Source organism: Streptomyces sp. SD15 (genome assembly GCF_054462255.1).
This window is the reverse complement of record NZ_JBTLMO010000002.1, coordinates 170337-226920: the sequence shown is the minus strand read 5'-3', so window position 1 is coordinate 226920 and position 56584 is coordinate 170337. Positions and strand designations below refer to the sequence as shown.

54 protein-coding genes and 1 pseudogene (2 of these 55 only partly in view) are annotated in these 56584 nt (G+C 70.9%); 36 read left to right on the top strand and 19 right to left on the bottom strand.

All coding sequences use genetic code 11. The features are described 5' to 3' along the window. The 5 genes from ACX28W_RS03015 to ACX28W_RS02995 all read left to right on the top strand — a co-directional run. On the top strand, nucleotides 1-1502 hold the 3' portion of the coding sequence (locus ACX28W_RS03015) for an ATP-binding protein (RefSeq protein WP_458997171.1). It extends 88 nt beyond the left edge of the window; 1502 of the gene's 1590 nt are visible here — the last part of the coding sequence; the start codon falls outside the window, past its left edge; it ends in the stop codon at nucleotides 1500-1502. Further along, the gene (locus tag ACX28W_RS03010) at nucleotides 1499-1906 is read left to right on the top strand and encodes a roadblock/LC7 domain-containing protein (protein WP_458997170.1); all 408 of its coding nucleotides are present in this window, start codon (nucleotides 1499-1501) and stop codon (nucleotides 1904-1906) included. Before ACX28W_RS03015 ends, ACX28W_RS03010 begins: the two co-directional genes overlap by 4 nt. Next, on the top strand, nucleotides 1903-2331 hold the full coding sequence (locus tag ACX28W_RS03005) for a DUF742 domain-containing protein (RefSeq protein WP_458997169.1): 429 nt from the start codon (nucleotides 1903-1905) through the stop codon (nucleotides 2329-2331). Before ACX28W_RS03010 ends, ACX28W_RS03005 begins: the two co-directional genes overlap by 4 nt. Continuing rightward, nucleotides 2312-2932, top strand: coding sequence for a GTP-binding protein (locus ACX28W_RS03000; protein ID WP_458997168.1), 621 nt, complete (start codon nucleotides 2312-2314; stop codon nucleotides 2930-2932). The genes ACX28W_RS03005 and ACX28W_RS03000 overlap by 20 nt, the downstream gene beginning before the upstream one ends. 73 nt (nucleotides 2933-3005) lie before the next feature. Next, nucleotides 3006-4481 carry a cytochrome P450 gene (locus tag ACX28W_RS02995; RefSeq protein ID WP_458997167.1) on the top strand — a complete coding sequence of 492 codons (1476 nt, stop codon included), beginning with the start codon at nucleotides 3006-3008 and terminating at the stop codon, nucleotides 4479-4481. Here ACX28W_RS02995 and ACX28W_RS02990 read toward each other — a convergent pair. After that, nucleotides 4475-5416, bottom strand: a complete 942-nt coding sequence (locus ACX28W_RS02990; RefSeq protein WP_458997166.1) for an RluA family pseudouridine synthase — start codon at nucleotides 5414-5416, stop codon at nucleotides 4475-4477. The genes ACX28W_RS02995 and ACX28W_RS02990 overlap by 7 nt on opposite strands. A 5-nt stretch (nucleotides 5417-5421) precedes the next feature. Beyond that, nucleotides 5422-6963 carry an amino acid permease gene (locus ACX28W_RS02985; RefSeq protein ID WP_458997165.1) on the bottom strand — a complete coding sequence of 514 codons (1542 nt, stop codon included), beginning with the start codon at nucleotides 6961-6963 and terminating at the stop codon, nucleotides 5422-5424. Between the two features lie 429 nt (nucleotides 6964-7392). Between ACX28W_RS02985 and ACX28W_RS02980 the strand changes: the two genes are divergently transcribed. Both ACX28W_RS02980 and ACX28W_RS02975 read left to right on the top strand, forming a co-directional pair. After that, on the top strand, nucleotides 7393-7545 hold the full coding sequence (locus ACX28W_RS02980; RefSeq protein ID WP_458997164.1) for a hypothetical protein: 153 nt from the start codon (nucleotides 7393-7395) through the stop codon (nucleotides 7543-7545). 34 nt (nucleotides 7546-7579) lie between these two features. Further along, nucleotides 7580-7760 (top strand): annotated as a pseudogene (locus ACX28W_RS02975) (ABC transporter permease); the annotation flags it as partial. A 31-nt stretch (nucleotides 7761-7791) separates the two neighbouring features. Here ACX28W_RS02975 and ACX28W_RS02970 read toward each other — a convergent pair. Further along, nucleotides 7792-8640 carry a siderophore-interacting protein gene (locus ACX28W_RS02970; RefSeq protein WP_458997163.1) on the bottom strand — a complete coding sequence of 283 codons (849 nt, stop codon included), beginning with the start codon at nucleotides 8638-8640 and terminating at the stop codon, nucleotides 7792-7794. 170 nt (nucleotides 8641-8810) lie between these two features. After that, nucleotides 8811-9743 carry a 5'-3' exonuclease gene (locus ACX28W_RS02965; RefSeq protein WP_458997269.1) on the bottom strand — a complete coding sequence of 311 codons (933 nt, stop codon included), beginning with the start codon at nucleotides 9741-9743 and terminating at the stop codon, nucleotides 8811-8813. 161 nt (nucleotides 9744-9904) lie between these two features. Between ACX28W_RS02965 and ACX28W_RS02960 the strand changes: the two genes are divergently transcribed. From ACX28W_RS02960 to ACX28W_RS02940, 5 genes are all read left to right on the top strand, one after another. Then, a complete protein-coding gene (locus ACX28W_RS02960) occupies nucleotides 9905-10993 on the top strand; it encodes a quaternary amine ABC transporter ATP-binding protein (protein ID WP_458997162.1) in 1089 nt (362 codons plus the stop codon). Next, entirely contained in the window at nucleotides 10986-13595 is a 2610-nt protein-coding gene (locus tag ACX28W_RS02955) for an ABC transporter permease/substrate binding protein (protein ID WP_458997161.1), read from the top strand. The genes ACX28W_RS02960 and ACX28W_RS02955 overlap by 8 nt, the downstream gene beginning before the upstream one ends. A gap of 179 nt (nucleotides 13596-13774) precedes the next feature. Further along, nucleotides 13775-14749, top strand: a complete 975-nt coding sequence (locus ACX28W_RS02950; protein ID WP_458997160.1) for a hypothetical protein — start codon at nucleotides 13775-13777, stop codon at nucleotides 14747-14749. A gap of 176 nt (nucleotides 14750-14925) precedes the next feature. Continuing rightward, entirely contained in the window at nucleotides 14926-15507 is a 582-nt protein-coding gene (locus ACX28W_RS02945; protein ID WP_458997159.1) for a helix-turn-helix domain-containing protein, read from the top strand. A gap of 122 nt (nucleotides 15508-15629) precedes the next feature. Beyond that, complete coding sequence (locus ACX28W_RS02940; protein WP_458997268.1) at nucleotides 15630-16349, top strand: helical backbone metal receptor; 720 nt, start codon at nucleotides 15630-15632, stop codon at nucleotides 16347-16349. On the opposite strand, the gene ACX28W_RS02935 is transcribed toward ACX28W_RS02940, so the two are convergent. Further along, the gene (locus ACX28W_RS02935; protein ID WP_458997158.1) at nucleotides 16276-17448 is read right to left on the bottom strand and encodes a TDT family transporter; all 1173 of its coding nucleotides are present in this window, start codon (nucleotides 17446-17448) and stop codon (nucleotides 16276-16278) included. The genes ACX28W_RS02940 and ACX28W_RS02935 overlap by 74 nt on opposite strands. A 127-nt stretch (nucleotides 17449-17575) precedes the next feature. Between ACX28W_RS02935 and ACX28W_RS02930 the strand changes: the two genes are divergently transcribed. After that, on the top strand, nucleotides 17576-18556 hold the full coding sequence (locus ACX28W_RS02930; RefSeq protein ID WP_458997267.1) for a LysR family transcriptional regulator: 981 nt from the start codon (nucleotides 17576-17578) through the stop codon (nucleotides 18554-18556). Nucleotides 18557-18752: 196 nt separating this feature from the next. Here the strand turns inward: ACX28W_RS02930 and ACX28W_RS02925 are convergent, their stop codons facing one another. Both ACX28W_RS02925 and ACX28W_RS02920 read right to left on the bottom strand, forming a co-directional pair. Beyond that, on the bottom strand, nucleotides 18753-19433 hold the full coding sequence (locus ACX28W_RS02925; protein ID WP_458997157.1) for a gamma-glutamyl-gamma-aminobutyrate hydrolase family protein: 681 nt from the start codon (nucleotides 19431-19433) through the stop codon (nucleotides 18753-18755). Nucleotides 19434-19482: 49 nt separating this feature from the next. Continuing rightward, nucleotides 19483-20241, bottom strand: a complete 759-nt coding sequence (locus ACX28W_RS02920) for a FadR/GntR family transcriptional regulator (RefSeq protein WP_458997156.1) — start codon at nucleotides 20239-20241, stop codon at nucleotides 19483-19485. A gap of 77 nt (nucleotides 20242-20318) precedes the next feature. Here ACX28W_RS02920 and ACX28W_RS02915 point away from each other — a divergent pair, with 77 nt between their 5' ends. From ACX28W_RS02915 to ACX28W_RS02905, 3 genes are read left to right on the top strand one after another with little or no spacing between them, the layout of a single operon-like run. Next, nucleotides 20319-21677, top strand: coding sequence for a glutamine synthetase family protein (locus ACX28W_RS02915; RefSeq protein WP_458997155.1), 1359 nt, complete (start codon nucleotides 20319-20321; stop codon nucleotides 21675-21677). Nucleotides 21678-21685: 8 nt separating this feature from the next. Next, nucleotides 21686-23119, top strand: a complete 1434-nt coding sequence (locus ACX28W_RS02910) for an aldehyde dehydrogenase family protein (RefSeq protein ID WP_458997154.1) — start codon at nucleotides 21686-21688, stop codon at nucleotides 23117-23119. Next, the gene (locus ACX28W_RS02905; protein ID WP_458997153.1) at nucleotides 23116-23907 is read left to right on the top strand and encodes a 3-oxoacyl-ACP reductase; all 792 of its coding nucleotides are present in this window, start codon (nucleotides 23116-23118) and stop codon (nucleotides 23905-23907) included. The genes ACX28W_RS02910 and ACX28W_RS02905 overlap by 4 nt, the downstream gene beginning before the upstream one ends. A 155-nt stretch (nucleotides 23908-24062) precedes the next feature. On the opposite strand, the gene ACX28W_RS02900 is transcribed toward ACX28W_RS02905, so the two are convergent. Then, a complete protein-coding gene (locus ACX28W_RS02900) occupies nucleotides 24063-25265 on the bottom strand; it encodes an amino acid deaminase/aldolase (RefSeq protein WP_458997152.1) in 1203 nt (400 codons plus the stop codon). Nucleotides 25266-25810: 545 nt separating this feature from the next. Next, nucleotides 25811-26971 (bottom strand): hypothetical protein, encoded by a 1161-nt coding sequence (locus tag ACX28W_RS02895; protein WP_458997151.1) that lies wholly within the window; start codon nucleotides 26969-26971, stop codon nucleotides 25811-25813. Between the two features lie 67 nt (nucleotides 26972-27038). Here ACX28W_RS02895 and ACX28W_RS02890 point away from each other — a divergent pair, with 67 nt between their 5' ends. After that, nucleotides 27039-27857 carry a hypothetical protein gene (locus ACX28W_RS02890; protein WP_458997150.1) on the top strand — a complete coding sequence of 273 codons (819 nt, stop codon included), beginning with the start codon at nucleotides 27039-27041 and terminating at the stop codon, nucleotides 27855-27857. Next, complete coding sequence (mycP, locus tag ACX28W_RS02885) at nucleotides 27854-29152, top strand: type VII secretion-associated serine protease mycosin (protein ID WP_458997149.1); 1299 nt, start codon at nucleotides 27854-27856, stop codon at nucleotides 29150-29152. Before ACX28W_RS02890 ends, mycP begins: the two co-directional genes overlap by 4 nt. Here mycP and ACX28W_RS02880 read toward each other — a convergent pair whose 3' ends face one another. Further along, nucleotides 29153-30133: a serine hydrolase gene (locus tag ACX28W_RS02880; protein ID WP_458997148.1), complete on the bottom strand. Its 981-nt coding sequence runs from the start codon at nucleotides 30131-30133 to the stop codon at nucleotides 29153-29155. It lies immediately after the preceding gene. A 149-nt stretch (nucleotides 30134-30282) separates the two neighbouring features. Between ACX28W_RS02880 and ACX28W_RS02875 the strand changes: the two genes are divergently transcribed. Continuing rightward, complete coding sequence (locus tag ACX28W_RS02875) at nucleotides 30283-31062, top strand: SseB family protein (RefSeq protein ID WP_458997147.1); 780 nt, start codon at nucleotides 30283-30285, stop codon at nucleotides 31060-31062. 24 nt (nucleotides 31063-31086) lie between these two features. On the opposite strand, the gene ACX28W_RS02870 is transcribed toward ACX28W_RS02875, so the two are convergent. Continuing rightward, nucleotides 31087-31443 (bottom strand): DUF1844 domain-containing protein, encoded by a 357-nt coding sequence (locus ACX28W_RS02870; RefSeq protein WP_458997146.1) that lies wholly within the window; start codon nucleotides 31441-31443, stop codon nucleotides 31087-31089. 382 nt (nucleotides 31444-31825) lie between these two features. Here ACX28W_RS02870 and infC point away from each other — a divergent pair, with 382 nt between their 5' ends. From infC to ACX28W_RS02820, 10 genes are all read left to right on the top strand, one after another. Continuing rightward, nucleotides 31826-32542, top strand: coding sequence for a translation initiation factor IF-3 (gene infC / locus ACX28W_RS02865; protein ID WP_458997266.1), 717 nt, complete (start codon nucleotides 31826-31828; stop codon nucleotides 32540-32542). 154 nt (nucleotides 32543-32696) lie between these two features. After that, on the top strand, nucleotides 32697-32891 hold the full coding sequence (gene rpmI / locus ACX28W_RS02860) for a 50S ribosomal protein L35 (RefSeq protein ID WP_007829094.1): 195 nt from the start codon (nucleotides 32697-32699) through the stop codon (nucleotides 32889-32891). A 95-nt stretch (nucleotides 32892-32986) separates the two neighbouring features. Further along, entirely contained in the window at nucleotides 32987-33370 is a 384-nt protein-coding gene (rplT, locus tag ACX28W_RS02855) for a 50S ribosomal protein L20 (protein WP_007380809.1), read from the top strand. 559 nt (nucleotides 33371-33929) lie between these two features. Continuing rightward, nucleotides 33930-34787: a TrmH family RNA methyltransferase gene (locus ACX28W_RS02850; protein ID WP_458997145.1), complete on the top strand. Its 858-nt coding sequence runs from the start codon at nucleotides 33930-33932 to the stop codon at nucleotides 34785-34787. A 53-nt stretch (nucleotides 34788-34840) separates the two neighbouring features. Next, a complete protein-coding gene (locus ACX28W_RS02845) occupies nucleotides 34841-36049 on the top strand; it encodes a sensor histidine kinase (RefSeq protein WP_458997144.1) in 1209 nt (402 codons plus the stop codon). 146 nt (nucleotides 36050-36195) lie between these two features. Continuing rightward, nucleotides 36196-37320 (top strand): phenylalanine--tRNA ligase subunit alpha, encoded by a 1125-nt coding sequence (gene pheS / locus ACX28W_RS02840; protein ID WP_458997143.1) that lies wholly within the window; start codon nucleotides 36196-36198, stop codon nucleotides 37318-37320. After that, nucleotides 37320-39821, top strand: coding sequence for a phenylalanine--tRNA ligase subunit beta (pheT, locus tag ACX28W_RS02835; protein ID WP_458997142.1), 2502 nt, complete (start codon nucleotides 37320-37322; stop codon nucleotides 39819-39821). Before pheS ends, pheT begins: the two co-directional genes overlap by 1 nt. Before the next feature lie 302 nt (nucleotides 39822-40123). After that, complete coding sequence (locus tag ACX28W_RS02830; protein ID WP_458997141.1) at nucleotides 40124-41275, top strand: PP2C family protein-serine/threonine phosphatase; 1152 nt, start codon at nucleotides 40124-40126, stop codon at nucleotides 41273-41275. 356 nt (nucleotides 41276-41631) lie between these two features. Beyond that, nucleotides 41632-42972 carry a transcriptional regulator gene (locus tag ACX28W_RS02825; RefSeq protein ID WP_458997140.1) on the top strand — a complete coding sequence of 447 codons (1341 nt, stop codon included), beginning with the start codon at nucleotides 41632-41634 and terminating at the stop codon, nucleotides 42970-42972. A 126-nt stretch (nucleotides 42973-43098) separates the two neighbouring features. Then, complete coding sequence (locus tag ACX28W_RS02820) at nucleotides 43099-43644, top strand: NUDIX hydrolase (protein ID WP_458997139.1); 546 nt, start codon at nucleotides 43099-43101, stop codon at nucleotides 43642-43644. A gap of 23 nt (nucleotides 43645-43667) precedes the next feature. Here ACX28W_RS02820 and ACX28W_RS02815 read toward each other — a convergent pair whose 3' ends face one another. Both ACX28W_RS02815 and ACX28W_RS02810 read right to left on the bottom strand, forming a co-directional pair. Then, on the bottom strand, nucleotides 43668-43925 hold the full coding sequence (locus tag ACX28W_RS02815) for a hypothetical protein (RefSeq protein ID WP_458997138.1): 258 nt from the start codon (nucleotides 43923-43925) through the stop codon (nucleotides 43668-43670). A gap of 189 nt (nucleotides 43926-44114) precedes the next feature. Then, on the bottom strand, nucleotides 44115-44975 hold the full coding sequence (locus ACX28W_RS02810; protein ID WP_458997137.1) for a 3-hydroxybutyryl-CoA dehydrogenase: 861 nt from the start codon (nucleotides 44973-44975) through the stop codon (nucleotides 44115-44117). Nucleotides 44976-45151: 176 nt separating this feature from the next. On the opposite strand from ACX28W_RS02810, the gene ACX28W_RS02805 reads away from it, so the two are divergent. Continuing rightward, a complete protein-coding gene (locus ACX28W_RS02805) occupies nucleotides 45152-46465 on the top strand; it encodes a glycoside hydrolase family 10 protein (protein WP_458997136.1) in 1314 nt (437 codons plus the stop codon). Between the two features lie 16 nt (nucleotides 46466-46481). Here ACX28W_RS02805 and ACX28W_RS02800 read toward each other — a convergent pair whose 3' ends face one another. Further along, on the bottom strand, nucleotides 46482-46676 hold the full coding sequence (locus ACX28W_RS02800) for a DUF1918 domain-containing protein (protein WP_362066243.1): 195 nt from the start codon (nucleotides 46674-46676) through the stop codon (nucleotides 46482-46484). Nucleotides 46677-46769: 93 nt separating this feature from the next. Beyond that, a complete protein-coding gene (locus tag ACX28W_RS02795; RefSeq protein WP_458997135.1) occupies nucleotides 46770-47738 on the bottom strand; it encodes a DMT family transporter in 969 nt (322 codons plus the stop codon). Here ACX28W_RS02795 and ACX28W_RS02790 point away from each other — a divergent pair. From ACX28W_RS02790 to ACX28W_RS02780, 3 genes are all read left to right on the top strand, one after another. Continuing rightward, a complete protein-coding gene (locus ACX28W_RS02790; RefSeq protein WP_458997134.1) occupies nucleotides 47737-49173 on the top strand; it encodes an aminotransferase-like domain-containing protein in 1437 nt (478 codons plus the stop codon). The genes ACX28W_RS02795 and ACX28W_RS02790 overlap by 2 nt on opposite strands. A 173-nt stretch (nucleotides 49174-49346) precedes the next feature. Continuing rightward, nucleotides 49347-49784 (top strand): GNAT family N-acetyltransferase, encoded by a 438-nt coding sequence (locus ACX28W_RS02785; protein WP_458997133.1) that lies wholly within the window; start codon nucleotides 49347-49349, stop codon nucleotides 49782-49784. Nucleotides 49785-49846: 62 nt separating this feature from the next. Further along, on the top strand, nucleotides 49847-50431 hold the full coding sequence (locus tag ACX28W_RS02780; RefSeq protein WP_458997132.1) for a histidine phosphatase family protein: 585 nt from the start codon (nucleotides 49847-49849) through the stop codon (nucleotides 50429-50431). Here the strand turns inward: ACX28W_RS02780 and ACX28W_RS02775 are convergent. Then, nucleotides 50428-50883: a DUF6314 family protein gene (locus tag ACX28W_RS02775; RefSeq protein WP_458997131.1), complete on the bottom strand. Its 456-nt coding sequence runs from the start codon at nucleotides 50881-50883 to the stop codon at nucleotides 50428-50430. The two genes, ACX28W_RS02780 and ACX28W_RS02775, sit on opposite strands and share 4 nt — an antisense overlap. A 165-nt stretch (nucleotides 50884-51048) precedes the next feature. Here ACX28W_RS02775 and ACX28W_RS02770 point away from each other — a divergent pair, with 165 nt between their 5' ends. Continuing rightward, on the top strand, nucleotides 51049-53526 hold the full coding sequence (locus tag ACX28W_RS02770; RefSeq protein WP_458997130.1) for an alpha-L-arabinofuranosidase C-terminal domain-containing protein: 2478 nt from the start codon (nucleotides 51049-51051) through the stop codon (nucleotides 53524-53526). On the opposite strand, the gene ACX28W_RS02765 is transcribed toward ACX28W_RS02770, so the two are convergent. From ACX28W_RS02765 to ACX28W_RS02755, 3 genes are all read right to left on the bottom strand, one after another. After that, a complete protein-coding gene (locus ACX28W_RS02765) occupies nucleotides 53513-53983 on the bottom strand; it encodes a carboxymuconolactone decarboxylase family protein (RefSeq protein ID WP_458997129.1) in 471 nt (156 codons plus the stop codon). The two genes, ACX28W_RS02770 and ACX28W_RS02765, sit on opposite strands and share 14 nt — an antisense overlap. A gap of 5 nt (nucleotides 53984-53988) precedes the next feature. Then, nucleotides 53989-54402 (bottom strand): MerR family transcriptional regulator, encoded by a 414-nt coding sequence (locus ACX28W_RS02760; protein WP_458997128.1) that lies wholly within the window; start codon nucleotides 54400-54402, stop codon nucleotides 53989-53991. Between the two features lie 162 nt (nucleotides 54403-54564). Then, the gene (locus tag ACX28W_RS02755; protein WP_458997127.1) at nucleotides 54565-55356 is read right to left on the bottom strand and encodes a LysR substrate-binding domain-containing protein; all 792 of its coding nucleotides are present in this window, start codon (nucleotides 55354-55356) and stop codon (nucleotides 54565-54567) included. Nucleotides 55357-55413: 57 nt separating this feature from the next. On the opposite strand from ACX28W_RS02755, the gene ACX28W_RS02750 reads away from it, so the two are divergent. Further along, on the top strand, nucleotides 55414-55818 hold the full coding sequence (locus ACX28W_RS02750; RefSeq protein ID WP_458997126.1) for a DUF5997 family protein: 405 nt from the start codon (nucleotides 55414-55416) through the stop codon (nucleotides 55816-55818). A gap of 202 nt (nucleotides 55819-56020) precedes the next feature. Beyond that, nucleotides 56021-56584 carry the 5' portion of an N-acetyl-gamma-glutamyl-phosphate reductase gene (gene argC / locus ACX28W_RS02745; RefSeq protein WP_458997125.1) on the top strand. It continues 465 nt past the right edge of the window, so only the first 564 of its 1029 coding nucleotides appear in the window; the start codon lies at nucleotides 56021-56023; its stop codon lies off the right edge, out of view.

The window sequence follows — 56584 nt, the reverse complement described above, 5'->3', positions numbered from 1 at the left end:
CCGGGGCCGCCGTCGCCGTGGTGACGGGCCCGGCCCGGGCAGCCGTCGGCTGGTGCGGCGGCATCGCGACGCTGCTGGTGATCGCCGTCGCGGGCGAAGCCGTACGCCGTGGTCGCGTCGCCCGTGACCTGCGCGCCGAGCTCGCCCGCCGGACCGAGCACCTCGAACAGCGCATCGCCGCCCACGACCAGGAGTTCGTGCGCTTCCGCACGGACGTCCTGCCCGTCGGGCTCCGCCGCATGAACGGCGGTACGAACGCCGGGGACGTGGCCCGCACCTTCGGCGGCGACCACCCGGGCGAGCACGACATCCCCGAGTCGCAGCGGGACCTGCTGCGCACCGTGCTCCGGATCATCGACGACGAGCAGTTGCTGCGCGACTCCGCCGCGCGCTCCTTCGTCAACATCGGCCGGCGTGTCCAGGCGCTCATCCACCAGCAGTACAACGAACTCCGCGAGATGGAGGAGGACCACGGGCGCAACCCCGAGGTCTTCGACGACCTGCTGCGTATCGACCACGGCACCGCGCTGATCGGCCGCCTCGCCGACTCCATCGCCGTGCTCGGCGGTGGCCGCCCGGGACGCAACTGGCCCCAGCCCGTCTCGCTGTTCAGCACCATGCGCGGCGCGATGTCCCGGATCCTCGAGTACCGCCGCATCGAGCTGCACTCGATGCCCGACGTCGCCATCAACGGCATCCACGTCGAACCGGTCATCCACGCCGTCGCCGAACTCCTCGACAACGCGACGCGCTATTCGCCGCCGACCACCAAGGTGCATCTCACCGCGGTCGTCGTGCAGACCGGTGTCGCCATCGAGATCGAGGACTCCGGCGTCAGCTTCAGCGACGAGGCCCGCCAAAAGATGGAGGAGCTGCTTCGGAAGGCCGGGGAAGGAGTCGACGTCAACGTCCTCGGCGAGGCCCCCCGGCTGGGCATGGCCGTCGTCGGACGGCTCTCGAAGACGTACAACATGAAGATCTCGCTCAGGCAGTCCGCGTACGGCGGTGTCCGAGCCGTCGTCGTCGTGCCGAGCAACATGCTCACCAAGGACCCCGCCGTCGGTATCGCGCACGGCATCGGCGTGAACTCCCTGTCGATCCCGGACACCGACGGAGTCGAGGGGCCCAACCGCAAGCCGAAGAAGCGCCGCCCGACCACCGGACCTCGGATCCCCGGCTCGCACGACGGCATGGGCGACGACGACGTCCCCGTGGTCACCGAGTGGACGGCCAACGGTCTGCCGCAGCGCCGCAGCAGGGTCAAGGTCCCGCTCAGCCAGCGGATCGCGGAGGCCAGGGCCGCCGAGGCGGCGGCCGAGGCAGCGGCAGCCGCGGCGCCCGTCTGGGCCGCCGAGCCCGCCCCGAAGGAGGAGCAGCCCCCACCGGGGATGTGGGTCGAGGCGTTCATGGCAGGGCTCAAGGGCGACCCGGACCCGAACGCATTCACCACGAACCATCAGCCGGCCGCTGCTGAGGCCGATGACGAGGGGGACCTCAAGTGATCCAGCAGATGGGCAACTTCGACTGGATGCTCAAAGATCTCGCCGACGGTGTACCGGGCATCGAGCAGATCGTGGTGCTCTCCGCCGACGGACTGCGCATCGCCCGCTACGGCGGTGACCCGGACGCCGCCGACCGTGTTGCCGCGGCCTGCGCGGGACTGCAGAGCCTGGCCGGAGCCGTCGCCGGCGAGATCCGCCGCGGCGGCGGCGCGATGCGCATGGTCATCATCGAGATCGACACCGGCTACTTCTACCTGATGTCCGCGGGAGCCAACGCCTATCTCGCGGTGCTCGCCAACCTGGCCGCCGAGCCCGGACTGATGAGCAACCGCATGCGTGACCTCGTCGCACGGATCGGCGCCCATCTGACCAGTCCGCCGCGGCGCAACGGGCAGACCGTATGACTCCTCCGCAACGCCGACGGCGCTACCCCAAGGAAGAGCCACCCCCCGAGCTCCCTCAGGAGCAGCCGCCCCAAGAGGCCGACGAACAAGTCCCCAAGAGCCCCGGGCGCTTGTACCTGCTCACCGGCGGGGGTGACAGCGGCGAGCGCGCCGAGATCGACCTGGTCACCTTAATCGTGGCGCGCGCCGACTCGCCGTCGCCCACCACCCAGCCGGAGCAGTCGGCGCTGCTCCGGCTCTGCAAGGCCCCTCTGTCCGTGGCCGAGCTCTCGGCCTACCTCAATCTGCCGTTCAGCGTGGTGACCGTCCTGCTCACCGAGCTGCTGGCGGCCGAACTGGTACAGGCGCGCGCCCCGATCGTCCGCTCGGCGCTCCCCGACCGTTCCCTCCTCGAAGCGGTGATGCATGGACTTCAAAAGCTCTGACACGATCCCGGGCCCTCGCGTCGAGGACCATCTGCCGCACACGGCGACGGCCGCCGTGAAGATCGTGATCGTGGGCGGTTTCGGAGTCGGCAAGACGACCATGGTGGGCTCGGTCAGCGAGATCAAGCCGCTGACCACCGAGGAGACCATGACGCAGGCCGGCATCGGCGTCGACGACAACTACGGCTCGGAGTCCAAGACGGCCACCACCGTCGCCATGGACTTCGGCCGCATCAGCATCACCGAACAGCTGGTGCTCTACCTCTTCGGCACCCCCGGCCAGGAACGCTTCTGGTTCCTGTGGAACGGCCTCTTCGAGGGCGCGCTCGGCGCGGTCGTCCTGATCGACACCCGCCGGCTGGAGGTCAGCTTCGACGTGATCGGCCGCCTGGAGGAACGCGGTGTGCCGTTCGTCATCGCCATAAACGACTTCCCGGACGCGCCCGGCTACCCGATCGAGGACCTGCGCACCGCGCTCGACCTGTCCGAGGAGATCCCGATCGTGAAGTGCGATGCGCGCCGTCGCGCCTCCAGCCGGGACGTCCTGATGACGCTCATGCGCTTCCTGCACTCGCTGGCGATCACCTCGCCGCGCACCTGATCCCCTAGGCCCGCTGTGCCCCGCACGCCAACCCCCAAGACACCGGATCCACTTCAGTTTCGGAGCGATCACCGTGACGTCTGAATCCCACTCCCCGGCCGGTATGGACGGCCTTGCGCTCGACCCGCCACCCGGCTGCCCCGCCCACGGCCTCGGTTCCGGCGGACTGCACCGGCTCCACGGCCCCGAGGCCGAGGACCTGGGAGCCCTGTACGAGAAACTCCGCGAGGAGCACGGTCCGGTCGCCCCCGTGCTGCTCCACAATGACGTGCCGATTTGGGTGGTGCTCGGCCACAGCGAGAACCTGCACATGGTGAGCAACCCCACCCACTTCTCCCGGGACAGCCGGCTGTGGACCGCCGTCCAGGACGGCACGGCCGGCCCCGACCACCCGCTCGCGCCGCACATCGCCTGGCAGCCCATCTGCTCCCACGCCGAGGGCGACGAACATTTGCGGCTGCGCGGCGCGGTCATGGGCGCCATGTCGACCATCAACCACCGCACCATCCGGCGGTACATCAACCGCGCGACCCAGATTCTCGTCAACCGGTTCTGCGAGAAGGGCCGGGCCGAGCTGGTCAGCCAGTTCACCGAGCACCTTCCGATGGCCGTGCTGTGCGAGATCCTCGGCATGCCCGACGAGTACGACGAGCGTCTGGTGCAGGCCACCCGTGACCTGCTCAAGGGCACCGAGACCGCGATCGCCAGCAACGAGTACGTCATGAACATCCTGATCCGGCACACCGCCCGTCGCCGGCTCCGGACCGAGGAGGACTTCACCAGCCACCTGATCAACCACCCGGCCCAGCTCACCGACGACGAGGTCGCCCAGCATCTGCGTCTGGTGCTGCTCGCCGCGTATGAGGCCACGGCCAACCTCCTCGCCAACGTGCTGCGTGTGGTGCTCATCGACCCGCGCTTCCGCACCCGGTTGAACGGCGGGCAGATGACGGTCCCCGAGGCGGTCGAGCAGTCCCTGTGGGACGAGCCGCCGTTCAGCGCCGTCCTCGGCTACTTCGCCAAGCAGGACACGGAGTTGGGCGGCCGACGCATCCGCCGGGGCGACGGTCTGATCCTCGGCATCGCGCCGGGCAACATCGACCCCCGGGTGCGCCCCGATCTCAAGGCCAGCATGATGGGCAACCGCTCCCACCTCGCCTTCGGCGGCGGGCCCCACGAGTGCCCGGGCCAGGACATCGGCCGCGCCATCGCCGATGTCGGCGTCGAGGCACTGCTGCTGCGCCTGCCCGACGTCGAACTCGACTGCGACGAGGACGAGTTGCGCTGGCGGTCGTCGATGTCCTCGCGACATCTGGTGGAGCTTCCGGTGTACTTCGAGCCGAGGTCGCCGCAGGCGGTCCATGACGTACCCACCATCCAAGCGGTCCCGCCGCAGCGGACGAACTGGCAGGTCCCGGTGGAGCCGCCGACGGCGCCCGCCCCGCAACCCGCCCAGCATCCCGCGCCGCCCCAGCCGACGCCGGCACCGGAACCCGTACGCCGACTCGGCGCCTGGCAGCGCTTCGTGCTCTGGTGGCGGGGTTACTGAGCCCAGTCGTCGTACGACGTCCAGGCCCGCAGCACCCGTTCGCTGACGAACCGATGTGCCCGCCCCGTGACCGGATCGGTGAACTCCAGCGTCCGCGCCAGCAGTTGGAGCGGACGCCGGAAGTCACCGGCCGGGACGGGGCCGGTCACTACCGGGTAGAGCGGATCGCCCAGGATGGGCACGCCCAACGCGTCCATGTGCACGCGGAGTTGGTGCGTCTGCCCGGTGCTGGGCGTCAGACGGTAGCGTCCCACTCCGTCGCGGTGCTCGCTCAACTCGACCCGGCTGACGGCGTTCGGCTCGCCCGCCACCTCCCGCGCGGCCATCACCCCCCGCTCCTTCACGATCCGGCTGCGGACGGTGCGCGGCAGGTCGAGCCCCGCGTCGTACGGGGCCACCGCCTCGTACTCCTTCCCGACAAGTTTGTCGCGGAACAGGGACTGGTAGGCGCCGCGCTCATCGGGCCGCACGGTGAACAGAACGAGGCCCGCGGTGAGGCGGTCGAGGCGATGCGCGGCGCCGAGCATCGGAAGGTCCAGCTCCCGCCGCAGCCGGGCCAACGCGGTCTCGGCGACATGGCTGCCGCGCGGGGTGGTGGCGAGGAAGTGCGGCTTGTCGGCGACGACGATGTGCTCGTCGCGGTACACCACGTCGAGCTCGAACGGCACCCGCTCCTCGTCGGGCAGCTCCCGGTGGAACCACACGAACATCCCCGGCACATAGGCCGCGGCGGCCGTCAGCGGCCGCCCGTCCTCCCCGACGATCAGTCCGTCGCCGATCATGCCGTCGATCACCCCGGCCCCCGCCGCGAGCCGCTCCACCAGATGCTCCCGCACGGTGGCCCACTCCCCGCTCTGCGGCAGCTTGATCCGCACGGGGTCCACCCCGTCGCGCTGCGGCAGGGGAGAGGGCGGGATCCGGGGCTTGCGTCTCATCACGATCAAGCGTACGAGGCAGGAACCTCAGCCGCGTGCACGCGTTGTGCACGCAGCAGCCGGTACACCGCTCCGATCCCTACCGTGACCAGCAAGAACAACACCGTGAACCACTGGAAGTACCAGTGCCCGCCCGTCGGGTCGTACACCGCGGCGCGTGGCCAGGCGAGGTTGACGCTCATGAACAGGCCGTAGAGGAGGGCGATCGCGTTGACGGGGACGCCCCAGCGGCCCAGGGAGAAGAGCGGGGCGCCCGTCTCGTCGGTGCCGTCGGCGGTGAACTCTCCGCGCAGCCGGCGTACCAGCAGCGGCCCGGTCACCATCGCGTAGGCCAGGTACAGCATCACGATGCAGGTGGTGCCGATCGCCAGAAAGGCATCCGGGGAGGCGAAGTTGAGGAGCAGAAGGGCGGCGGCGAGGACGCCGACGACCAGGGCGGGGGCGCTGGGCATGCCGGTGCGCGGGTTGACCTTGGCGAGTCGGCGGGAGAAGGGGAGTTGGCCGTCGCGGGCCATCGAGAAGAGCATCCGGCAGGCGGACGTCTGGATCGCCAGGGTCGCCACCGCGATGGCCACCACCACATCGGCGAGCAGCGCGCGGCCGACCCCGTCGCCGAGGCTGCTGGTCAGCACGTAGCTCAGGCCGTCGACGCCCAGGCGCCCGTCCGTCAGGCTGGGCGCCGCCAGCAGTCCGCCGAGGACGATCAGGCCGCCGAGCAGGCCGGCGGCACCGAGCGCGGTGAGGATCGTACGGGGCGCGGTACGGCGTGGGTTGTGGGTCTCCTCGCTCATCTCGCCCGCGCTGTCGAAGCCGATCATCACGTACGCCGCCATGAAGGAGCCCACCATCAGCGCCCCGAGGATGCCGGTGCTGCCCTCGCCGGTGTGGAAGGTGATGCCGGGTGAGCGCTCGGAGTGGGTGAGCAGGAGCACGATGATCAGGACGGCGCCGATGATCTCGGCGGTCACGCCGACCCGGTTGATCACGGACATCACGCGGTTGTCGACGATGTTCACCAGCGTGGTCAGGACCAGCAGGATGACGCCGAGGACAGCGGCGTTGGCCGCGCCGTCGGGGCTGGTGGGCGCCGGATCGCTGCCCACCAGCTGGAAGCCGGACCAGATCGCCGGCAGTACCATCTGCAGTGCGAGCGCCGCCGCAGCGACGACCACGATCTGACCGATCACCATGATCCAGCCGGCGAACCATCCGAAGGACGGGGTCGACAGGCGTGTCGACCACTGGTAGATCGCGCCCGAGATCGGATAGCGCGCGGCCAGCTCCGCGAAGCACGCGGCGACCAGCAACTGGCCCACCAGCACGGCCGGCCAGGTCCAGAAGAAGACCGGGCCGCCGAACGCGTACCCGAAGGCGAAGAACTGGAAGACGGTCGTCAGCACGGAGATGAAGGAGAACCCGGCGGCGAACGAGGCATACCGGCCGAGGCTGCGGTGCAGCTCCTGGCGGTAGCCGAACTCGGTCAGCGAGCCGTCGCCGGGGGACTCCGGCGGATCGGGGCGTACGTCGGAGCGGGCGGTGGTCGTCACGGTGGCACCTGCCTTCGGCGCAGGGAGCGGATTCCCGGCGGATGTGGTCCGGCCGGATGAATTCCTGTCGGGTGACAGAAATTAGGGAGACCCTGTTTCGCTCGCGTGACGCGACCGTGTCCGCGCCGGGCCTAACTCCTCACGCTCTTGCAGGCCATGGTGAATCGCGATATATCGTGATCATGGATGCCGGACGTGAAGAGGCGACGCAATGGCTGTCGGACCTGCTCGCCGTCCCGGCGCACGAGTATCCGATCTTCGAGGCCGCGCTCTCGCTGATGGGCGTGCTCCACCCCGACGAGGTGGCCCCACTGCCGGCGGAGCGGCTGAACATGCTGGAGGTGCGGGCCGCGAGACTGCGCGGCGGCCTGGAGAAGCTCAACGAGACGTTGCCCCGACTCTTCGTGATCGTCCGAGTATCAACTGCACATGATCGAGGCGGAGGCCCAGTGGGTCCGCGGCTTCCTGGCGGAGGTCACGGCCGGAACGTTTCCCGACGTCAAGGAGTGGCGGTCCTTCAGCGAGACGGGGGAGGTCCCCGCGGAGTACCTGAAGCTGGAAGGCGGCGTCGAGAGACCGTAGCCGTCGCCGAGAAGACGGACGCCGACCAAGGGAACCACACGGGATGCGGAACATCGCCGACCTCAACCCGCTCAACTGGGCGATGGTGGCGCGCCGTTCGGCGATGTCCGAGAATCCCGACTGGGGTGATGAGCTCGGGCGTGCTGCTCGTGCTGGCCGTGGCGGCGGTATGGCTGTCGACCCGTACCGTCAGGTCGTATCAGCGATCCGTGTGACCCGGTGGGTCGTGCGGCGTGACCCGGTAGGTCAGGAGGCGGCCGGTGCGGTCGCCTCCTGCTCCGCCTCCACCTGCGCGTTCCACTCCCGCTTGGTCGCCTGCCAGCCGTCCTCGTTGTGCCCGAGGCGCCAGTAGCCGGAGATCGACAGATCCTCGCGCGAGATGTCGCGCTCCACCCGCAGCAGGTGGCGCAGTTCCTTCACGAAGCCAGCCTCGCCGTGCACGAACGCGTGCACCCGGCCCGCCGGGAACTCGAGGGCGCGTACGGCCTCCGTCAGGGCCTGGCCGAGGGGCCGGTCCCCGCGGTGCAGCCAGACGACATCCACGTCGCAGTCGACCTTCTGCTCCTCCTCGGGCCCGGAGACCTCCACGAAGGCGTGGGCCACGGCGTCGTCCGGCAGCGCCTCCAGGGCGGCGGCGATCGCGGGCAGAGCGCTCTCGTCACCGGCGAGCAGATGCCAGTCGGCGCTCACGTCCGGCGCGTACGCGCCACCAGGACCCATGAACCGCACCATCTCGCCCGGCTGGACGCGCGCCGCCCACGGCCCGGCGAGGCCCTCGTCGCCGTGCACCACGAAGTCGAGCGTCAGCTCGCGCTGCTCGGGGTCCCAGGCGCGCACGGTGTACGTCCGGGTCACGGGCCACTGGTCGCGCGGGAACTCCGCACGGATCCGCTCCAAGTCGAACGGCTCGGGATAGGTGACGCCTTCCGGGCCGAACAGCAGCTTGACGTAATGATCGGTGCTGGTGCCCGCGGTGAACGCTGCGAGGCCCTCGCCGCCGAGGACCACACGCTGCATGTGCGGCGTCAACCGCTCGGTCCGCACGACCCGCGCGGAGTGGGGCTTCCTGGGCCCGCGTGCCGGACGCTCTGCCATGACGGCCTCCCTGTTCCTGTGCTTAGGCTTACCTAAGTTAGCACTCATCTCCTATTTAACGCCGCTGTCGTGAGAAGTCGATGAATGCCGGTGTCGGGGGCCGCCGCGCATTCGCCCAGGCCGCGCCTTCCTCGTGACGAGAGTAACATTCTCGGAATCGAGAATATCGCTCATCGGCCCTTGAGTGTCGTGAGCAGCCGTTGCAGCGACCCGCCCAGGCCCCAGCGCGCGGCGAGTTCGTCCAGCGCGGCCGGGTCGCGCGGCGCGTGCGGCAGTGCGGTGTCGACGTCCGGCAGGGGGACGTCACCGGCGACCCGCACGACCGTCGGCGCCACGGCGACGTACGGCCGCGACTCGTCGAGCCGCTTGCGCTGCGAGGGAGTCAGCCTGGCCTTCGGATCGTCGACCGCGGCCATGATTCCGGCCAGGTCGCCGAACTCGTCGAGCAGCTTGGCCGCCGTCTTCTCGCCGATCCCCGGCACGCCCGGCAGGCCGTCGCTCGGGTCGCCGCGCAGCAGGGCCAGATCCACATACCCCGAGCCGTCGACGCCGTACTTCTCGCGCAGCCATGCCTCGTCGGTGAGCTGGAGCGTGCCGACGCCCTTGAGGGGGTACAGGACGCGGACTCCCCGCTTGTCGTCGACGAGCTGATACAGGTCGCGGTCGCCGGTGACGATGTCGACGGGGCCGGTGGCGCGGCCGGTGAACGTGCCGATCACATCGTCCGCCTCGTACCCCTCCACCCCCACGCGTGCGATGCCCAGCGCGTCGAGGACGTCCTCGATGACGGGCACCTGCGGGGAGAGCTTGTCCGGCACCTCCTCCTGGTCCGGGCCGACCTCGGTCTCCACGGCGACGCGATGCGCCTTGTACGAGGGGATCAGGTCGACCCGCCACTGCGGGCGCCAGTCCGCGTCCATGCAGGCGACCAGGTCGTCCGGGCGGTGGTCCTTGACCAGGCGGTCGATGAATTCGAGCAGCCCGCGCACGGCGTTCACGGGCGTGCCGTCCGGGGCGCGCACCGAGTCGGGGACTCCGAAGTAGGCCCGGAAGTACAGGGAGGCGGTGTCGAGCAGCATCAGGCGTCTGGTCACGCCTCGCATCATGCCGTACGGCACTGACAGTGACCTGGACCACTCCTGCGTTTGCTGCGCGTAAGCGAGGGCAGGCGCGCTTCGAAGAGAAGCCGGTTGTGTTTTCAACCGTTCTTAGCGGTTTTTCAGCCGTACTTCAGAGTTCTTCACCATTTCGACGAGAGGCACCCGTGTCATCCAGGCTTGAGGCCGAGCATTTGTACAAGGTGTTCGGCAGACGACCCGACGAGTCGGTGGAGCGGCTCCGCCAAGGAGCCGACCGTGAGGAACTGCGCGCCGACGGCACCACCGCCGCAGTGATCGACGCATCCTTCACGGTGGAGCCGGGCCAGATCTTCGTCGTCATGGGCCTGTCCGGGTCCGGCAAGTCCACGCTGCTTCGCATGCTCAACGGACTGCTGGAGCCGACCGGGGGCCATGTGCGCTTCGATGGTCAGGACCTGACGCAGCTCAGCCCCCGCGAGCTGCGCGAGGTGCGGGCGAAGAAGATCAGCATGGTCTTCCAGCACTTCGCGCTGTTCCCGCACCGCAGCGTCCTGGAGAACGCCGCGTACGGCCTGGAGGTCCAGGGCGTTCCGAGCGCCGAGCGCAAGAAGCGCGCCACCACGGCCCTCGAACTCGCCGGCCTCGCGGGCTGGGAGAAGTCCTGGCCCGACGAGCTGTCCGGCGGCATGCAGCAGCGTGTGGGCCTGGCCCGCGCGCTCGCGACCGACGCCGATCTGCTGCTGATGGACGAGTCGTTCAGCGCGCTCGACCCGCTGATCCGCCGGGACATGCAGGACCAGCTCATCGAACTCCAGAAGAAGCTGAAGAAGACCATCGTCTTCATCACCCACGACCTCAACGAGGCCATGCGCCTGGGCGACCGCATCGCTGTCATGCGCGACGGCCGCATCGTCCAGATCGGCACCGCCGAGGACATCCTCGTGCGCCCCGCGGACGATTACGTCGCCTCCTTCACCCAGGATGTCGACCGCTCCCGGGTGCTGACCGCGGGGTCCGTCATGGACACGGACATACGCGGCGACGAGGCCGGCTGCGCCTGCGAAACGGCCACGCCGGACACGCCGTTCAACGAACTCTGCGCGATCAGCGCCCGCCTCTCACACCCCGTAGCCGTGCTCGACAAGAAACGCGAAGTCGTCGGCGTCGTACCGCGGCAACGGCTGATCAGCTTCCTCGGTGACCAGCAGGACGAGCCCACGCCCTGTGCCGCACCGCGCGACAAGGCCGTCAAGGTGGTGAAGGCCGGTGCCTAGGATTCCCTTCGGTGACTGGGTCAACGACGTCGTCGACTGGCTGCTCAACCACATGGCGTGGCTCTTCGACTTCTTCAAGACCGTGTTCGACGGCGCCTACGACGGCATCAACGCCGTCCTCCAGGCCCCGCAGCCGCTCCTCCTCGCGGGCATCTTCGCCGTGATCGCGTTCTGGCTGCGCGGCACGTCCGCCGGTGTCCTCACCTTCGTGGGATTCGCCTTCATCGACTCCCTCGAACTGTGGGAGGACGCGATGGTGACCCTCTCGCTCGTCCTCGTGGCGACGCTCATCGCGCTCGTCATCTCGGTGCCCGTCGGCATCTGGGCGGCGCGCTCCGACCGGGTCAGCAGCGTCGTCCGCCCGGTGCTCGACTTCATGCAGACGTTGCCCGCGATGATCTACCTCATCCCGGCGATCCTGTTCTTCGGCACCGGCGCCCCCGCGGGCATGGTCGCCACCCTGATCTTCGCGCTGGCACCCGGCGTCCGCATGACCGAGCTGGGCATCCGCCAGGTCGACAAGGAACTGGTCGAGGCCGCCGACGCGTTCGGCACCACGCCCCGTGACACCCTGCTGCGCATCCAGCTGCCGCTGGCCCTGCCCAGCGTCATGGCGGGCGTCAACCAGGTCATCATGCTGGGCCTGTCCATGGCCGCCATCGCCGGCATGGTCGGCACCGGCGGCCTCGGCGGTGACGTCAACCAGGCCATCGGCCAGCTGAACGTCGGCCTCGGCTCCGAGGCAGGCGTCGCCATCGTCATCCTGGCGATCTACCTGGACCGCATGACCAGCGCCCTGGGCACCCAGGTCTCGCCGCTCGGCCGCCGCGCCGCCGCCAGGCTGCGCGCCGCACAGGGCCTGAAGATCTGGTCCTACCGCCCCCGCCCGGCCTTCGCCGTGGTCGGCGTCGTCGTGCTCGCGCTGGTCGCGGGCGGCATGGGGATCTTCGGTGGTACGGACTCGACGTCCACCGCGGCCGACGGCAAGAACGTCGGCCAGGGCAAGAAGATCAGCATCGGCTACATCCCGTGGGACGAGGGCGTCGCCTCCACCTTCCTCTGGAAGGAGATCCTCGAGCAGCGCGGCTACGAGGTCGAGACGAAGCAGCTCGACGCGGGCCCGCTGTACACCTCCCTCGCCCAGGGCGACATCGACTTCGAGACGGACTCCTGGCTGCCGACGACCCACGAGCAGTACTGGAAGAAGTACGGCAAGGATCTCGACGACCTGGGCTCCTGGTACGGCCCGACGTCCCTGGAGCTGAGCGTCCCCTCGTACATGAAGGGCGTCGACTCCCTGGAGGACCTCAAGGGCAAGGCGAGCGAGTTCGGCGGCGAGATCACCGGCATCGAGTCCAGCGCCGGAATGATGAGCCTGCTCAAGAGCAAGGTGCTCAAGGAGTACGGGCTCGACAAGGAGTACAAGGTCGTCGACAGCTCCACGCCCGCGATGCTGGCCGAGCTGAAGCGCGCGTACGCCAAGAAGGAGCCCGTCGTCGTCACGCTGTGGTCGCCGCACTGGGCGTACAGCGACTACGACCTGAAGAAGCTCAAGGACCCGAAGGGCGCCTGGGGTTCGGGCGACGGTGTGCACACGCTCTCCCGCAAGGGCTTCGCCCAGGACAACCCGGTCGTCGGCGAGTGGCTCAAGAACTTCAAGATGACCGAGAAGCAGCTCACCAGCCTCGAGTCGGAGATCAACAAGGCCGGCCAGGGCAAGCAGCAGGACGCCGTGCGCGCCTGGCTGAAGACGAACCCCGACGTCGTCGACACGCTCGCCCCGGTCAAGAGCGCCTCGGCCGGTGCCGAGACCAAGCGCGCGCTCGATGTCGCCTGGTTCCCCTGGGACGAGGATGTCGCCGTCACCTACCTGTGGAAGGACGTCCTGGCCCGGCGCGGCTACACGATGAACCTGAAGCAGATGGACGTCGGCCCCGTCTACACGGGACTGGCATCCGGCGACCTCGATCTCAACTTCGACGCCTGGCTGCCGTACGCCCAGTCGAACTACTGGGACCAGCACAAGAACGACCTGAGAGACCTCGGCACCTGGTACGAGCCGACCTCACTGGAGATCGCCGTCCCGTCGTACGTGAAGGACGTCAAGTCCCTCGCGGACCTCAAGGGCAAGGGCGGCACCTTCGGCGGGAAGATCATCGGCATCGAGCCGGGCACCGGCGAGATGAACCTGCTCAAGACGAAGGTGCTCCCCGGCTATGGCCTGGACAAGGAGTACAAGGTCGTCGACGGCTCCACGCCCGCGATGCTGGCCGAGCTGAAGCGCGCGTACGCCAAGAAGGAGCCCGTCGCCGTGGTCCTGTGGTCCCCGCACTGGGCCTACAGCGAGTACGAACTCACCAAGCTCGCCGACGACAAGAAGCTGTTCGGTGAGGGCAACACGATCCGGACCATCTCCAGCAAGGCGTTTCCCGAGCAGTACCCGCAGCTCACGAAGTGGATCAAGAACTTCAAGATGAGTGAGGACGAACTCGGCAGCCTGGAGAGCGAGATCAAGCAGCGCGGCCAGGGCCATGAGGAAGCTGCCGTCGCGGCGTGGCTGAAGGAGCACCCGGGTGTGGTGGAGCGGATGACTCCGCAGTAGTCCGGCGGGCGTTCGATGACTCCGCGGTAGTCCGGCGGGCGTTCGTCGAGAGGTGGTCCTCGCACAGGTCCCGTGTCCCACGGCCCGTGTGGCGAAGGCCACCTCTCGCGGCGTTCCCGGAGCCCGCGCGTGGTCCGTACGCTCGGCTCTCTCCTCCCGATCGTTCCTGTGAGTTCCCCGTGCGTCCCTTGCTTCGGCTCGGCCCCTTGGTCGCCCTCCTCGTGGTGGCGGCGTTCGCCGTCGTGCTGTCGGACGCGAGCGCGCAGCCCGCGTCCGTGGCCACCGAGCGGCTCGCCGCACTCGCCGGGGATGTGCGCGGGGCCGACGGATACGCATACGACCTGCGGGACGACTCCGGCCGCACCATGGACACCGCGCAGATCACCCAGGTGCCGGACGGCACCTATCTCGCCGTCTACCACACCACCCTCGCCGACGGCCGCTTCCACGCCGCGATCGCCGGCTCCACGGATCTGCGCCTCTGGACCCGGCGCCACGACTTCGGCGCGGGCACCAGCCAGCCCACGCTCGCCGCCGACGACAGGGGCGGCTACGTCCTCGCGTACGAAAAGGATCCGGACAACCACATCGCCGTACGCGGCTACCGGGATCTCGACGCCCTGCTGGCCGGAAAAGCCGCCCACGTGTACGACGCGCCCCGCACCCTCTCGCGCTGCGCCGAGGGCACGCCGGACATCACCTCCGTGCACGACGGCACGATCGAACTCACCGGCCACTACCGGGCGGGGTGTGACACCGACCGCGAACTCCGCGCCACCCTCAAGGACTTCGCGACCTGGCAGGTCACGCCTGACCGGCGGCTGGACGGCGCCTTGGCGGCCTGGGGGACGCGCGGCAACATGGGCGACCGCTCGACCCTCGAACTCGAGGGCAGACGGCTGATTCTGACGGAGGGTCAGCAGTGGCGTGGAGACTTCGGGAGCTGGCGGACGTACGCCTACGATCCGATGACCGGACGGGCCGACCGGTTGGCCGTCCGCACCCACGGCGGCAGCCGCTCCCTCGCCAACCCCTCGGCGACCCTGCTCACCGACCCGGACGGTCATCCGGCCCTGCTGGTCAGCCTTTTCGTCCCGCGGGAGGGGGCGGCGCCGGGGGAGTCGGGACAGCTCGTCTATTGGCGCGAATTGTGACCCCCGGCGTCCTTCGATGTGACAGCGATGTGACGGGTTCATGAAACGGTTTGGCGAACATGCGTAGGGTGCAAACAACTCATCAGGAGTTACGGGCCGACGTACTGGCCGACGCACTGGGCCGAAGCAGTGGACCGAAGCGGTAGACCGACTACACGTGGGAGGGAGCCGGAGCGATGGGCGACCACAAAGAACAGCCCCTTCGGGTGGGCGCGGCCGTCCGGCGGCGGCGCCGGGCACTGGAGCTCACCCTCGCCGTCGTGGCCGAGCGCAGCGGTCTGTCGGTCCCTTTCCTCAGCCAGGTCGAGAACGAGCGGGCCCGGCCCAGCCGGAGCTCCCTGGAGAGAGTCGCCGACGCCCTGGGCACCACCGCCGTCGAACTGCTCGCCGCGGCAGACCCGGCGTGCAGCGTCGATGTCGTGCGCGCCGACGCCGGCGCCGAGTTCACCCCCGAATCCCGCGTGCGCCCCCTGGTGCGCGGTCACCACCAGCTGCACGCCACGGAGTTCACCGGTGACCATGAAGAGGCCCGCGAACTCCAGCACCGCAACGACAAGTTGATGTACGTTGCCGACGGCGCCGTCGAGGTCGAGGCGGAGGGTCGCGCCCACCGGCTGGGGCGCGGCGACACGCTGTACCTCACGGGCGGAGTGCGCCACCGGTGGCGGGCCACCGTGCCGGACACCCGGGTTGTCGTGGTCGAGGTCGCCGACCACATCGAGGCGGTGGAGGACCGCAACACCTTCGGCAAGCGCTGACGCTTCCGCGGGCCCGTGCGGGGGACACCCACGGTGGGTACCGCTGCCATACTGACGCCATGGCCGGTAGCTCCCGATATGCCTTCGGTAACGCCTCCGAACACATCGGATCACGGGCTGCCCTGCGTGTCGTGTCGCTCGTGCCCTCGCTCACCGAAGCCGTCGCCCGCACCGTCCCCGGCGCCCTGGTCGGTGCGACCGACTGGTGCAGCCATCCGCCCGACCTCGACGTCGTACGGATCGGCGGCACCAAGAATCCCGACGTCGACCGGATCGTACGGCTCGCCCCCGACCTGGTGATCGCCAACGAGGAGGAGAACCGCGAACCCGACCTGACCGCCCTGCGTGCGGCGGGCCTCGAGGTTCTGGTCACGGAGGTGCGGGACGTGCCGGGAGCCTTCCGCGAGCTGGCCCGGGTGCTGAGCGCGTGCGGGGCGCGGACGCGGCCGCGCTGGCTCGACGAGGCGGAGACGGCATGGGAGCGGCTGCCCGCTCCGGACCGCCGTACGACCGCGATCGTGCCGATCTGGCGGCGCCCCTGGATGGTCCTCGGCCGGGACACCTTCGCCGGTGACGTCCTGGCGCGGCTGGGCGTCGACAATGTGTACGCCCAGCACGCCGACCGCTACCCCCGTATCCCCCTGCCCGAACTCAGGGCGGCGGCCCCCGACCTCGTGGTCCTGCCCGACGAGCCGTACCGCTTCACGGCGGACGACGGGCCCGATGTGTTCGAGGGCGTGCCCTGCGCGCTCGTCGACGGACGCCGGCTCACGTGGTACGGGCCGTCGTTGGCGCGGGCGCCCCAGGTGCTCGGTGAGGCGCTGCGAGCAGTTCGCCGCTGACGACACCGTGAGCCGTACGGACGGCGGCCACGGACCAGGCGCCGACGAGGAGTGCGTAGAGCAGGACCGCGAGCCGGTCGAACGCGACGAGCCCGGTGTGCCGGGCCAGCCCCTCGGCGCCGGTGACGCAGGTCCCCACCGGGAAGGTGAACGACCACCAGGTCATCGCGAAGCCCATGCCCCGGCGGCGGGCCCGCACCACCAGCGCGGCGGCGAGCCCCAGCCACAGCAGCGCGAAGCCCATCACAGGGACGCCGTAGAGGACGGCGAAGACACCGAAACCCTGGTCGTACGGGTCGGGCAGGACGCCCGGCGCGAAGTCCGCGAACTTGCCGACGGCGGTCGTGGACTGGCCGAGCGGGCCGAGTACCAGGAAGAGGGTCGGGGTGAGGACGAGCGGCAACGGGCCTGCGGTGATGAGCCGCGCGAAGATCAGCGGCAGCATCACGAAGGTGGCCAGCAGACTGAGCCCGAACATCGCGACGCAGGCGAGAAGAAGGGTCTCCCGGGGCTGACCCGGAGGGAGATGGGGGACGAGGAGGGGCCCGAGGGCGGCGGAGACCATCGGCGCGACGACGGGGAGCAGCCAGACGGGGGTGGCCTGGTCCGGCTCGATGCGGTGCCGGACGACCATCAGGTACGGGACGGCCACGGCGGCGACGAGACCGACGGCCGTACCGGCGGTGAACAGAACGGCGTCCAGGACGACCGCCGGGTGTGTGCCGATCCAGTCCCGGCCGACGACGAGGGTGGCGCCGCCCACGGCCAGCAGGGCCATGGCGAGGCAGCCGTAGAAGGGAGCCATGGCCGGGTCGAGGAGGTGGGCGCGGGCCTGGTCGCGGTGGTGCGTCCAGTGCAGGGTCCGGGCGCCGAGCAGTGCGACGAGCAGGGCTAGTGAGAGCGCCCACAGGGCGGTGCATACGGTGCGCAGACCCGGGACGTCTCCGGGCAGCCCGGCGCCCGCCGTGGCCACGATCGCGGTGCCCATCACCGAGGAGTACCAGTTCGGACCGAGGTGGCGGACGGCGGCGGCGCGCGGACGCCGGGTTTCCGCGGTGGGGAGCGGTAGCGGCGGGAGGGGCTCGGCTGCGGTGACCATGTCCCCACGGTCGCGCCGGGGCGGGCTCCCCACCAGGGAGTATGGAGCTATGGGGGCATAAGCTGGGTTTATGGCTACGGGGACTGAGGGGTCGATAGGGGGCGGGGCGGGCGAGCCCGGCGGGGGTATGGCGGGCGAGCCGGTCGGGAACAGGGCCGGGCAGGGAAACGGCGGCAAGGTCGGGGAAGCGCACGGCGGCAAGGCCGGGGAATCGACCGGGATAGCGCACCGCGTGCCTGATCTCGGGGCGCTGGAGCTGTTGCTCGCGGTGGCGCGGCTCGGGAGTCTCGGGCGGGCGGCGCGGGAGCTGGGGATCACTCAGCCCGCCGCCAGCAGCCGGATCCGCTCCATGGAGAGGCAGTTGGGCGTGGCCCTCGTCGACCGCTCACCTCGAGGTTCGCGGCTCACGGACGCCGGGGCGCTGGTCACGGACTGGGCGCGGCGGGTCGTGGAGGCGGCCGAGGCGTTCGACGTGGGTGCGCAGGCGCTGCGGGACCGCCGTGACTCGCGCCTTCGCGTCGCGGCCAGCATGACGATCGCCGAATATCTGCTGCCGGGCTGGCTGATCGCGTTGCGCACGCAGCGCCCGGACACGGCGGTGTCGCTCCTCGCGGGGAATTCGACGGTTGTCGCGGAACGTCTCCTCGCCGGTGAGGCGGACCTCGGCTTCGTGGAGGGGCTGTCCGTCCCGGCCGGTCTCGACTCGGCGGTCATCGCGCACGACCGGCTGATCGTGGTGACGGCGCCGGGACATCCGTGGGCCCGTCGCCGGGCGCCTCTCGACGGGGCGGAGCTCGCGTCGACCCCGTTGATCCTCCGGGAGGAGGGGTCGGGCACGCGTCAGGTCCTCGACGCGGCGTTGGGCGGGCTTGCCCGCCCTCTGATCGAGCTCTCCTCGACCACGGCGGTCAAGGCGGCCGCGGTCAGCGGGGCGGGGCCCGCCGTCCTGAGCGAGCTGGCCCTCGGCGAGGAACTGTCGACGCATCGGCTGGTGAACATACCGCTCTCCGGAGTCCAGCTCCGCCGGGACCTCCGGGCGGTCTGGCCCACGGGGCACCGGCCGACGGGTCCGGCACGGGACCTGCTGTCGCTGACCCGGGGGGTATAGGGCCGGCGCGGGGTGCCCGTGGGTTTGCTCGCCCCGCCGCCCCTACCCGTCCCATCCCTACCTGGGGGCTCCGCCCCCCAGACCCCCGTTCGGCCTGGACGGCCTCGTCCTCAAACGCCGGACGGGCTGGGATGCCTGGCCGGGACGCCGATCCGGAAGGCGTCACCATCACCGTCACCCTGGCGGCCCTGGCCGCTCAGGAAGCGGCTCGCACCAAGGCTCCCATGACGCGCTCGTCCTCCCCCATCTCCGGATGCCATTGCACCCCCAACACCCATCCGGGACGCGGCAGTTCGATCGCCTCGACCGTCCCGTCCGACGCGTGCGCGGAAGCCGCCAGCCCCTCCCCGAGTCGCTCCACCGCCTGATGGTGATACGTCGGCACGGCGCACGACTCCGGCACGATCTCCGCGTACAGACTGCCCGGCACGGGCGTCACCTCGTGGCGCCCGAAGACCCCGACGTCCTTCACATGTCCGTCGAGGTGCTGGATGAGCGTGCCGCCCAGGGCGACGTTCAGGAGCTGCATGCCCCGGCAGATGCCGAGGAGTGGGGTGCCGGAGGCCAACGCGGCCTGGATCAGGGCCAGTTCCCAGGCGTCGCGCTCGGGCGCGGGCGGCCCCGTACGAGGCGAGCGCTCGGCGCGGTAGCGGGCGGGGTCGACGTCCGGGCCGCCCGCGACGACGACCGCGTCGAGCCGGGCGACGGTCGCGGCCGCCTGTGCCGGCTCGTCCGGCGGCAGCATCGCGGCGAGCCCGCCCGCCCGCTGCACGAGCCTCGGGTAACCGGCCGGCAGCAGCGCCGCCTCCAGCTCCCACACGCCCCAGCGCGCCCGGGACTCCAGATACGTACTCACACCGATCAGCGGCCTGCCCACGCCGCCCCCTTCTTTCCAATGGAGTGGATGTAAACCTTTGAGGGTGACGTCAGGCCAAGAACCCTCGCAGCAGCGCCGCCGTCCCCGCGCAGTGCTCCCGCATCATCTCCCGCGCCCCGTCCGCGTCGCCGTCCAGCACCGCCTCGACCAGTGCGGTGTGCTGGCGCTGGGAATGCTCCAGGTTCCGAACCAAAAGGGGGATGCAGTCGAGCAGGTCGTTGACGGACGCGCGGACAGCCGCGTACTGGGCCGTCAGCGACGGGGAGCCGCACAGTTCCGCGAGGGTGAGATGGAGCATCGTGTCCAGGCGGCGGTAGTCGGCCAGCGGTGCGTCGTGGGTGCGCGCGAGCGCCTCGCGCAGCCGGTCGGCCTGGCCCTCGTCGAGGCCGTGCGCGGCGCACAGTCCGGCCGCGCCCACCTCCAGCACCTCGCGGAAGCGCAGCACGTCCTCGATGTCGACTTCGGCGACCCGGCGCCGCAGCTCGTGCTCGCCGGGTGCGTCGGCCCGCGGCAGCACGAACGTTCCGCCGTACCGGCCCCGCCGCGACTCGATCAGGCCCTGGTCCTGAAGCACCTTCAGTACCTCGCGCAACGTCACCCGGCTGATCCCCAGCCGCTCCGCCAGCTCCCGCTCGGCGGGCAGCCGCTCGCCGCCGGGCACCAGGCCGAGCCGGACGACCTGGAGGATCTGCTCCAGCGCCTCCTCGAAACCGTTGCCCGCCCGCACCGGCCGCAGTATCGGCGTCAGCCGGTCCTGCAGACCTGCCAGGCCGTTGTCAGGACCGGTGTCAGGACCCGCCTGTGTCATCTGGTCGTGCCCCCTTCCCAAGCAATGGTTCTCGGCAATACCTTATGGCTCTCGGCTGACCCAAGGAGGCTTTTCCGGTGGCAGACCGCACACCCCCACTCGCCATCGAGGAACTGCACGCCCTCGTCGCGGGCGGCGAGATCGACACGGTCGTCCTGGCTTTCCCCGACATGCAGGGGCGGCTCCAGGGCAAGCGGTTCGCCGCACGCTTCTTCCTCGACGAGGTCCTCGAACACGGCACGGAGGGCTGCAACTACCTCCTCGCCGTCGACACCGAGATGAACACCGTCGACGGGTACGACATGTCCTCGTGGGAGCGGGGCTACGGAGACTTCGCCATGCACGCCGACCCGAGCACGCTGCGCCGGGTGCCCTGGAACGAGGGTACGGCCCTGCTCATCGCCGACCTCGCCTGGAACGACGGTTCGCCGGTCGTGGCCGCACCGCGCCAGATCCTGCGCCGTCAGCTCGACCGCCTCACCGAGCTCGGCTACACCGCCCAGGTCGGCACCGAGCTCGAATTCATCGTCTTCAAGGACACCTACGAGCAGGCCTGGGACGCCCACTATCGGGGGCTCACCCCGGCGAACCAATACAACATCGACTACTCGGTGCTGGGGACCGGCCGTATCGAGCCGCTGCTGCGCCGCATCCGCAATGAGATGCAGGCCGCGGGTCTCGTCGTCGAGTCCGCCAAGGGCGAGTGCAACCCCGGCCAGCACGAGATCGCCTTCAAGTACGACGAGGCCCTCGTCACCTGCGACCAGCACGCCATCTACAAGACCGGCGCCAAGGAGATCGCCTCCCAGGAGGGCGTCTCCCTCACTTTCATGGCGAAGTACAACGAGCGCGAGGGCAACTCCTGCCACATCCACCTCTCGCTCGCGGACGCGGACGGCACCAATGTCATGGCCGACGGCCACGACATGTCCCCGGTCATGCGCCACTTCCTCGCCGGGCAGCTGGCCGCGCTGAGGGACTTCTCGCTCCTCTACGCGCCCAACATCAACTCGTACAAGCGCTTCCAGCCCGGCTCCTTCGCGCCGACCGCCGTCGCCTGGGGGTACGACAACCGCACCTGCGCCCTCCGGGTCGTCGGCCATGGTCGCTCGATGCGCTTCGAGAACCGGCTGCCCGGCGGTGACGTCAACCCGCACCTGGCCGTCGCCGGGCTCGTCGCGGCCGGCCTGTACGGCATCGAACAGAAGCTGGAGCTGCCGGAGCCGTGCGCGGGGAACGCGTACGCCGCCGACTACGCGCATGTGCCCACCACCCTGCGTGAGGCGGCCGAACTCTGGGAGAACAGCCCCATCGCCAAGGCCGCCTTCGGTGACGAGGTGGTCGCGCACTACCGCAACATGGCGCGCGTCGAGCTGGACGCCTTCGACGCCGCGGTGACCGACTGGGAGCTGCGCCGCTCCTTCGAACGCATGTGAGGCCTTACTTGTCGCAACTGCACGAGCAGTACGAGCAGTACGAGCAGTACGAGCATGACGAACTGGACGTCCTCAATCCGGCGACGGAAGAAGTCGTCGCCACCGTCCCCGGCGCCGGAACACAGGACGTCGACGCCGCCGTCCAGCGGGCGAGCCGCGCCCAGCGGGCCTGGGCCGCCGCCGCGCCGGCCGACCGCGCCCGGCTGCTGCGCCGCTTCGCGACCGTCGTCGACGACCACATCGAGGAGCTGGCTCGGCTCGAAGTCCGCGAGGCCGGCCACACCATCGGCAACGCCCGCTGGGAGGCGGGCAACGTCCGCGATCTCCTCGACTACGCGGCCGGGGGAGTGGAGCGGCTCACCGGCCGCCAGATCCCGGTGCCGGGCGGTCTCGACGTCACGATCCTGGAGCCGCTGGGCGTCGTCGGCGTCATCGCGCCCTGGAACTTCCCGATGCCCATCGCGGCCTGGGGCACCGCCCCCGCGCTCGCCGCCGGCAACGCGGTGATCCTCAAGCCCGCCGAGACGACACCCCTGACGGCTCTGCGACTGGCCGAACTCGCCCTGGAGGCGGGCCTTCCGGAGCACCTCTTTCAGGTGCTGCCGGGTGCGGGCCCCGTGGCGGGCAACGCGCTGGTCGAGCACCCAGGCGTAGCGAAGATCGTCTTCACTGGGTCAACGACTGTTGGCAAACAGGTGTTGGCGAAGGGTTCGGCCCTGCTCAAACGCATCACCCTCGAACTCGGCGGCAAGAGCCCCAACATCGTCTTCGCCGACGCCGACATCGAGGCCGCCGCGGCCGCCGCCCCCATGTCCTTCCTCGACAACTCCGGCCAGGACTGCTGCGCCCGCACCCGCATCCTCGTCCAGCGCTCCGCCTACGACCGCTTCCTCGAACTCCTCGCCCCGGCGATCGAGTCCGTCGTCGTCGGCGACCCGTCCGAGGAGCAGACCCAGATGGGCCCGCTGATCTCCCGGGCGCAGCTGGACCGCGTACGGTCGTACGTCGACGGCGCCGCCGACTCCGACGCCGAAGCGGCCGGCATCCGCGGCAAGGCCCCCGAGGGCCCCGGCTTCTGGTTCCCGCCCACCGTCCTGACCGACATCGACCCCCGCGCGCGCGTGGCCGTCGAGGAGGTCTTCGGGCCGGTCGCCGTCGTCCTGCCCTTCGAGGACGAGGCGGACGCGATCCGGCTCGCCAACGCCACCGAGTACGGCCTGTCCGGCTCCATCTGGACCCGTGACATCGGCCGGGCGCTGCGCGTCTCGGGGGCCGTCCGCGCCGGGAACCTCTCCGTCAACTCGCACTCCAGCGTCCGCTACTGGACCCCCTTCGGCGGCTACAAGCAGTCGGGGATCGGCCGCGAACTCGGCCCGGACGCCCTCACCGCCTTCACCGAAACCAAAAACGTCTTCATCAGCACGGAGGGCCCCGCACAGTGACCGAAGCAACCGAACAGAACATCTGCCGCCGGCTGGTCGGCCGCACCGCCGTCATCACCGGCGCCGGCAGCGGCATCGGCCTCGCCACCGCGCGCCGGCTCGCCTCCGAGGGCGCCCACGTCGTCTGCGGCGACGTCGACGAGCAGCGCGGCAAGGCGGCCGCCGAGGAGGTCGGCGGGACCTTCGTGAAGGTCGACGTCACCGACCCCGAGCAGGTCGAGGCGCTCTTCAGGACGGCGTACGACACCTACGGTTCCGTCGACATCGCCTTCAACAACGCGGGCATCTCGCCACCCGACGACGACTCCATCCTGGAGACCGGCCTGGAGGCCTGGAAGCGCGTCCAGGAGGTCAACCTCACCTCCGTCTATCTGTGCTGCAAGGCCGCGATCCCCTACATGCGGCGCCAGGGCAAGGGCTCCATCATCAACACCGCCTCCTTCGTGGCGCGCATGGGCGCCGCCACGTCTCAGATCTCGTACACGGCCTCCAAGGGCGGCGTCCTCGCCATGTCACGTGAACTGGGCGTGCAGTTCGCGAGGGAGGGCATCCGTGTCAACGCGCTCTGCCCCGGCCCGGTGAACACCCCCCTCCTCCAAGAGCTGTTCGCCAAGGACCCGGAGCGGGCTGCCCGCCGTCTCGTTCACATCCCGGTCGGACGGTTCGCGGAGGCGGACGAGATCGCCGCGGCGGTCGCGTTCCTCGCCAGCGACGACTCCTCCTTCGTGAACGCCACCGACTTCCTGGTGGACGGCGGCATCTCGGGCGCGTACGTCACGCCTCTGTAGACCACCTCCGCAGACCGCTCCACGTCCTTTCGGGGCACGTCCTGGAGTTGCGGGGATCCGCCCGGTGGGCGACGCGGACACCGGTGGGGGCGTGGGGAGCACATCGGCCCCTCGCAGTAGCGGCCCCGGGGATCACCCCGGGGTCTCCCCTCGAATCAGAGGAACGTGTGGCCTTCCCCGCGGTACGTCGGGACGGTCGCCGTCACCGTGTCGCCCGCCACGAGATGCAGTGCGTCGAACCGCTCGCACAGCTCACCGGCCTTGGCGTGCCGGAACCACACCTTGTCGCCGATGAGCAGGTCGTCGGCGGGGGAGCCGAGCAGCGGCGTCTGCACCTCGCCGGGGCCCTCCTGGGGGTCGTATCTCAGTCCCTCCGGGAGATGGGGAACGGGCAGCCGGTCGGGGCCCGGAGCACCGGATGCCGGGTATCCGCCGCCGAGGACCGTGACGACGCCGACGCCCGGCCGACGGACGACGGGATGGGCGAAGAGCGCGGCGGGACGCCCGCTGAACGACGTGTAGTTGTCGAAGAGACGCGGAACGTACAGCCCGGACCCCGCCGCGATCTCGGTGACCGCGTCCTCGGCGGCCGTGTGCTGCACGCTGCCGGTGCCGCCGCCGTTGACGAACTCGAGGTCCGGCTCCACGGCTCGCACGGCGCGCACAACCTCGGCCCGCCGCTGGGCGAGTTCCTTGCGCGCGGTGGCCTGCATGAGCCTGACGGCACGCGATCGGAAGGGCCGGCCCGCGACGGAGTCGCCGACGCCCGCTATGTGCCCCTCGTACGCCATGATCCCCACGAGCTTGAACCCGGGCCGGCGGACGACGACGCGGGCCATGTCGGCGACCTGGGCGGGCGAGTGCAGCGGCGAGCGCAGTGCCCCGACCCGAACCCGCCCGCCGAGCAGCTTGAGGGAGGTGTCCAACTCCAGGCAGACCCGCACGACCTCGGTGCCGCCGTCGCGTGCCTCGTCGATGAGACGGAGCTGGGCCGGGTCGTCGACCATGACGGTCACGGCGGCCGCGAGCTTGGGATCGCCGGCCAGTTCGGCGAAGGCCGCGCGGTCCGCCGACGGATAGGCGAGGAGTACGTCGTCGAACCCGGACCGCGCGAGCCACAGGGACTCGGCGAGCGTGAAGGACATGATGCCCGCGAAACCGTCCCGGGCCAGGGCGCGTTCGAGCAGGGCGCGGCAGCGCACGGACTTGCTGGCGACCCGGATCGGCTTTCCGCCGGCCCTGCGGACCAGATCGTCCGCGTTCGCGTCGAAGGCCTCCAGGTCCACGATCGCGAGAGGAGCGTCGAGGTGAGCGGTGGCCCGGTCGAAGCGGGCCCGGTCTGCGGCGCGGGCAGTCATGACCGAAGCCTGCCAGACTCGATTACCGCAGGGTAGGGGGACGTTCCGGGCAGATGCCCCGGGGTCCTGGACCGATGCCCTCCCGGCCCACGTCAACCCGTAGAGTGACGCGCACGCAGGGAGGAACGACCTTGCCCGGGCGCTGCGCCCGGGATGACGGTCCACCGGTGCGGGTATGCGTGCCCGTGACGGGCGATCCGACGGGGAGGTTCTTTCCGCGCACGTGAAACGTTCCGGTACGAACTCCGGGACGGGTCGGTTGCCCGGGTACGAGGAAACGGGGGGTGCATGAGCACGGAAGCGCGCCGCGCCTCCATCCCGCCACGCCCGGCAGCACCCCCGCACCCGGAACAGCCGCCCGTGACACGAGAGTCCACCGAGGCCGGAGGATCTCCCGTACGGGAAACGGCCACCCCACCACGGCCCGAGGGATCCCCTACGCGGGAGCCGGATACGAGGGATGAGACCACGCCGTCCCGCCAGGCGCCCGTGTCGCGGCCGGGGGACCCTGCGCGGGGAGACGCGATACCACCTCGCCCGGTGAATCAGCCGTGGACCGAGGGATCCTCACCGAGGGGAGGGACCCTGCCGACCCGCTCGGCGTCTGCGTCGCCGCCGGGCGGCCCCGCGGTACCGCTTCGCCCGGCGGCTCCACCCAGGCCCGGGGGATCCCCGGTCGGGCGGGACACCCCGCCGCCCCGGCCGGAGCGGTCCCCGATGCGCGGCGACGCAGTGCCGCCCCGCCCGGCGACTCCGCCGCGGCCCGAGTCGTCCCCTGCGCGGGGAGACGCGGTGCCGCCCCGACCCACACACCTGCCGTCGGGCGGCGCTCGAGCGCCCCGCTCGACGGAGCCGCCCGCGGGCGGTGAGCCCTGGTGGTCGCTGCCCCGTCCCCAGGACAACATGCCATCGGCCACCCCGCAGCCCGCGTCCCCCCGTCGTTCGGAACCGTCCGCGACGGGCGAGCCCTGGTCGCTGCCCGGTCCCCAGGACACGCCCTCGGCCGCGGCCCCGCAGCCTGCCGCACCCCGCCCGACAGCGCCGCCCGCCATGGCAGACGCCCCCGCTTCGCGCACCCCGCACCGCGGGCAGCCGCCTTCCGCGGGCGACGCGATGCCGCCGCTGTCCGGCACCTCCGCCGACGCGGTGCCGCGTTCCGGTGCTGATGCGCGTGGGTCGTCGTCGTCCGGTACCGCGGTCGCGGGAGCGCGCTCGGGCGGCGACTCGGACCGGTCCGACAGGGCGGTGCCGTCCGGCACCTCCGCCCACGCGATGCCGCGCCCGGGCGGCGAGTCCCCTGGGCCGTTGTCGTCGGGCGCCTCGGACGATGCCGCGCCCGGCTCGGCCTCCGGTTCCCGTACGTCGTGGCCCTTCCGGCTTGCGCGCGACCCGAAGTCGTCCTCCGCGGCGGCGGGTTCCGGGCCCTCGGCCGCTGCGACGTCTTCGGCGGCGCCGGCGGACGCTCCGGCGTCTCCGCGCGCCTCCGTCCCGCAGCCGGACACGGCCCCGCCCCGCGAGGAAACGCACCCGCCCCTGCCCGGGCGGCGTCCCACCCCCGCGACGCTGCCCCCGCCCGCGGCCTCCGCCCGTTTTCCCGACGCCCCGCCGTCCGGCTGGCGGCCCGGCATGCCGCACACCATCCCGGCACGGCGGAACGCCGTACCCGAGGAGGCGATCACGGAGACGACCACGCGACTGCGGCCCATCCCCGCGGAGGTTCCCGCAAAACCGCCCGCGTCCGCAGGCGCGCTCCCCGGCGCGGGGCGCCCTTTCGTGACGTTCGCGCGGCCCGAGGCGTACGACGAGGACACCGCACGCCTGCGACACGTGGGCGGACGTACCCGGCCCCGGGTGGTCGCGGTCGTGGCCTGTGTCGTGCTGGGGCTCGGACTCATCGGCGGTGCGGCGACCGGAAGTTGGCTGACCGGGGACAGCGCGGGCGCGGACCGTGCGCGCGGCGCGTTCACGGCGGCCGGGAGCCTGTGGCACAGCGTGCCCGTGGACCAGCTCTTCCCGCCCACCGTGCAGGGCCAGGGCGCGGGCCCGGGCGGCGCCGACCGGACGTGGACCCGTATCGCCGTCGCCCCGGACAGCGGCTGCGCGAACGCCTTCGACCCGCTCCTGCGCAAGGCCCTCGCGCCGGTCGGCTGCCTGCGGCTGCTGCGTGCCACCTACACGGACGCGACCCACAGCCATGTCACCACCGTCGGCCTGCTGTTCACCAAGGCGGACGCGGCGGCCATGACGTCCCTGAAGACCCGTTTCCAGCAGGAGGGCCTCGAGCGGCGGACCGATCTGATGCCCCGCCCGTACGCCGTCGAGAACACCGTCGCCGCCGGCTTCGGCGACGCCCAGCGCGCCTCCTGGACGGTGTCCGTCCTCACCGACGCCCCCGTCGTCGTCTACGCCGTCTCCGGCTTCGCCGACGCCCGCGCCGTCACCGACCCGCAGCCCGCCGAGGACGCCATGAAGTCCGGCGCGACCACGGCCCCGGCCCAGGCCGGCCTCGGCCACGAGGCACAGGGCCTCGCCGACCGCATCGAGCGAAGCCTCCGCAAGACCGTCGTCTCGGCCACGGAGAAGCCGTCATGAGCCACGGGCCGGGACAAGGCCTCGGCGCCCACGGAAAGAGCCTCGGCGCGCACGGAAAGAGCCTCGGCGCCCACAAGGCCGGAAAGGGCCTCGGCGCCCGCAGGACCGGACATCGCACCCGCACGCGCAGGGCCGGACTCCTCAGTGTGCTGCTGGCCGCCTCCCTCGCCCTGCTCCCGTCCACCGACGCGCACGCCGACGACATACGCGCCAAGCAGTGGGCCCTCGACGCGATGCACACCCAGCAGGCCTGGCGCACGACGAAGGGCGAGGGCATCACCGTCGCCGTCCTCGACACGGGCGTCGACGACCAGCACCCGGACCTGGCCGGCAACGTCCTGACCGGCAAGGACCTGGTCCGCTTCGGAGCCGTCCGAGGCGACCGCGCCTGGGCCCGGCACGGCACCGCCATGGCGGGGATCATCGCCGGCCACGGACACGGCCTCGGCAACGCCGACGGCGTCATGGGCATCGCCCCCGAGGCGAAGATCCTCCCCGTCCGCGTCATCCTCGAAGACGGCGACTCCGCCCGCACGAAGGCACGCAACACCCGCGGCAACGCCCTCGCCGAAGGCATCCGCTGGGCCGCCGACCAGGGCGCCGACGTCATCAACCTCTCCCTCGGCGACGACTCCAAGTCCGCCCACCCCGAGCCCGCCGAGGACGCCGCCGTCCAGTACGCCCTGAAGAAGGGCGCGGTAGTCGTCGCCTCGGCCGGCAACGGCGGCGAGAAGGGCGACCACATCTCGTACCCCGCGGCCTACCCGGGCGTGATCGCGGCGACGGCCGTCGACCGCTACGGCACCCGCGCCTCGTTCTCCACCCGCCGCTGGTACGCCACCGTCAGCGCCCCCGGCGTCGACGTCGTCATCGCCGACCCGGACGACAAGTACTACGAGGGCTGGGGCACCAGCGCCGCCTCCGCCTTCGTCTCCGGCGCGGTCGCGCTCATCAAGGCGGCCCACCCGGGCCTGTCCCCGGCGCAGATCAAGAAGCTCCTGGAGGACACGGCCCGCGACGCCCCCAGCGGTGGCCGCGACGACTCCCGCGGCTACGGCTTCGTCGATCCCGCGGCCGCCATCGAGGCGGGCGGCCGGCTCGCGCCGGAGGACCCGCAGTCGGCCGCGTACGACCGGAAGTACTTCGGATCAGGCCCCGACGCCGCCGCGAAGGACGACTCTCCGTCCGGCTGGCTCGGCCCTGTCGCGGGCGGCTTCGGCGTCGTCCTGCTGGCCGCGGCCGTCGTCCTGTGGCGGGGCCGCAGAGGACCGCGCCGGTACGACGACAGCCTCTAGCTAGCCGTTCGCCGTGTCCTGGAAGGCGGAGACCGCGGCCTTCGCCGCCGCCTCGACGAGCGAAATGCCCTTCGCCTTCGTCGTGTTGCCGCCTGACAGCGTCGCCACCAGGTAGTCGTGCCCGTCGACGCCCACCCGCCCGATGCTGTTGATGTCCCACAGCCCGGTCGTGCTGCGCGCCAGCCACCCGTTCTTCAAGGCCCACTCGGTGCCGTCGGCGGCCGCCGACACCCCCCAGTGCTGGCCGGCGGCGATCTCGCCCATGAGCCCCTGGATGTACGTCCGCGAGGCCTCGCCGAGTTCGGAGTCGTCCCCGAACACCTGCTGGAGCAGGGTCAACTGATCGGCCGCGGTGGTCTGGGTCAGCCCCCACAGCGCACCGTCCCCGCCCTCGGTCCCGGCCAGGCCGAAGCGCTTGTTCGCGGCGTCGAGGCCGTCAGCCTGCCCGACGATGTCCCACAGGGCGGACGCGGACACGTTGTCGCTGTTCGTGATCATCGCGGTGGCGTACGTCTTCTCCTGCGCCGTCAGCTGCCGGTCCGCGTCCTGCGCCTGGAGCAGCAGCGTCGCGAGGATGTCGACCTTGACGATGCTCGCCGTGTCGAAGGCCGCCTCGCCGTACCTGGCGCTCTCCCCGGAGCCGAGGTCGAGTACCGCGACCGACACGTCGGCGCCGTCCTCCACCGTCACGGACGTCATCGCCTTGGTGAGCAGCGTGTCCCGGTCCACCGCGGGCTGGGCCACAGGTTCCACCGATGCCTCCTGGGTCGCCGGCGCCGACGCCGTGGGTGACGCGGTGGGTGACGCGGTGGGCGATGCCGGGGACGATACGAGGCCGGCGCGGTCGTGCGCCTGTGCCTTCACATACACGGCCCCGACCGCCGTACCGCCCACGAGGACGGTGGAGGCCACCACGGCGTAGATCAGGTGCCTGCGCCGATTGGGGGCGGGTACGCGCCGACGAGCTCTGTGAGGGGCCATCCCGCGATGGTGGGGGCCTCACCTGTGCTCGGCGTTAGACGAATGTTAGAGGCTTGTCAGCGAAAGATGAGAATTCCGTGAAAACTGTCACGGTCAGGTTTCCGGGCCCGCACAAGCGCAGCAGCATCCCCCCGATAGGGTCGGGGACCGTGGCGAACAAGAACATTCCCGACTCCGGCTTCTCCGACGACGACGGCTCCGCCGATCCCCGGCTGAGCGCGGCGCTCGCGGCCTGGGCCGAGGACCGCACCGCGGTGCGGCCGGTCCTGGAGGCGCTCAAGGGCGCCCGGCTCCTGGTGCCCGTTGTGGCCGTCCTCGGCGAGGTCGAGGAGGACAGTAAGGAGGGGCGCGAAGCTCCTTGGAGGGGTGGTGGCGGGAGACGGGAGGGCGGGCTGCGCCACGAGAAGACCAGCGACATGGCGGTGCCGACCCTGAAGGCCGGCGACCGCACCGCGCTGCCCGCCTTCACGTCCACCGAGTCGCTGGCCCGGTGGGACCCCGAGGCCCGCCCCGTCGCCGTACCCCTGCACCAGGCCCTGCAGGCCGCCGCGCACGAGAAGGCCGACACGGTCGTCCTCGATCTGGCCGGTCCCGTCCCCTACGAGCTGACCGGCCCGGCGCTGCTCGCCCTCGCCGAAGGGCGTACGACCGCGGACCCGCTCGCGGATCCCGTCGTGGTCGAGGCCATACGCGCCGCCGTGGCCGCCGAGCCCGCCGTGCTCCGTGCCCACCTCGGCCCAGGCCGGGCCGACGGCACCCTCGCCCTCGTCCTGGACCCGTCCGCCGTCCCGGCCGAAGCCGCGCGCACGGTCGCCGAGCGGCTCGCCGCCGACGAAACACTGAGGGCCCGCCTGGTGCGCGGCCTCGACCTGGCATTGCTGCCGGCCGGGACGACGCCGCCGGGCGAGCCCCTGTACGTACGCTCCTGAGGACCGTGATCGGCCGGACAGGTCCTAGCCGTAGATCGGGCCGGTGTACTTCTCGCCCGGGCCCTGGCCCGGCTCGTCCGGGACGATCGACGCCTCGCGGAACGCCAGCTGCAGCGACTTCAGCCCGTCGCGCAGCGGAGCCGCGTGGAAGGAGCTGATCTCCGTGGTGCTCGCGTCGAGCAGCCCGGCCAGCGCGTGCACCAGCTTGCGGGCCTCGTCCAGGTCCTTGTGCTCGTCGCCCTCCTCGGTCAGGCCGAGCTTCACGGCGGCGGCGCTCATCAGGTTGACGGCGACCGTGACGATCACCTCGACCGCGGGGACCTCGGCGATGTCGCGGGTCATGGTGTCGAAGTCGGGGTTCTGGGGAGGGGTGTCACTCATGTCCCACACGATAGGCCCCGGCGCTCGCGCCCCTGACTGCGGGAGCCGGGCGACGCCTGGTTAGCGCAGGCACCGGGGAACTGCTAACCTTGTGTAACGACCGGCCGGATGCGCCATGCGACCTGCAAGCGTGCTCGGCCCACAAGTGGAGGCTCCGATCTCCCACCCGACCGTCCTGCGGGATGGCGGGTCACCCGGTCAGGCGGCCGCCACCGTTCCGTACGGACGGTGGAGTCGCCCGAAGTGCGCCCCGCGGTTGACCGCGGCGGTGTTCCGGTATTCCTTGGAGCCCCGCCTGTGTCCCGTCCGGGGCATTTTTCATGTGCCGCGGTGGTTGGTCTACGTGTCATCAAAGACATACGCGGCTGTCCTCCAGACAGTCGTGTGGTGCTACCGAGGAGGATCCATCAGCGCCGAGCCCCGCATCAACGACCGGATTCGCGTTCCCGAAGTGCGACTTGTCGGTCCCAGCGGCGAGCAGGTCGGGATTGTTCCGCTTGCCAAGGCCCTGGAGCTTGCGCAGGAGTACGACCTGGACCTGGTCGAGGTCGCGGCGAACGCCCGTCCGCCCGTGTGCAAGCTCATGGACTACGGGAAGTTCAAGTACGAGTCGGCCATGAAGGCCCGTGAGGCGCGCAAGAACCAGGCGCACACGGTCATCAAGGAGATGAAGCTCCGGCCGAAGATCGACCCGCACGACTATGACACCAAGAAGGGTCACGTCGTCCGGTTCCTCAAGCAGGGCGACAAGGTCAAGATCACGATCATGTTCCGTGGTCGCGAGCAGTCCCGGCCGGAGCTCGGCTACCGACTGCTGCAGCGTCTCGCGTCGGATGTCGAGGACCTCGGCTTCATCGAGTCGAACCCGAAGCAGGACGGCCGGAACATGATCATGGTTCTCGGCCCGCACAAGAAGAAGACCGAGGCGATGGCCGAAGCCCGTGAGGCCCAGGCGGCCCGCAAGGCGGAGGCCAAGGCCAACCCGGGCAAGTCGCAGAACGCCGCGGAGACCGACATCGCCGACGAGGACATCGTCGACGAAGGCGTCACCGACGGCGAGACCGCCGAGGCCCCGGCCGAGGCTTCCACCGAGGCCTGATCCCAGGGCGAAGGCCCCGGGGAGCCGCGGACGAGAGTCCGTGGAGTCCCGGGACATGAGTCCAGGGATGTCAATCGATACATCCATGACGTTCTACTGTGCCCGGTTTCACGACCGGGCACCGGAACGCCACTGACGAGGAGAGAACGGCGCTATGCCGAAGAACAAGTCGCACAGCGGTGCCAGCAAGCGCTTCAAGGTCACCGGCTCCGGCAAGGTGCTCCGCGAGCGCGCCGGCAAGCGCCACCTGCTCGAGCACAAGTCGTCCCGTCTGACGCGTCGCCTCACCGGCAACGCCGAGATGGCCCCGGGCGACGCCAAGAAGATCAAGAAGCTTCTCGGCAAGTGACGCATCGGCGCCTCGGCGCCGTACGTCAGGACCGGGACCCAATCGATTTCGGGCCGTGTGACCACACCCACGGCCCCGCTACAAGGAGTTAACAAGTGGCACGCGTCAAGCGGGCAGTCAACGCCCACAAGAAGCGCCGGGCGATCCTCGAGGCGGCCTCCGGCTACCGCGGTCAGCGTTCGCGCCTGTACCGCAAGGCCAAGGAGCAGGTCACCCACTCGCTGGTCTACAACTACAACGACCGCAAGAAGCGCAAGGGCGACTTCCGTCAGCTGTGGATCCAGCGCATCAACGCCGCTGCCCGCGCCAACGGCATCACCTACAACCGCTTCATCCAGGGTCTGAAGGCCGCGAACATCGAGGTCGACCGCAAGATCCTGGCCGAGCTGGCCGTCAACGACGCCACCGCGTTCGCGGCGCTCGTCGAGGTCGCCCAGAAGGCGCTGCCGGCGGACGTGAACGCGCCCAAGGCTGCGTGACGCTCGCGCCGGCTTGAGCCCGACGTAGCTGTGGACCCGCTTGCCTCGCGGCTTGCGGGTCCCTGTGCGTTTGCGCTCCGCTGGGTCGGGCCGGGGTGACTTGCCCTGCGGGGCGGGTGCGGGCGCGGTGCCCGCTGCCCGCTTTCGCTGTGCGCGCTCTTCCGGCTGGTTCTGCACCGCCGGGGCGTCGGCGCGCCTGCTGAGCGACGTCGCGGCGAGGAGAAGGACCTTCGTGCCCGCCGACCCGGCTCGGTGGCTGTGACGGACACATCTCGGCTGGACCCGCAGCCGCAGCCGCGATCCACCCGCAACCCGCGGCCCGCCCCAGCCCGCAGCCCGCGCGTGCCCCACAGCCGTAATTCGCGACTCGCTCACCGTCCACGCAGCCCGCAGCCGTAATCCGTCCGCAGCCGCAGCCGCACCCGCCCAGGCACGCAAAAATCCGCCCGCCAGCCGCAGTCGCAGCCCGCCCGCAGCCGGGGACAGATGTTTGGTGTTGTTGGTGCGGGGGCGGCGTAGCGGGTTCGAAGCAGTCCTCCGCAACCACTGAGGTGACCCCATGTCCGCCGCCCCCGAGCTGATCTCATCGCACTCGCCTCGCGTCGCCGCCGCGCGGCGGCTGGCCAGGCGGAATTTCCGGGGCAAGGAGCGGCTGTTCCTCGCCGAGGGACCGCAGGCCGTGCGCGAGGCGGCGGGCCATCGCGTCGACGGGGCCGCCACGCTCGTGGAGCTGTTCGCGACCGTCGAAGCCGCGGAGCGGTACGCCGACATCGTCGGGGACGTCCGGGCCACCGGAGCCCGCGTGCACCTCGCCGCCGACGACGTGATCGCCGACATCTCGACGACCGTCACCCCGCAGGGGCTGGTCGGGATCTGCCGGTTCCTCGACACCCCGTTCGACGACATCCTCGCGGCGCGGCCCAAGCTCGTCGCCGTACTCGCGCATGTGCGCGACCCCGGGAACGCCGGCACCGTGCTGCGGTGCGCGGACGCCGCCGGCGCCGAGGCCGTCGTACTCACCGACGCGTCCGTCGATCTCTACAACCCCAAGGCCGTACGCGCCTCGGTGGGGTCCCTGTTCCATCTGCCCGTCGCCGTCGGTGTGCCCGTAGAGCGGGCCGTGCAAGGGCTCAAGGACGCCGGTGTCCGTATCCTCGCCGCAGACGGCGCGGGCGAGGACGACCTCGACGACGAGCTCGACAAGGGGACCATGGGCGGGCCCACCGCCTGGGTGTTCGGAAACGAGGCGTGGGGGCTCCCGGAGGAGACCCGCGCGCTGGCGGACGCCGTCGTGCGCGTCCCGATCCACGGAAAAGCCGAGAGCCTGAACCTGGCGACGGCCGCCGCCGTATGTCTCTACGCGTCCGCCCGTGCACAGCGCGCCTCCGGAGGGTGCCGTTCCGTCACCGACAGCTAGTAGGGTGACGGGCTCGGGGGCCCACTGCGCCAGACGAGAGGTGGGGTACGGGGATGGGTGTCGGCACGAGCGGTGCGAAGAGCGCACTGCGCGCACGGGACGTGCGCGGCACATCCGCGTCGCGCCACGGTGACCTCGCCGAATCGGGAACCGAGCCCGGAGCCGGTGTGGGAGCCGATCTCGGTATCGACCCCGACAACCTGCCCGACGGACTCGTCGTCGCCGACGAGGACGGCCGGGTGATCTGCTTCAACGCCGCCGCCGCCCGCATCACCGCCGTCCCCGCCGCCGCCGCCCTGGGGCGGCAACTGGAAGCGGCCCTGCCCTTAGAAGACCTCGAAGGCCGCCGCTGGTGGCAGCTGACCGACCCGTACGGCGGGCTCGCGATCCGGGTCGGGCAGCCCGAGCGCAACCTCCTGCTCCCCGGGGGACGAGAGGTGCTCGTGTCCGCGAGGTACGTGCGCACCGCGCCCACCGGGCCCGTCCGCCGCGTCGTCGTCTCGCTGCGCGACACCGAGGCTCGCCGCCGCACCGAGCGCAGCCACGCCGAGCTGATCGCCACCGTCGCCCACGAACTGCGCTCCCCGCTCACCTCGGTGAAGGGCTTCACGGCCACCCTGCTCGCCAAGTGGGAGCGCTTCACCGACGACCAGAAGAAGCTCATGCTGGAGACCGTCGACGCGGATGCCGACCGGGTCACCCGGCTCATCGCCGAGCTGCTCGACATCTCCCGCATCGATTCCGGCCGCCTCGAAGTCCGCCGCCAGCCCGTCGACATCGGCGCCGCCGTCGGCCGTCACATCCAGGCCTATGTCGCCGCCGGCCAGTCCGCCGACCGCTTCCTGCTGCGCGTCGAGCACCCGCTGCCCGCCCTGTGGGCCGACCCCGACAAGATCGACCAGGTGCTCAGCAACCTGATCGAAAATGCGGTGCGCCACGGAGAGGGAACCGTCACGATTGACATCACGCCCTCGGCATCCCCGCGCGAGCGGGAGCACGCAGAAAGCGCGGAGGGCGTTGCGAACGCAGCCACGTCGGTCACCGTGAGCGACGAGGGCACCGGCATCCCGGAGGAGTCCATGAACCGCGTCTTCACCCGCTTCTGGCGGGGCAGCAAGCGCGGCGGCACGGGCCTTGGGCTGTACATCGTCAAGGGCATCGTCGAGGCCCACGGCGGCACCATCACGGTCGGCCGCGCCCCCGGCGGCGGCGCCGAGTTCCGATTTACGTTGCCCGTGAGCACCCCGGCGTACCTGCTCTGACGCCGAAGAGGCCCCACGGGCGCATTTGCACACCTCACCCCCGTTAGACTCGGCCTTTGGCACCTTTGCGTCCCCGTTTCAGGGACAAGGCGTCCCCCGAGTCGGGACGGGGACCATCCGCCAGCCAACCGGAAGCACGGGAAGAGATGTCGGCACCGAATAAGTCGTACGACCCTGTAGAGGTCGAGGCCTTGAAACCGGAAGAGATCGAGCGCATGCGGGACGAGGCGCTCGCCGCCTTCGCCGCCGCCGGCGGCCTCGACGCGCTCCAGGAGGCCAAGGTCGCCCACACCGGCGGCACCTCGCCGCTGGCCCTCGCCAACCGCGAGATCGGCGCCCTGCCCCCGCAGGCCAAGGCCGCGGCCGGCAAGCTGGTCGGCCAGGCCCGCGGCGCCGTGAACAAGGCCCTCGCCGCCCGCCAGGCCGAGCTGGAGGCCGAGCGCGACGCCCGTGTGCTGGTCGAGGAGGCGGTGGACGTCACGCTGCCGTACGACCGCGTACCGGCCGGCGCCCGCCACCCGCTGACCACGTTCATGGAGCGGGTCGCGGACGTCTTCGTCTCCATGGGGTACGAGATCGCCGAGGGCCCCGAGGTCGAGGCGGAGTGGTTCAACTTCGACGCGCTCAACTTCACGCCCGACCACCCGGCCCGGCAGATGCAGGACACCTTCTTCGTCGAGGGCCCGAAGGGCGATCACGGCGAGTCCGGTGTCGTGCTGCGTACGCACACCTCGCCCGTGCAGGCCCGCGCCATGCTCGACCGTGAGCCGCCCGTCTACATCGTGTGCCCCGGCCGCGTGTACCGCACGGACGAACTGGACGCCACGCACACCCCGGTCTTCCACCAGATCGAGCTCCTCGCCATCGACGAGGGCCTGACCATGGCCGACCTCAAGGGCACCCTGGACCACATGGTCCAGGCGCTCTTCGGGCCGGAGATGAAGACCCGGCTGCGGCCGAACTACTTCCCCTTCACCGAGCCGTCCGCCGAGATGGACATGCTCTGCTACGTCTGCAAGGGCGAGTCCGTCGGCAACCCCGACCGCCCCTGCCGGACCTGCTCCTCCGAGGGCTGGATCGAGCTGGGCGGCTGCGGCATGGTCAACCCGCGGGTGCTGGTCGCCTGTGGCGTGGACCCGGAGAAGTACAGCGGATTCGCCTTCGGGTTCGGCATCGAGCGGATGCTGATGTTCCGCCACAACGTCGAAGACATGCGAGACATGGTCGAGGGTGACGTCCGGTTCACCCGGCCGTTCGGGATGGAGATCTGATGCGGGTCCCGCTTTCTTGGCTGCGGGAGTACGTCGACCTGCCGGCGACGCAGACCGGCCGAGACGTCCAGGAGAAGCTCATTTCGGTGGGCCTCGAGGTCGAGACCGTCGAGCAGCTCGGCGCCGACCTCAAGGGTCCCCTGGTCGTCGGCCAGGTGCTGACCATCGAGGAGCTCGAGGACTTCAAGAAGCCGATCCGCTTCTGCACGGTCGACGTCGGCACCGCCAACGGCACCGGTGAGCCCCAGGAGATCGTCTGCGGCGCCCGCAACTTCGCCGTCGGCGACAAGGTCGTCGTGGTCCTGCCGGGCGCCGTCCTGCCCGGCAACTTCGCGATCGCCGCGCGCAAGACGTACGGCAAGACCTCGCACGGCATGATCTGCTCCGGCGACGAGCTGGGGATGGGCGACGACGGCTCCGGCGGCATCATCGTGCTCCCGCCGGAGTACGAGGTCGGCACCGACGCCATCGAGCTGCTCCAGCTCGTCGACGAGGTCCTCGACATCGCCGTCACGCCCGATCGCGGCTACGCGCTGTCGCTGCGCGGTGTGGCCCGCGAGGCCGCCATCGCGTACGGGATGCCGCTGCGCGACCCGGCGCTGCTCGACGTACCGGCCCCGAACGCCTTCGGCTACCCGGTGCAGATCTCCGAGCCGCTCGGCTGCGACCGCTTCACCGCCCGTACGGTGACGGGCCTCGACGCCGAGACACGCTCCCCGATCTGGCTGCGGCGCCGGCTGCAGAAGGCGGGCATGCGCCCGATCTCGCTCGCCGTCGACATCACCAACTACGTGATGCTCGAGCTCGGCCAGCCCCTGCACGCCTACGACCGCTCCCGCGTCCAGGGCGCGATCGGCGTGCGCCGGGCCGCGCAGGGCGAGAAGCTCACCACCCTCGACGGTGTCACGCGCACGCTGGACGCCGAGGACCTGGTGATCACCGACGACCGTGGCCCGATCGGCCTCGCGGGCGTCATGGGCGGCGCCCACACGGAGATCGACGACACCGAGGGCACGACCACCGAGGTCGTCATCGAGGCCGCGCACTTCGACTCGCTCTCCATCGCCCGCACCGCCCGCCGCCACAAGCTGGCCTCCGAGGCGTCCAAGCGCTTCGAGCGCGGCGTCGACCCCCAGGCCGCGTCCGCCGCGGCCCAGCGGACCGTGGACCTCCTCGTGCTCCTCGCGGGTGGCACCGCCGACGCCGGGGTCACCGAGGTCATCGCGCCGTCCGCGCCGCACAGCATCACCATCCCGGCGAACCACCCGGACAAGGTGGCCGGTGTCGACTACGGCCGCGAGACCGTCGTACGCCGTCTCCAGCAGGTCGGCTGCGACGTCTACGGGCAGGACGACCTGATCGTCACCGTGCCGTCCTGGCGACCCGACCTGACCGACCCGAACGACCTGGCCGAAGAGGTCATCCGGCTCGAGGGCTACGAGAACCTGCCCTCGACCCTGCCCAAGCCCCCCGCGGGCCTGGGCCTGACCGACCGGCAACGGCTGCACCGCCGTTTCGGCCGCGCGCTGGCCGGTGCCGGATACGTCGAGGCGCTGAACTACCCGTTCATCGGCGAGCACGTCTTCGACCAGTTCGGCCTGGCCGCCGACGACCCGAAGCGCAAGGTCGTCAAGCTGGTCAACCCGCTCTCCGACGAGGAGCCCGCGCTCCGTACGACGCTGCTGCCGGGCCTGCTCGGCGCGCTGCGCCGCAACGACGGGCGGGGCTCGCACGACCTGGCGCTCTTCGAAACCGGGCTGGTCTTCCACCCGCAGAGCGAGCTGCGCGTCGCCGGGCGCCTGCCCGTCGACCGCCGTCCCACCGATGAGGAGATCGCGTCCCTCACGGCCGCGCTGCCCGTCCAGCCCCGGCACGCCGCCGTCGTCCTCGCGGGCGCCCGCGAGCAGGCCGGCTGGTGGGGCAAGGGCCGGCCGGGCGACTGGGCCGACGCCATCGAGGCCGCGCGCTCCCTGGCCCGCGAGGCGGGGACCGAACTCCTCGTCCGCTCCGGCCAGTACGGGCCGTGGCACCCGGGCCGCTGCGCCGAGCTCGCCGTCGTCATCGACGGCACGGAGACGGTCATCGGGTACGCCGGTGAGCTGCACCCCGGTGTCCTCAAGACCCTGGGCCTGCCCGCCCGCAGCTGCGCGATGGAGCTGGACCTGGACGCGCTGGAGCGGGCGAGCACGGGCCACCCCAAGGGGCCGAAGATCTCGACCTTCCCGGTCGCCACGCAGGATGTCGCGCTCGTCGTCGACCGGTCCGTCCCGCACGCGGACGTCGAGGCGGCGCTGCGTGAGGGTGCGGGTGAACTCCTCGAGTCCATCCGGCTGTTCGACGTCTACGAGAGCGAGCAGCTCGGCGAGGACAAGAAGTCCCTGGCCTACGCGCTGCGGTTCCGCGCGGCCGACCGCACGCTGACCGTCGACGAGGCCTCCGCGGCCCGCGACACGGCGGTGGCCCTCGCGGGCGAGCGGACGGGAGCGGTGTTGCGGAGCTAGCTCCGCCGGGTGCCGGGGAACTGCGGGTTGTTTGTAGGCCGCGGGTGATTCGTGGCTGGGCGCGCAGTTCCCCGCGCCCCTTTGGGCGCTTCCCCCGCGCTCCTTCGGGGCAATTCCCCCGCGCCCCTTTATGGGGCGCCCCCTGCGCCCACCTGCATAAATGCAGGTGCCCGAAGGTGGCTCACTCATTTGGGTGACAGGTCCGGGTGATCTGGCCCGATCGGGGCATGCGGTCGCAAGAATCGGACCGGCCTCTCGGAGGTCATCTGCGCAGTCAGGGCCTATTGGGGGGCCAAATCGGCATGATCCGTATCAAGGCTGGGGCTCCCCGCAGGGTGACGCCCCGGACGAATTCGCGGGAGCCGGCCCGGAGGCTGGCCCGGACGGTGCGCCGGGCCGAACGGCAGCCGTTGCGGTGGACGTTGAGCCTGGGGCTGCCCACCGTCTGGGGCGCGATCGCGATCACGTTCAAGATGACCTGCCCGCTCGCCCAGCAGGACGGGCTCGGGGCCCGGATCGTCACCAGCGCCCTGTTCTTCGCGGTCGGTACGGGGCTGGTACTCCACGTCAGAGGGCCGCTGCTGCGGGAGCTCAGGCAGATCCGCAAGGTCGCGGGCGCCGCCCAGAGCGTGCTGCTGCGGCCGCTGCCGCCGCGGATCGACGGGCTGAACATCGCGGCGGCCCAGCTCTCCGCGGATCGCGGCGCGTGCGTCGGCGGTGATCTGTACGAGGTGATCGCCACCGAGCACGGCGTCCGGATCATCATGGGCGACGTCCGCGGGCACGGCCTCGGCGCCATCGGGACCGTCGCCGCCGTCCTCGGCAGCTTCCGCGAGGCCGTGCCCGACGAGCCGGAACTCGGCTGTGTGCTCCGGAGGCTGGAGCGTGCCCTGGCCCGGCACCTGCGCGAGCGGGCACGGGCCGAGCACCCCTCGATGGGCCTGGACCCCGAGAGCCCGGTCGCCGAGGAGTTCGTCACCATGCTGCTCCTGGAGATCGGCCGCGACGGCGAGGTGCACGCCCTCAACTGCGGTCACCCGTGGCCGTATCTGCTGCGCAGCCGTGTCGGACCGGACGGCGTGGAGGGGCATGTCGAGCGGCTGTCCGGCGAACCCCTGCCTCCGCTCGGGCCGTTCCCGCTCCCGGCGGAGCTGTCCCTCGTGCACTGCGGTCAACTGCTGCCGGGCGAGGGGCTGTTCCTGCACACCGATGGCGTGGAGGACGCGCGCGACGGCCACGGCCGGTTCTTCCCGCTGCCGGCCGAGCTCAGCAAAGCCGTCCGAAACCAGCCCGTCTCACCCCAGACCGTCCTTCGCGCCGTGTTCACCGACCTGCTCCAGCACACCGGTGGAAGACCGTCGGACGACGTGGCAGTCCTGGTCCTCCGCAACGACCGCAGGCCCATCGGGCCAAGCGAGTACAGCGCGCCCGTCTTCAGGGGCGCGGGGCTGTGACATCACGCGGGTCCGCCGCGTGGGCGCGACCAGCCACACACGACCCGCAGCCGACTGACTACCCGCCAGTTCTTTACCCCCCGCGGAGCGCGCCGTCCGCCCCGCCACGGAGTGTCGCGCAGGCAGCCGGGCGGACGGCGCGGAATCGGGCCGCCGCACTGTGTGAGGGGGAGCCGGCGGCCCGGCCGGCCTCTTACGAGGCATTTCAGTCAATCGGCCGGAAACTCTCTGCGACAGCGCGCGTACCGCCCGGATTCGGGCACTCCGTTCACACCCCGTGTGAAGAGGGACGCACGACGCAGCGCGGACGCACTACTCTGACCGCACCGTCGGCACCGAGCCACCCGGGGGCCTGTATGCAGCCCAACACGCTGCTCGACGCGATTCTCGACGAGGCCGGCATCTCGCACGCGGGACTCGCCGCCCACGTCAACCAGGCGGGCAGAGCGCGCGGCCTCGCGCTCAGATACGAACACACGGCCGTGGCCCGGTGGCTGAAGGGCCAGCGCCCGCGCGGCCAGGTGCCCGACCTGATCTGTGAAGTGCTCGCGGGACGCCTGCACCGGCCCGTCACGCTCGACGACATCGGACTCGGCGTGCCCGGCGAGCCGTCCACCCCGCACGGCGCCTCGCTCTCCGGCTTCGTCGAGCGCGCCACCGCTCTGTGGCGTTCCGACGAACAGCAGCGCCCGCACATCCTCGGCGCCCCGGCCGTCACCGGTACGCCCGCCGTGATGCCCGTGTGGGAGTGGGAGAACCCACCCGAGGACGTGGATGTCTCCCGCGGCGGACGTCAACACGTCAGCATGGCCGACATCGAGATGCTGCGCGCGGCCCGCGCCCACTACGAGCAGATGTACCGCAAGGCCGGCGGCATTGCGACGCGCAGCCGGATCGTCGGCTTCCTCAACGCGGAGACCGCGCCGCTGCTGCGCGGCGGCTACACCGACGCCACCGGCCGCCAACTCCACCGTGCGACGGGCGGATTGGTCGCCATCGCGGGCATCTGCGCCTACGACTCCGACGCGCACGGGCTGGCCCAGCGCTACTTCCACCAGGCACTGCGGCTGGCGAAGGCCAGTGGGGACCGGGGACTTGGGGCGTATGTCATAGCCCTGCTCGTCAACCAGGCCCTGTTCATGCGCGAGTACCGGCAGGCCGTCGCCTTCGCCGAGGCCGCGCTGCGGGCCGCCGGTCGGCACATCACACCGGCTCTCGCCTCCGACCTCTACGCGATGCAGGCCAAGGCGTACGCCCATCTCGGCGACGGCAGCAGCGCGCTGTCCTGCATCCGGCGTGCCGAACAGGCGGCCGAGCGCATCCGGCGCGGTTACGAGCCCGACGAGACCGGCTATGTCCAGCCCGGCCTGGTCAACGTACAGGTGGCGGAGGCGCTGCTGAGCCTCGGTGACCTGGTGGCCGCGGCCGCGCACGCCACGGCGGCCGTGGACACTCCGGCGCACGACCGGGGACGGGTGCACCGGCTCGCCATGCTCAGCCAGATCGAGCTGCGCCAGGGCAATGCCGACAAAGCGGTGGCCACCGCGGTCCAAATGGCCGAGCAGGCGCGGGGGATGGAGTCCCAGCGACTGCGTGACAGACTCCGCGCGGTACGCGAACACCTGGTGCGCAGCGGCTGCGCCGGCACGGCCGAGGCAGCCGAACTCATCGACGGGGCACTGCGCGTACCGCTCTAGGCCGCTGAGCTGCCGCCGCACGGCGGGGGCACATTGCGGGCGCACTGCAGGCCGACCGCTGTGCGCCTGCTGTCAGGACGCTCCTGCTGCGATATTGCCATCTACTCGGCGGAAGGTGGCAGAACCGTGCAGTGGACGAAACAGAACGAACAAACTGTGTATGCAAACCGCTGGTTCAGCGTCAATCTCGCAGATGTCGAGCTGCCGGACGGTCGGCACCTCGATCACTTTTTAATACGGCTGCGGCCCGTGGCGGTGGCCACTGTGGTGAATGAGGCCAATGAAGTGCTGCTCCTGTGGCGGCACCGCTTCATCACCGACAGCTGGGGGTGGGAGCTCGCGGCGGGCGTCGTCGAGGACGGTGAGGACGTGGCCGTCGCGGCGGCCCGCGAACTCGAGGAGGAGACCGGCTGGCGACCGGGACCCCTGCGCCATCTGATGAGCGTCGAGCCCTCCAACGGGCTCACCGACGCCCGGCACCACATCTTCTGGGCCGGCGAAGGCACGTACGTCGGACACCCCGTGGACGACTTCGAGTCCGACCGTCGGGAATGGGTTCCCCTCAAGCTCGTCCCCGACATGGTCGCCCGCGGCGAGGTCCCGGCCGCCAACATGGCTGCCGCGCTACTCCTCCTGCATCACCTCAGGCTCGGGCAGGACGCGTCGCCGTGATGTCCCCCACCGCGTCCTGAACGCTAGTGCCCCAGTGCCTGCCAGACCGCCACGGCGAGTGCGCCGACGGCCGCGATGGCCGCGACCGCGGGCAGTGGCCAGCGGGTGTGTTCCAGTGCGACGACCCGCGTGCTCAGGTCGTCGAGCTCCTTGGCGGTCTGTTCGGCACGGTGACTGTGCAGAGCCAGCCCACCCTCGACGCGGGCCTGCGCCACGTCGAGGCGACGGCGTAACTCTGCGAGTTCCCCTTGGACCACGCGATGCTCCGGGTCGGCGGTCACGAGTCCGCTCCTTTCCGTAGTCGTCACATCGCTTGCATGCGCACGGAAAGTCAACCCGCCTGGTGGACGCGTGGGGAGAGTGTGCGACGGGCATATGCGGGCCCGACGCGCACACGGTGTGTGAATGGCGTGGGCCCGGCACCGCATCAGGTGCCGGGCCCACGCGTGCCCAAGACTTACGACGCGTAATCAGGCGTACGTGTAGAAGCCCGAGCCCGACTTCCGGCCGAGCCGTCCGGCGTCCACCATGCGCTGCAGCAGCGGGGGAGCGGCGTACAGCGGCTCCTTGTACTCCTCGTACATGCTGAACGCGACCGAGGCCACGGTGTCCAGGCCGATGAGGTCGGCGAGCTTGAGCGGGCCCATCGGGTGGGCGCAGCCCAGCTCCATGCCGTTGTCGATGTCCTCGCGGCTGGCGATGCCCGACTCGAACATCCGGATCGCGGACAGGAGGTAGGGGATCAGCAGCGCGTTGACCACGAAACCGGAGCGGTCCTGGGCGCGGATCGCGTGCTTGCCGAGGGCCTTCTCAGCGAACAGCTGGGCCCGGCTGAGGGTGCCCTCGGACGTGGTCAGCGCCGGGATCAGCTCGACGAGCTGCTGCACCGGGGCCGGGTTGAAGAAGTGGATGCCGATGACCTGGTCGGGTCGCGAGGTGGCGACGGCGAGCCGGACCAGCGGAATCGAGGAGGTGTTGGAGGCGAGGATGGCGTCCTGCCGGGTCACCACCTGGTCGAGCACCTGGAAGATCTCGGTCTTCACCTGCTCGTTCTCGACGACGGCCTCGATCACCAGGTCGCGGTCGGCGAACTCGCCGAGGTCGGTGGTGAAGCTGAGCCGGTTCTGGGTGGCCGTGAGCTCGTCCGCGGAGATCTTGCCGCGCTCGGCCGCCTTGGAGAGGGAGTTGAACAGCCGGGTACGGCCGATCTCCAACGCCTCGCCAGTGGTCTCGGCGACCTTGACGTCGAGACCGGCACGGGCGCACACCTCGGCGATGCCCGCTCCCATCTGGCCGCAGCCCACCACTCCGACGCGTTCGATGTCGGTCACATCGTCCCCTTCGCTGATCTACGGGTGTGGCAGGACCTCCGTTGTCCGGTGCCTGCTCCGATCGTGCACGTTACTCCCAAGTATCGATGATCGATCGTCCGGGTCGGGCCATGCTGGGCGGGGAAACGGTCCGTGAGCGTACGGATCCGCAGCGTGCGGCGTGGAGGAGTGTGCAGATGGGGCGGGTGTCACGGCGGGCGTTCGGGATGGCGGCGGCGACTACTCTCTCGGGTCTTGTCACGGCAGGGGACTCGGTGGCCGTGCCCGGCGCCAGGGGGGTCGCAGGCGTGCCCGGCGGGGAGCGGGCCGCCGGCGGGCCGGGCCGGGAGCGCGCCGGTGACGGGCCGGGCCGGGCGCGGGCGACCTCGGAGCTGCGGGGCATGTGGCTGGCGACCGTCTCCAACCGCGACTGGCCCTCGCGGACCGGCCTCACTGCCACCCAGCAACGCGCCGAACTGCTCAAGCATCTCGACACGGCGGTCCGCCGCCGCCTCAACGCCGTGATCTTCCAGGTGCGCCCCACGGCCGACGCGCTCTGGCCCTCGCCGTACGAGCCGTGGTCGCAGTACCTGACCGGCGTCCAGGGCAAGGACCCCGGGTGGGACCCGCTCGGCACCGCGGTCGAGGAGGCCCACGCGCGCGGTCTGGAACTGCACGCCTGGTTCAATCCGTACCGGATCGCGGCCCACAGCGACCCGACCCGGCTGGTGGCGAACCACCCGGCCCGCAAGCACCCCGACTGGGTCGTCCCCTACGGCGGGAAGCTGTACTACAACCCTGGACTGCCCATGGTGCGGGCGTTCGTACAGGACGCGATGCTCGACGCGGTGCGCACGTACGAGATCGACGCGGTCCACTGGGACGACTACTTCTACCCCTACCCGGTCGCCGGGCAGGTCTTCGACGACGACGTGGCGTACGCGGCGCACGGCGCGGGCTTCCCGAGCAGGGCCGCCTGGCGGCGCGACAACATCGACCGGCTCGTGCGGGAGACGGCGGCCCGCATCCACGAGATCCGGCCCGCCACCCGCTTCGGGATCAGCCCCTTCGCGGTATGGCGCAACGCTGCGACCGACTCGCGCGGCTCGGACACCGAGACCGGTGTGCAGACGTACGACGATCTGTACGCCGACACCAGGAAATGGGTCCGTGAGCACTGGATCGACTACATCGTCCCGCAGGTCTACTGGAACCTCGGCTTCGCGGCCGCCGACTACGCGAAGCTCGTACCGTGGTGGGCGGCGGTCACCAAGGGCACAGGTGTGCGGCTGTACGTGGGGGAGGCGCTCTACAAGGCGGGCGACCCGGCGCAGCCCCCGGCCTGGCAGGACCCGGCGGAACTCTCCCGGCATCTCACCTTCGCCCGGAACCACGCGGAAGTGCGCGGGCACGTCTTCTTCTCCGCCAAGGAGGTCCAGGCCGACCGCCTCGGTGCGATGGCACGGGTCGTGGCCGACCACTACCAGCGGCCGGCGACACCCGTGCGCTGAACTACTACACGCAGAACTACCGCATGTTGTCCTTGTGGCGGATTTCGGAGTCGGGGCCCGGAGAGCAGACGGCCTCGTGCCCGTCCGAGAACCGGACGCGGTACGGGGGAGTGCCTTCCTTCCCCATGACTTCGGTGATCTCCGCGACCTTGTCGTGCTGCCCGACGATCCTGCCGTGCTGCACCAGCTTGTCGCCCACGTCTGCATGCATCTGAAGCGCCTCCTCGTCCTGTACGGGAGTAGCGGTCCGTGTCCGTAAGTCTACGGCTGGTGGCGCCGGTTTACCCGGCCCCTGCATGCCCGCTCAGCCCCGCGCTCGTTGGGTGAGTGCGATGCAGACCAGCACGGCCGCGGCCGTCAGAGGTGCGGCCGGTGTGAGCTGCTCGCCGAGGAGCAGTACCGACCACACCAGTGTGAGCAGCGGCTGCGCCAGCTGCAACTGGCTGGCCCGCGGAATGCCGATCGCCGCCATTCCGCGATACCAGACGACCAGTCCCAGGAACTGCGATCCGGCCGCCACCCACAGCAGGCCCGCCACACTGTGCGCCGACAACTGGACCGGTTCGTACGACAGTGCCACCAGCGCGCCCGGCAGCGACAACGGCAGACACAGGACCAGCGCCCAGCCGACGACCTGCCAGCCCGGCATGACCCGGGCGAGTCGGCCGCCCTCGGTGTAGCCCGCCGCGCAGACCAGCAGCGCACCGAAGAGATAGGCGTCCGCTCTGGTCACGGCGCCACCGCTCTGCCACACAGTGAACGCGATCACCGCGGCCGCGCCTGCCAGGGCGGCACCCCAGAACATCCGCGAGGGCCGCGCCCCGGTGCGCAGCGCCGAGAGCAGCGCGGTCGTCAGTGGCAGCAGACCGACGACCACGGCGGCGTGGGCGGTGCTGGACGTCTCCAGCGCGAGCGTCGTCAGCAGCGGGAAGCCGAACACGACGCCCGCGGCGACGACGGCGAGCCCGGCCCAGTGCCGCCGTCCCGGCACGGGAACGCGCAGCGCCAGCAGGCAGCCGCCCGCGATGACCGCGGCCAGCACACTGCGCACGGCCACCAGGGACCAGGGGCCGAAGCCCTCCAGGCCCCAAGCGGTGGCGGGGAAGGTGAGCGAGAAGGCGATGACGCCGAGGGCGGCCTGGAGGGTGCCGGAGCGGCGCTCCGCGCCGGATACGCGCTCCGGTTCGGTGCCGCCGCCCGCTTCGGTGCCGAGGCCGCTCTGCGTGTCGACCGCTATCCTCGTCGGAGCAGTAGCGCTACTGTCTATACTCATGCATGAGCGTAGCAGTGCGGGAGACCTGGTGAATCAGCTGCGCCGGGAGGTGGACCGCTACTCGCCCGGTGGAAAGCTGCCATCGAGTCGGGCGCTCGTCGAGCGATTCCGGGTGAGCCCGGTGACCGTGTCGCGGGCGCTGGCGCAGCTCGCCGCCGAGGGGCTGGTGGTCACCCGCCCCGGGGCCGGTGCGTTCCGGGCGCAGCCCCGCACCACGACTGCCCCCGCCGGTGACACCTCCTGGCAGGAGGTCGCGCTGAGCGCGGATGCCGCGACGGAGCTCGTTCCGCGCACGGTGGACGCCTCCGGGGTCCTGGTCTCGCTCGCCGCCCCGCCACCCGGTGTCGTCGAGTTCAACGGCGGCTATCTGCACCCCTCGCTCCAGCCCGAGCGCGCCATGGGTGCGGCCCTGTCCCGGGCCGGGCGCCGCCCGGGCGCCTGGTCGCGACCGCCCATGGAAGGGCTCGTGGACCTGCGGGAGTGGTTCGCGCGGGGGATCGGCGGCGCGATCACCGCGGCCGAGGTGCTCATCGCGGCGGGCGGCCAGGCGGCGCTCACCACCGCGTTGCGGGCGCTCGCCCCGCCGGGTGCCCCGGTCCTGGTCGAGTCGCCGACCTACCCCGGCATGGTGGCGATCGCCCGCGCGGCCGGCCTCAGGCCCGTACCCGTGCCGGTCGACGCGGACGGGGTGAAACCCGCCCTGCTCGCCGACGCCTTCAAGGCGACCGGAGCCCGGCTCTTCGTCTGCCAGCCGCTGTTCCAGAACCCGACCGGCGCCGTGCTCGCCCCCGAGCGGCGGGGCGAGGTACTGCGCATCGCGCGCGACGCCGGCGCGTTCGTGATCGAGGACGACTTCGTACGCCGTCTCGTGCACGAGGACGCGGGCCCGCTGCCGCGGCCGCTGGCAGCCGAGGATCCCGACGGTGTCGTCGTGCACGTCGGCTCGCTGACCAAGGCGACCTCGCCGAGCTTCCGGGTGAGCGCGCTGGCCGCGCGCGGTCCGGTCCTGGAGCGGCTGCGCGCCATCCAGGTCGTCGACACCTTCTTCGTGCCGCGCCCGCTCCAGGAGGCCGCGCTCGAACTCGTCGGCTCGCCCGCCTGGCCCCGCCATCTGCGGGCCCTCTCCGCCGAGTTGAGGATCCGCCGCGACACGATGACCGCCGCGCTGCGGCTCAGCCTCCCCGAACTCGCCCTGACCCACATCCCGTCCGGCGGCTACCACCTGTGGCTCCGCCTCCCCGACGGCACCGACGAGTCCGCCCTGGTGGCCGGCGCCCTGCGCGCGGGCGTGGCCGTCACCCCCGGCCGCCCCTACTTCAGCGCCGAACCACCCGCCGCCCACCTGCGGTTGAGCTTCGCGGCGGTCGCGGGGACGGAGGAAATCACAGAGGGGGTACGGAGACTGCGCACGGCTTACGACGAGGTGTGGGGCTGACAGCATTTTTTGAGGCAGGCCCGCACCCTCCAGCCCGTCCGGCGTTCGAGGACGCGGCCGTTGAGGCCGACACGGCGGTCTGGGGGCGGAGCTCCCAGGGGACGGGACCGGGTAGGGGCGGCGGGCGCGAAAACCGTTCGACTCGCGCCCGCCCGACCTGCGACTCTCCCGCCATGACCGACGCGCACCACCTCCCCGAGGGCTACGAGATCTCCGCCGACCCCACCCGAATCGACATCGACCGGGTCCACCACTGGCTCTCCACGGACGCGTACTGGGCCCAAGGACGCCCACGCGAGAAGCAGCAGCGCGCGATCACGGGTTCGCTCAACTTCGGGGTGTACGACGAAACGTCGGGCGAGCAGGTGGCCTACGCCCGGGTGGTGACCGACGAGGCGACCTTCGCATGGCTCTGCGACGTCTACGTCGCCCCATCGGCCCGCGGCAAAGGCCTCGGCACCGCCCTGGTCGCCGCCGTACGCGACCACCTCCAACCCCTCGGTCTGCGCCGCATCCTGCTCGCCACGCACGACGCGCACGGCGTCTACGAGAAGCTCGGCTTCACACCGCTGGACCGCCCGGACCAGTGGATGGCGCTCATGCTCCAGTGAGCCCGCATGTACCCTCCGTAACACCTCTTGACCTGCGGAGTTCCGCGCTCCACGATCTCCGCATGCATCTTCGGGTCACATTCGTCGCCGCCGCACGCAGCTCCTCGCTGCTCGCGGAACGCTTCGAGGACGACCGGCCACTGGACCAGGCCGGCTGGGACGAAGTGCAGCACGCCGCCCCCGACCTGGTGCCCCTGGCGGCGGCCGAGCTGCGCTACTGCTCACCGACCCCGCGCAGTCGTGCCACCGGCGACGCCCTCGGCTACGCGCCGCTCGCCCAGCCGGCGCTGCGCGACTGCGACATGGGCCGCTGGCGCGGCTTGACGCTGGGCGAGGCGATGGCCCGCGAACCCTCGGCCGTCGATGCCTGGCTGGCCGACCCGCGCTCCTCCCCGCACGGCGGCGAGTCCCTCATGTCCTTCATCACCCGTATCGGCGGCTGGCTGGACACCCGCCCCGCCGACGACGGCAGCCGGATCGTCGCGGTGGCGGAACCCTCGGTGGTACGGGCGGCGCTCGTCTACGCGTTGAAGGCCCAGCCGTCGACGTACTGGAACATCGACGTGCGCCCCTTGTCGACGGTCACCCTCACCGGCACCAACGGCCGCTGGAACCTGCGCCTCGAAGCGGCCTTGCAGCGCGTCTAGAGCGTCCGCGAGCGCATCCGCGTGCAGTCGGTCGTGAGGACCAGCTCCTTGGCGGGCCCGCCCACCCGCCACACCGTGCGCCAGCGGTCCTCCTCGTACACCGTGAACTCGCCCCGGTAGAGGTCCGCCGCGCACGGGTGGTCGGTGACGTACCGGCCGGTGGTCAGGTCCAGGTCGTGGAAGGGGCGGCCGTCGGAGAACCGGACGGCCGCGGTGCCCGGTGCCGCCCCCGGCAGGTATCGCAGTGTGCGCTCGGCGGGCCGTGCGGTGCCCTGCCAGGTGAGCGTGCCGGATTCGTAGGACAGGAGACCGGGTTCATCCAGGGGGCCAAAAACCGTCGTCCCCGTGAACTGGCCCTCCGCGCCGCTCGCGAGATCCCGCACCACGCGCTCCACCTGCCAGGTCCCGGCCAGATACGCCAGCACGTCGGCCACTGGCCAGAACTCACCCATCCCGTACCACTTCCGTCACATCCGATGCTGCGCAACCCATTGACGCGCTCCGACCCCCTCCCTATCTTGCCGTTCGAAGTATTGATCATCGTCCGATATGTCGAACAGATCGAGAAGCTCGCGCAACCCACACAACTCCACACACCACAGAGCCGCGGAGTATCCATGTCACGCACCCGCACCCGCTGGAGACTCGGACTCACGGCCACCGCACTCCTGGTGGCCTCCGCCGTCGTTCCCGCGCCCGCCCACGCCGCCGCCGATGTCACCGACTACGCGATCACCGTCGACCCGAAGGGTTCGGGCGCGAAGATCGACGACACCATGTACGGCGTCTTCTTCGAGGACATCAACCGGGCCGCGGACGGCGGTCTGTACGCGGAACTCGTGCAGAACCGGTCGTTCGAGTACAGCACCGCCGACAACCGCTCCTACACGCCGCTCACCTCGTGGGCCACCACAGGCACCGCGACGACGCCCAACGACGACGGACGCCTCAACGCCCGTAACCGCACCTACCTCGCCCTGGGCGGCGGCTCGTCCGTGACCAACTCCGGTTACAACACCGGCATCAGGGTCGAGAGCGGCAAGGCGTACGACTTCTCGGTCTGGGCCCGCGCCGACGCGACGGCGCCGCTCACCGTGACGCTGCACGACGCCGACGGCGCGCTCGCCGAGGCTCGCCAGGTCACCGCGCGGGGCGGCTGGGCCAAGTACCGGGCCAGGTTCACCGCGACCCGCAGCAGCACGACCGGGCACCTCACGGTCGCCGCCGAGAGCCCCGTCGCGCTCGACATGATCTCGCTGCTGCCCCGGGACACGTACAAGGGCCACGGTCTGCGCAAGGACCTCGCGCAGAAGATCGCCGCCCTGGACCCGGGCTTCGTGCGCTTCCCCGGTGGCTGCCTGGTCAACACCGGCAGCATGGAGGGCTACGACGAGGCGTCGGGCTACGCACGCCAGCGCTCGTACCAGTGGAAGGACACCATCGGCCCGGTCGAGCAGCGCGCCACCAACTCCAACTTCTGGGGCTACAACCAGAGTTATGGCCTCGGCTACTACGAGTACTTCCAGTTCTCCGAGGACATCGGCGCGATGCCGCTGCCCGTCGTGCCCGCGCTCGTCACGGGCTGCGGCCAGAACAGGGCCACCGACGACGACGCGCTCCTGAAGCGGCACATCCAGGACACCCTCGATCTCATAGAGTTCGCCAACGGTCCCGTGACGAGCGAGTGGGGCGCGAAGCGGGCGGCCATGGGCCACCCCAAGCCCTTCCACCTCACCCACCTGGAAGTCGGCAACGAGGAGAACCTGCCCAACGAGTTCTTCGCCCGCTTCACGCAGTTCCGCGCCGCCATCGAGGCCAGGTACCCGGACATCACCGTCATCTCCAACTCCGGTCCGGACGACAGCGGTTCGACCTTCGACACGGCCTGGAAGCTCAACAAGGACGCGAACGTCGACATGGTCGACGAGCACTACTACAACAGCCCGCAGTGGTTCCTGCAGAACAACGACCGCTACGACGCGTACGACAGGAACGGTCCCAAGGTCTTCCTCGGCGAGTACGCCTCCGGCGGCAACACCTTCAAGAACGCCCTCGCCGAAGCCGCCTACATGACCGGCCTCGAGCGCAACGCGGACGTCGTGAAACTCGCCTCTTACGCCCCGCTGCTCGCCAACGAGGACTACGTCCAGTGGCGTCCGGACATGATCTGGTTCAACAACCACGCCTCATGGGGATCGGCCTCCTACGAGGTGCAGAAGCTCTTCATGACCAACGTCGGCGACCGGGTCCTGCCGTCGAGCGCCACCAGCACACCCTCGGTGAGCGGCCCGATCTCCGGCGCCGTCGGCCTGTCGACATGGGCGACCACGGCGGCGTACGACGATGTCAAGGTGACCGGCGCGGACGGCGCCACCCTGCTCAGCGACGACTTCAGCGGCGACGCGTCCCAGTGGACCCATACGGGCGGCGGCAGTTGGAGCCTCGAGGACGGGCAGTACGTGCAGACCGACGAGGCCGCGACCAACACCATGGTCTCGGCCGGAGACCCGGCCTGGCACGACTACGACCTGCATGTGAAGGCCACCAAGAAGTCCGGCAGGGAGGGCTTCCTCGTCGCCTTCGGCGTCAAGGACACCGGCAACTACTACTGGTGGAACCTCGGCGGCTGGAACAACACCAGCTCGGCGGTCGAACAGGCCGTGGACGGCGGCAAGTCGACGCTCATCTCCAAGGCCGGCACGATCGAGACGGGCAAGGCGTACGACGTCGACATCAAGGTGCGCGGCCGGCAGGTGACCCTCTACCTGGACGGTCAGGAGTGGGGGAGCTTCACGGACAACAAGCCCGCGGAGCCGTTCCGTCAGGTCGTCACGCGGGACGCGAAGACCGGTGACCTGATCGTCAAGGTCGTCAACGCCCAGTCCGCGGACGCCCGCACGGCGATCGACCTGGGCCGGGCGAAGGTGAGCCGCAAGGCCGCCGTCACCACGCTCCAGGCCTCGCCGGACGCGGTGAACTCGGAGACGGCCACGCCGGTCGCACCCGTGAAGTCCACCTTCGTGGGGGTCGCCGACACGTTCACGTACACCTTCCCGGCGAACTCCGTGACGTTCCTCAGGATCAAGCAGAGGTAGCAGAGGTAGCAGAGGTAGCAGAGGTAGGAGAAGCAGTAGGGGCTGTGGGCTGCTGTCCGACCGGCAGCAGCCCACGCTCGGCGAACACCTTCTTGGCTACCAGGGTCGCGTTCATCGCCTTCGGTATGCCGCAGTACACCGCGGAGTGCAGCAGCGCCTCGATGATCTCCTCGGTCGAAAGACCCACGTTCAGCGACGCGTTGACGTGCACCTCGAGCTGGATCTCGCAGCCGCCGAGCGCGGTGAGCATGCCGAGCGTCACCAACTGGCGGTCGCGCGGGGCGAGTCCGGGCCGGTCGTAGATGTCGCCGAACGCCCAGGCGACGATCTGGTGGCCGAGTTCGGGGTTGATGTCCGAGAGCGAGTCGACGACCCGCTGCCCGGCCCCGCCGTCGACGCGCTTGAGGACCTCAAGGCCGTGCTCGAAGCGGTCCTCACGGGTGGTGGCATCGGTCATGCGTGTCATGAGAGGTCGTCCGATCCCGGCTGGTCGAGCAGCCGTTCGTAGTGGTCGATCTTGCCGTCCAGAGCGGTGGCGTTGCGGCGCAGAGCGCGGATGCGGTCCGCCAGCTCGGCGCGGTGCTCACGGAGTATCGCCAGCCGGTCGGGGACCGTCGAGTCGCCGTGCGCCCGAAGTCGCGCAAACCGCTGCATGTCGGCGATCGACATGCCCGTCTCGCGCAGCCGGAGCAGGAACTCCAGCCAGGCCAGGTCGGCCGCCTCGTAACGGCGCTGGTTGCCGGTGGTCCGGCCGACCCGTTCGATCAGGCCGGCCTTCTCGTAGTACCGAAGCGTGTCGTGTGAGAGGCCGGTGCGCTCGGCGACCTGGGCGATCGTGAGCGTCGGCTCCTGCGGGAGGGGCTGTCCGCTGGTCATGGGTAAACCGTAGAACCTGGAGCGTGCTCCAGGTCAAGCTTCGCCCGCCCGGGAATCGCAGGGGAACTGCGCGGGAATCCCTTGCGGATCCCGCACCCGGGGTCAGGACCGGCGGGGTCAGGATCGGCGGGGTCAGGATCGGCAGGGTCAGGACCGGCGGGGCTAGGACCGGCGGCGGGGCTTGCCGCGCTTGGCGCCGCCCTTGGAGCCGCCGGAACCGGCCCGGGGGCTCTTGCCGGTCGCCTTCCCCGTCGACTTCCCGGCCGTGGGCTTCCGCCGTACGCCGCCCGCATCGGGGCGCTTGCCCTTCGGCTGGGCCGGTGCCGCGGCCGGAGCCTGCGCGCGGCCCCGTGAGCTGTTGACCGTCCGCCCCCGGACGATCCCGATGAAGTCCTCCACCAGGTCGGTGGTCGCGTCCTGCGGCCAGGACAGTGCGACCCGGGACTCGGGGGCGTCCGTGACCGGCCGGTAGGTGAGGTCCTTGCGGTGGTGCAGGCGCGCGAGCGACTGCGGGACGACGAGGAGGCCCACTCCCGCCGCCACGAGTTCGACGGCGTCCTCCGTGGTGGCGGGGCGCTCGAACGCGGGCTGTCCCGGGGGGCGCTCCCAGTCGAGGGTGTCGTCGAGCGGATGCAGCACGATGTCGTCGGCCAGATCGTCGGCGGTCACCTCGTCGACCGCCGCCACGACGTGATCCTTCGGGACCACGACCACCGTCGTCTCGGTGTAGAGGGGGATCGCGCTGAGGTCCTCCCCGTCGACCGGCAGCCGTACGAATCCCGCGTCGGCGCCGCCGCCCCGCAGCAGGTCCAGCGCGTCGGCGGTGGACACCGCGACGAGGGCCAGCGGGACGTCGGGCAGCCGCTCGTTCCAGATCCGCACCCACTTCGTGGGCGTCACTCCCGGGACGTAGGCGAGCCGGAACGAAGGGGACACATCATCCGAGCCTGTCACTTGACCAGGCTACCGGCCGTGGTCAGCAGTAGCGCACATGCTCGATACCCTTGAACCATGACGTCGCACCAGACCACCCAGACCATGAAGCCCGCGACCGCGGCGAAGAAGCTGGGTGTGTACCTCGAGGCCACCCCCGCCGAGTTCCAGGAGGGCGTCGTCTCGCGCGCCGAGCTGACCGCGCTGCAGGCCGACCCGCCCGCCTGGCTCCAGGAGCTGCGCCGCAACGGCCCGCACCCCCGCCCCGTGGTCGCCGCCAAGCTCGGCATCTCCATCGCCGGGCTCGCGCGCGGCGGGGTCACCGAGGCCCTCACCACGGAGCAGATCGACGCGCTGAAGCAGGACGACCCCGAGTGGCTGCGGCGAGAGCGCGCCACCCAGGCCGAGGTCCGCAAGGAAGCGGTACGCGTCAAGGAGAAGAACGCGGAGCGGTCGGCTCAGTCCCCCGGCCCGCGCTCCTGACCTCCCGCCGACCGGCGGTCTCCTCGCCCACCCCTCCGAAGTACTCGGATTCGACATCGGTCAGATGGGCGGCAGCGCGAGCCTGTGCCGCGGAGGTGCCCTTCGCGGCGAGGGAGTGCTGAGGGGAGTGCTGCGGCCGCGGCAATGGATTGCATAAAACTGCAGCGAAACGTATAGTCATGCCATCCAAGAGGAGGGTTCCATGGCGGTACGCGCAGCAGTGGCGGGAGCGAGTGGGTACGCGGGCGGCGAGGCGCTGCGTCTGCTCCTGGCGCACCCCGAGGTCGAGATCGGAGCCCTGACCGGCAACTCCAACGCGGGCCAGCGACTCGGCGCGCTGCAGCCGCACCTGCTGCCGCTGGCCGACCGCATCCTGGAGCCGACGACCGCCGAGGTGCTCGCCGGCCACGATGTCGTCTTCCTGGCGCTGCCCCACGGTCAGTCCGCCGCCGTCGCCAAGCAGCTCGGCCCGGACGTCCTCGTCGTCGACATGGGGGCAGACTTCCGGCTCAAGAACCCGGCCGACTGGGAGAAGTTCTACGGTTCCGCACACGCCGGCACCTGGCCGTACGGCCTTCCCGAACTGCCGGGCGGCCGCGCCGCGCTGGAGGGGTCCAAGCGCATCGCGGTGCCCGGTTGCTACCCGACGGCCGTCTCCCTCGCGCTCTTCCCGGCCTACGCGGCCGGAATCGCCGAGCCCGAGGCCGTGGTCGTCGCCGCGTCCGGGACGTCCGGCGCGGGCAAGGCCGCCAAGCCCCACCTGCTG

Excerpts from the sequence above, each read along its gene's own strand:
- ACX28W_RS03005 (WP_458997169.1), top strand. The coding sequence starts at position 1,903 with ATGACTCCTCCGCAACGCCGACGGCGCTACCCCAAGGAAGAGCCACCC.
- ACX28W_RS03000 (WP_458997168.1), top strand. The coding sequence starts at position 2,312 with ATGGACTTCAAAAGCTCTGACACGATCCCGGGCCCTCGCGTCGAGGAC.
- ACX28W_RS02990 (WP_458997166.1), bottom strand. The coding sequence starts at position 5,416 with ATGAGACGCAAGCCCCGGATCCCGCCCTCTCCCCTGCCGCAGCGCGAC.
- ACX28W_RS02980 (WP_458997164.1), top strand. The coding sequence starts at position 7,393 with ATGATCGAGGCGGAGGCCCAGTGGGTCCGCGGCTTCCTGGCGGAGGTC.
- ACX28W_RS02970 (WP_458997163.1), bottom strand. The coding sequence starts at position 8,640 with ATGGCAGAGCGTCCGGCACGCGGGCCCAGGAAGCCCCACTCCGCGCGG.
- ACX28W_RS02965 (WP_458997269.1), bottom strand. The coding sequence starts at position 9,743 with ATGCGAGGCGTGACCAGACGCCTGATGCTGCTCGACACCGCCTCCCTG.
- ACX28W_RS02945 (WP_458997159.1), top strand. The coding sequence starts at position 14,926 with ATGGGCGACCACAAAGAACAGCCCCTTCGGGTGGGCGCGGCCGTCCGG.
- ACX28W_RS02935 (WP_458997158.1), bottom strand. The coding sequence starts at position 17,448 with ATGGTCACCGCAGCCGAGCCCCTCCCGCCGCTACCGCTCCCCACCGCG.
- ACX28W_RS02930 (WP_458997267.1), top strand. The coding sequence starts at position 17,576 with ATGGCGGGCGAGCCGGTCGGGAACAGGGCCGGGCAGGGAAACGGCGGC.
- ACX28W_RS02920 (WP_458997156.1), bottom strand. The coding sequence starts at position 20,241 with ATGACACAGGCGGGTCCTGACACCGGTCCTGACAACGGCCTGGCAGGT.
- ACX28W_RS02900 (WP_458997152.1), bottom strand. The coding sequence starts at position 25,265 with ATGACTGCCCGCGCCGCAGACCGGGCCCGCTTCGACCGGGCCACCGCT.
- ACX28W_RS02895 (WP_458997151.1), bottom strand. The coding sequence starts at position 26,971 with ATGGGCCGCAGTCGCGTGGTCGTCTCCGTGATCGCCTCCTCGGGTACG.
- mycP (WP_458997149.1), top strand. The coding sequence starts at position 27,854 with ATGAGCCACGGGCCGGGACAAGGCCTCGGCGCCCACGGAAAGAGCCTC.
- ACX28W_RS02880 (WP_458997148.1), bottom strand. The coding sequence starts at position 30,133 with ATGGCCCCTCACAGAGCTCGTCGGCGCGTACCCGCCCCCAATCGGCGC.
- ACX28W_RS02870 (WP_458997146.1), bottom strand. The coding sequence starts at position 31,443 with ATGAGTGACACCCCTCCCCAGAACCCCGACTTCGACACCATGACCCGC.
- rpmI (WP_007829094.1), top strand. The coding sequence starts at position 32,697 with ATGCCGAAGAACAAGTCGCACAGCGGTGCCAGCAAGCGCTTCAAGGTC.
- ACX28W_RS02850 (WP_458997145.1), top strand. The coding sequence starts at position 33,930 with ATGTCCGCCGCCCCCGAGCTGATCTCATCGCACTCGCCTCGCGTCGCC.
- ACX28W_RS02845 (WP_458997144.1), top strand. The coding sequence starts at position 34,841 with ATGGGTGTCGGCACGAGCGGTGCGAAGAGCGCACTGCGCGCACGGGAC.
- pheS (WP_458997143.1), top strand. The coding sequence starts at position 36,196 with ATGTCGGCACCGAATAAGTCGTACGACCCTGTAGAGGTCGAGGCCTTG.
- pheT (WP_458997142.1), top strand. The coding sequence starts at position 37,320 with ATGCGGGTCCCGCTTTCTTGGCTGCGGGAGTACGTCGACCTGCCGGCG.
- ACX28W_RS02830 (WP_458997141.1), top strand. The coding sequence starts at position 40,124 with ATGATCCGTATCAAGGCTGGGGCTCCCCGCAGGGTGACGCCCCGGACG.
- ACX28W_RS02825 (WP_458997140.1), top strand. The coding sequence starts at position 41,632 with ATGCAGCCCAACACGCTGCTCGACGCGATTCTCGACGAGGCCGGCATC.
- ACX28W_RS02805 (WP_458997136.1), top strand. The coding sequence starts at position 45,152 with ATGGGGCGGGTGTCACGGCGGGCGTTCGGGATGGCGGCGGCGACTACT.
- ACX28W_RS02800 (WP_362066243.1), bottom strand. The coding sequence starts at position 46,676 with ATGCATGCAGACGTGGGCGACAAGCTGGTGCAGCACGGCAGGATCGTC.
- ACX28W_RS02790 (WP_458997134.1), top strand. The coding sequence starts at position 47,737 with ATGCATGAGCGTAGCAGTGCGGGAGACCTGGTGAATCAGCTGCGCCGG.
- ACX28W_RS02795 (WP_458997135.1), bottom strand. The coding sequence starts at position 47,738 with ATGAGTATAGACAGTAGCGCTACTGCTCCGACGAGGATAGCGGTCGAC.
- ACX28W_RS02785 (WP_458997133.1), top strand. The coding sequence starts at position 49,347 with ATGACCGACGCGCACCACCTCCCCGAGGGCTACGAGATCTCCGCCGAC.
- ACX28W_RS02780 (WP_458997132.1), top strand. The coding sequence starts at position 49,847 with ATGCATCTTCGGGTCACATTCGTCGCCGCCGCACGCAGCTCCTCGCTG.
- ACX28W_RS02775 (WP_458997131.1), bottom strand. The coding sequence starts at position 50,883 with ATGGGTGAGTTCTGGCCAGTGGCCGACGTGCTGGCGTATCTGGCCGGG.
- ACX28W_RS02770 (WP_458997130.1), top strand. The coding sequence starts at position 51,049 with ATGTCACGCACCCGCACCCGCTGGAGACTCGGACTCACGGCCACCGCA.
- ACX28W_RS02765 (WP_458997129.1), bottom strand. The coding sequence starts at position 53,983 with ATGACCGATGCCACCACCCGTGAGGACCGCTTCGAGCACGGCCTTGAG.
- ACX28W_RS02760 (WP_458997128.1), bottom strand. The coding sequence starts at position 54,402 with ATGACCAGCGGACAGCCCCTCCCGCAGGAGCCGACGCTCACGATCGCC.
- ACX28W_RS02750 (WP_458997126.1), top strand. The coding sequence starts at position 55,414 with ATGACGTCGCACCAGACCACCCAGACCATGAAGCCCGCGACCGCGGCG.